This window comes from Kitasatospora sp. NPDC097605, assembly GCF_040302725.1.
Taxonomy (GTDB): domain Bacteria; phylum Actinomycetota; class Actinomycetes; order Streptomycetales; family Streptomycetaceae; genus Kitasatospora.
Genome location: NZ_JBEOSF010000021.1, coordinates 1 through 57671, shown reverse-complemented (window position 1 = coordinate 57671; position 57671 = coordinate 1). Strand labels below are relative to the sequence as shown.

Genomic DNA, 57671 nt, shown 5'->3' with positions numbered 1-57671 from the left:
AGAGGTTCTTGGTGCCGTCGTCGACCTGGCTGTGGTACTGCTTGCCGATCTCGTCGTTGCCGCCCACCCGCAGGTTGATCTCGTTGATGTGGGTCGCCTCGGTGTTGAGCTGGGTGACGAAGTCCTTCAGCTCGAAGAACTCGGCGAAGCTCTTCTTGAGCATCGCCGTCTTGGCGGTGGTCCCCTCAGCCACGGAACTCCTCCTGGCGGCCCGCCTTCGCCTTCTTCTTCTCCTCGTCCTCATAGCCCGGGGCCATCGCCCACAGCGGTTCGAGGATCTCGTCCAGCTCGCTGCCGCCGGTCATCGAGAGCCGCAGCGTCTCGCCGATCCCGTCGAACCGGGAGATCCGCTCGGCGACCTGCCGGCCGACGTCGGCCCGGGCCTCGTTGAGCACGTCGGTGAGGACCTTGGCGAGTTCGGCGGGCGCCATCTCGCGGTAGTCGTCGGTGTGGAAGGTCATCGAGACGACCTGGCCCTGCGAGCCGACCTTGACGGTGACCATCCGGTCCTTGGAGGTGACCGAGCCGGTGAGCTCGTTCATCTCCTGCTGCATGGCCTCGGCCCTGGCCAGCTCGGTCTGCATCTCCGCCATCGCCTGGGCGATCTGCTCCGCGAACGGGTTGCTCATCTGTTCGTCCTTTCGTCTGCCACGGCGCTCAGCGCCCGATGACGCCTTCGACGGCCCCGGTCTGGGTGCCCCACACCTCTTCGTCCTCCGCCAGCCAGGTGGTGCGGCGGCGGTCCTTCTCGCCGCCCGCGCCGGCGCCCGCGCCGCCCATGCCGGCACCCGGCGGCATCATCGGCGGCATCCCGCTGGAGGTGGTGGGCGTCTGCCGGCCGGTCAGGGCGGCCTGCTCCTGGGCCGCGGCGCGGGCGGCCCGCTCGGCGGCGGCGCGCTCGGCGTTGGCCTGGTCGACGGCGGCCTTGGTGATGGACGGGTCGCCGCCGGCGGCCAGCGCGCGGTTGCTGAGGCCGCCGCCCATACCGGTGATCATCGGGCTGCCGCCGAGGCCGAGCGAGCCGCCGGCGCCGGAGCCGCCCGCGCCCAGGCCCATCGTGTTGTAGGAGAAGCCGCCGGTGCCGAACTCGTTGGGCGTCAGCAGGTCGTCGCCGCTGCCGCTGCCGTCGATCCCGGCGGCGGAGTAGCGGTCGGCGAGCAGCTGCCGGTACTGCGAGACGGTGTTGCCGTCGCCGTCGCGCAGGATTCCGTCCGGGCCGATGGTGTAGCCGGGGCCGGCCACCATCGGGTTGCCGGCGGAGTCCAGGACGGGGTTGCCGCTCTCGTCGACGATCCGGCCGTCCTTGGTGATCACCGAGCTGGGGGGCACGACCACCGGCCGGTTCGACCCGGTGCCGCCCGGCAGGAGGCTGTCGGGCAGCGGGCCGGAGTTGAGGCCGGGGAACGGGTTGCCGATCAGGTTGGGGCCGCTGCCGGAACCGCTGCCGCCGGTGCCCAGATCGAGGTTCGGCGTGCTGCCGCCGTTGCCGAGGTTGAGGTTCGGCGTGCTGCCGCTCCCGCCGTTGCCCAGGTTGAGGTTCGGCGTGCTCCCGCTGCCGCCGGACCCGCTGCTGCCGCCGCCGAGGTTGAGGTTCGGAGTGTTGCCGCTGCCGCTGCCGCTCCCGCCCTCGCCGAGGCCGAGGTTCGGCATGTTCCCGCTGCCGCCGCTCCCGCCACCGGTGATGTCCTTGATGCTGGGGCCGCCGTCCTTGTCGCCCCCGCCGCCGTTGCCGAACTCGTTGATCTTCTTGTTCAGCTCGTCGATGGTCTTGTCGGGGTCGTCCTTGCCGCCGTCCTTGCCCCCGTCCTTGGTGGGGTCCTTGGTCGGATCCTCGGGGGCCTTCGGGTCGGGCATCATCAGCGGGAACGGCTTCAGCGGCCGGGCGGCGTTGCCGATGGCCGTGTAGGACAGGGTGAGCCCGGTCAGCGCCCGCTCGGCCTCGGTGTCCAGCCACTTCACCACGTTGGCGAGCCAGATCTGCCGGGCCCGCTTGTCGACCTGCTTCCAGAAGTCGACCGACTTGGGATCGCCGAACGGCGCCCCGGTCACGGTGATCGACAGGGAGCCGAGCACGCCTCCGCCCTCGATCTTGCCGTAGTCGTCGGCGGCGCCCTTGAGCGGATCCTCCCTGCTGTGCCAGACCGGGTTCCGGTCGGTCGACCTCTCGATCTTCAGCGTCGCGCCCTTGAGCCCCTCCATCAGCGCCGCGGTGACCGCGTTCGTCGGCCAGGCCAGGGGCGATCCCCACCAGCCCTTGAAGCCCTCCCACAGCTGCGAGATCCAGGTCTTGACGCCCTGGTCCATCGGGCGCAGGTGGTTGTCCACAGCGGCCAGGCGGATCATCCGGTTGTCGGCGTCCATCTCGTTGCGGAACGCCAGCAGCAGGGTCCGCATGGCGTTCGCCGCGCTGCCCTGCCAGTCGCCGTCCTCCTCCCCGATGCCCTTGACCCACTCCGTCCCGATCGCGGTGATCCAGCCGTCGAGGAAGGAGCTGAAGTTCTTGAGGGTGTCGGCCGCCCTGGTGAAGACGGCCGGGTCGAGCCGGTCGTTGGCCTTGACCGAGCCGTCGATGAACTGCTCCAGCGGCTTGCGGCTGGCCGTCCACCCCGCGAACTTGGCGCCCGGGCCGTCGAGGTTCGGGTACTGCACGCTGGTGCCGACGACATAGCTGCCGTGCTTCACCGTCGCGCTCTTGCCCTCGGTGTAGGTGAAGTACCAGGCCACCCAGCTGTCGAGCTTCAGGTCGGTGCCGTCGCCCTGGACGCCCTGCCAGCCCGCGTGGACCACCTGCTTGCGGACGTCGGTGTTGAGCCAGGGCTTCTCGTCGTCGACCACGTCCGCGCGCTTGGTCGGAGCCTTGTCCGCCGACGAGCCCAGGAAGGTGAGCGCGTCCTCCCAGATGTACACCATGGCATCCCCTCTCACGGCCGTGCCCGACCTGGCGTGGCGCGGGGCCGGCCCGATGCCCGGACCGGCTCCGCGGTGGTGGCGGGGGTTCCCGCCGGATTACTTGGTGCCGGTGCCGGAACCCGAGGTCAGGGTCCGGTTCGCCACCTTCATGAACTGCGCGTAGTCCAGGGACTCGTCCAGCGCGTTGTTCAGGTAACGGTCGGCGAGCGAGAGGTCGACGATCAGGGTGTCGAACTGCTCGATGATCGTCGCCAGCATCTTCGCGATCGAGTCGTCGTACGCCTTGAGCGCGGTGGCCAGCGTGCCCGGGGCGGTGAAGTTCCCGGAGTTGTTGCCGACCAGGAACGGCGCGCTGCCGTCGGCGTAGGCCCGCAGCTCCCGCACCGGCACCGACGTCAGGACGTCCTTGAGGAACACCTTGATGGTCTTCTCCGGGAACGTCGCCAGGTAGCTGTCGGTGATCTTGACGGTGCCGCCGTCGCCCTTGTCCCCGTTGTCGTCGTCCGCCACGCCGGTCAGCCCTTGACGTGGTCGAAGTGGGTGCTCGCCCGCATGTCCGCGTCGTGGATCGCGTCGCGGATCTCGGTGAGCGCGACCTTGGCGTTCTCGATCTTGCCGGTCATCGCCTTGTCGGAGTTCTCCAACTGGGTCGCGAGGGCGTCGGCCGCGGTCGAGAAGGCACCGATGAGCTCGACGCCGATCTTGCTCCGGAGGTACTCCTTGAGGTCCTCCATCTGGGCGTGCATGGTCTTGGAGTGGGCGTCCAGGTCGTTGATCGCGGTGTCGACGCCGGCGTAGTGCAGTGACATGTGCCCGGTCATGGCGGGGTTCCCTTCGGTTCAGCGGTCGGTTCGGCGGACGGCGGGCTACTTCGGGTTCAGGACGCCCTCGACGTAGGCCGCGGGGCCGGTGCCGCCGTCGCCGAGGCTGTTCTTCGCGACGTTCAGGGTGTGGTCGCCGGTCGCGGTGAAGATCTGGCTGGTGTCGCCGAACTTGGCGTGGAAGGCGTCGTAGTCGCGGCTGACCGCCGCGTACTGCTCCAGCCAGGAGTTGATGTTGTTCTGGAAGGTGGTGCTGGCCGCGCCCTCGAAGCTGTCGCGGATCGCCGTGTTGATGTCCTCGATGTACATGGCGGTGGCCTTCATCGCCTCGTACTTCGCCTCGATCTGCGTCCTGACGTCCTGAAGGGCCTGCTGGCTGACCGTCGTCTGCTGCTGGACCACGTGAGTACCTCCTCGGTGCCGCCGGCCGCTGCCGACCGGCGCGATTCGCCGCGGGCCGGTCGGACCGGCCCGCCAGGGTGAACGGGACGGCTCCGCCGGGTGGTTCACCCCGGCGGAACCGCCGCGGCTCAGCGCGTGCAGCGCCCCTCGCCGGTGACCGCCGGCTGCACGATGCCGCCCGCCAGCGGCGCCGGGTCGAGGCTGGGACCGGTGGGCAGCAGCGACAGCACCCGCCCGGGCACCGCCGTGGGCGCCGTCTTCGCGTAGCCGAGCCGCTCGGCCACCGCGGGCGAGGCGAGCGGGTACTTCACGCCGGTGTCGGTGACCAGGTACAGCGTGCTGCCGAAGCCCGCCCCGGAGACCGCCCGGACCAGGGCGCCGCCGCCCGGGCGCACCGCGATCCGGTCCGCCGGGGTGCAGCTGGGCAGCACACCGGGCTGGAGCACCGGCGGCAGGCCGAGCACGGGCGTGGCGTCCAGCACGGAGACGTCCAGGTCCCCGCCGTCGGAGGCGGGCCGCAGCGCCGCGCACAGCGCCTGCTCGGAGCGGGCCGGCAGCAGCGTCGGCGGCCGGCCGGGCAGTCCCTCAGGGGCGAAGGCCGTCGCGGCGGAGGCGGGCGCGGTGTGCGCGGCGAGGTCGGCCGCGCCGACCGCCCCGGGCGTCACCTGGCCGTTGGCGTAGGCCTCCTGCTGGGTCCGGGGATCGCCCTGCAGCAGGGCGAACTGGGTGGCGGTGACGGCCACCAGGCCCTGCTCCGCCAGCAGGTACCGCTCCTCGCCGGTGCCGGTGAACAGCTGGCCGACCCGGGTGGGCCGGCCGGAGAGCGCCGGTCCGTCCTTGCCCCGGCCCGGCACGTCCGGGGCGCGCAGCTCCGGCCCGGCCGGGAAGGCCGCCAGGAAGGAGGCGGTGACCGGGACGGGCACGGCGGCGGACCAGCCGAGCGCCCGCACCGCGCCGCCCGCCGCGTCCGCCGTGAACCGGCGGCCGTGCCAGAGCAGGTGGACGGCGCCGTCCGGGCCGCTCACCAGGACGCCCTGGTCGCCGGCCGGGCGGCCGGTCTGGCGGGTGCCGATGGCGACCGAGAGCTGGGGTGCGGGCTTGGCCGCCGCGGACCCGGCGCCCGTGGCGCGCATCGTGCAGAGCAGCCAGTCGGCGCCGGCCGCGGCATTGGCCGCGGGCAGGCCGTCGGGCGCGCCGACGATGCCGACCGGGGTGCCGCGCGGGGCGCCGTCCAGCGAGCGGGCCGACACCTGGTCGACCTTCAGCTGGCCTCCGGCGAGCAGCCGGGCGCTGGCCTCGTTGAGCACGGGGTGCAGCAGGCCCTGGGCGTAGACGTAGCGGGCGCCGCTCTCCTTGACCACCACGAGGGTGCCGGACTGCTTCCAGCCGCTCGCGCCGCCGGGCCTGATCAGGCCGTAGACACCGGCCCCGGCGCCGATCAGCAGGGCGACGGCCAGCCCGATCGCGGCGCCGCGGTTGGTCCGGCCCACGGGGGTGTCGGGGGCGTCCGGCTCGGCGCGCAGGACGCCGGCGGCGACCCGGCTCATCACGAACAGATGGGCCTGCACCTGGTCGCGTCGGGACTGCATGGTGGTGGTCCTCCTCGGTACGGGTGCTCGGGTGCGGCGGGACGGGAACGGGCCTGCGGCCGGGGCGGCCGGCTCAGCCCGCCAGGCCGCGCATCGCCGCGTAGAAGCCGAACACCTGGAGCGCGAGCGGCAGCAGGGCGAGCGCGGCGAGCGAGTGCAGCAGGTCCCCGGCCCGGCCCCAGTAGGGCAGCAGCCGGCGGCCGGGGACCGTCCACGCCGCCACGCAGAGCGCGGTCGCGGCGGCCGGCATCACGGCGAACACGACCAGCCGCGCACCCGGCGAGGCGTCCCACCCCAGGCGCGCCACCAGCAGGCCGAGGCCGATCGCGCCCGGCAGCAGCAGGGCGAGCCGCTGGCGCAGCCCGCCGATGTCGCGGGCGTGCAACAGCAGCAGCACCGAGAGGTCGGCGGCCATCGTCGTCGGGCCCCAGCCGCCGTCGCGTGCCAGCGCCAGCAGGGCGACCGTGATCGCGCAGGCGGTGCCGACCGCGATGAAGAACCCGGCCAGGAAGCTGTCCGCGACCAGGCTGCGGGCGAGCACGTCCTCGGCCGGGAACGGCTCGATCTCCTCCTGGAGTTCGTCGGCGTTGCGGGGCAGCGCGGGCAGCCGCAGCCCGGCCAGCTTGAACGCCAGGCCGGGCACGAACGCGCCGAACAGCACCGCGACGGCGGCGACCGCCGCCGCGATGTGGGTCGTGGGCGAGCCGGAGGCGGCGAGCGCCCCGGCGGCGAGGGTGAGCGAGGCCGTCACCAGGAGCCCGGCGAAGAACGGTCCGGAGCCGACCAGCGCCGGCGCCAGCACCGTGGCGCCGACCGCCGCCGAACCGCCCGCCAGCAGCCGGGCCGGGCCGGTGACGCCGGGGACCAGGGCGGCGGCCGCCGCCGCATGGACCACACCGGCGGCGGCCAGCGCCGTTCCCGCCGTCGGGTCCCGGAGCAGCCGGGCCGCCGCCGTCCCCCCGGCCAGCAGCAGCACCGCGACCACCACGGCCGCGGCGCAGCGGGGCCCCTCCGGGCCGGGCCGGGCGAGCAGCAGCAGGCCGCCGGCCAGCGTGGCCAGGGCGAGGGCGAGCGCCAGGCGGCGGGTGGCGGCGGGCCGCCAGGAGTCGCCCCTGGCGGCGGTGCCGGTGCGCACGCCGTCCACCAGGTCGTCGAAGTGCACCTCGGGCAGCGCCTCGCGGCCCGGGCGCAGGAACAGCTCCTCACCGTCGGTCAGCCCGAGTTCCTCAAGGGTCTGTTCCTCGTCGAGGGGCGCGGCCCCGAGGCGCTGGAGGACCCAGCCGGAGTGCTCGGTGCCGCTCTCCGCGACATCGGGGCCGGCGTAGCCGAGGACGGCCGGCAGCAGGTCGGCGAGGACGACGTCGCCGGGCAGGGCGAGTTCGAAGGCGGCGCCGGGGGCACGGAACCTCAGCCGTACCAGTCCTGTCGCCGCCGTGGTGGTGCTCACCTGTCGCGTCCTCCCGTGGAATCGGCCTGCCGGTTCTCCCGTCACACAGGTACGGCCCGCACCGGGCGGTCGGTTCACCCGCCCCCGGGCGGCGCGGTGAACCTCCCGGGTCGCGCGGGCCGTAGGCCCGAGTGCGGTGCGCCCCGAGCCGTCGGGCCCGCCGCCACCGGCGCCGACGGCGGCGCCGCGAGAGGAGAGCCCCGTTGAGCGTGGTCCTGGTCGATCGTCCGCCCCGGCGCCCCGGCCCGGCGATGCCGGACGGCGAGCTTCAGCTGCAGGAGCCGCCGGTGCTCCCGGAGCAGCAGAGCGGCATGTCCAACATGATCGCGATGGCGCCGATGGCCCTGAGTTCGCTCTCGATGGTGATGATCTTCCTCAACCCGCAGTCCGGCGGCGGGCCGCTGACCTACGTGGCGATGGGCATGATGGGCCTGTCCGCCGTCGGCATGCTGGTGACCCAGCTGATCCGCGGCGCCAGCGACCGCAAGCGCCAGCTGCGCGGCGAACGGCGCGACTACCTGCGCTACCTCTCCCAGGTGCGCCGCCAGGTCCGCCGCCACGTCGTGAACCAGCGGCTGGCGCTCGCCTGGCGCCATCCCGCGCCGGACTCGCTCGTCTCGCTGGCGCGGACGTCCCGGCTGTGGGAGCGCCGGGCGGCCCATCCGGACTTCGGCGACGTGCGGATCGCGACCGGATCGCAGCGGCTGGCGGTGAAGCTGGCCCCGCTGGCCACCCAGCCGGTCGAGGACCTGGAACCGCTGTGCGCGCACGCGCTGCGCCGCTTCATCCACGCCTACGGCTCGATCGCCGACCAGCCGATCGCCGTCCATGTGCGCGGCTACGCGCACATCCTGCTGCGCTGCGAGCACCCCGTGCCGGAGGCGGACCCGGCGGACGGCGAGGACCTCGCCGTCCCGCACGCGCCCGCCGGAACGGAGCCCGCCGAGGCCGCCGACCCCGGGCCGGCCCGGGCGCTGGCCCGGGCGATGATCGCCCAGCTCGCGTTCTTCCACGCCCCGGACGAGCTGCGCGTCGCCGCCGCCGTCGCCCCCGGGCTGCGCGCCGAGTGGGCCTGGCTGAAGTGGCTGCCGCACGCGCTGCACCCCACCGAGACGGACGGCGCCGGCCCGGTGCGGCTGGTCGCCGACTCCCTGCTGGAGCTGGAGCAGCTGCTGGGCCCGGAGTTCGCCGACCGGCCGCCGTTCGAGCCGGAGACCCAGCCCGGCCGGGACGAACCCTTCACCCTGATCCTCCTGGACGGGGTGAAGCTGCCCGGCGGCAGCCGCGCCCTGCTGGCCGGCTACCGCAACGCCGTGCTGCTGGACGTCTCCGGGGCGGTGGAGTGGAAGCACGCGCCGTTCCGGATGCGGCTGCGGATCACCGGCGACCGGCTGGACCTCGTCACCGCCGACCGCAACCGGCGGGAGGAGACCACCCCGCTGGGCCGCCCGGACGCGCTGGGCCTCCCGGCCGCCCGCCGCTACGCCACCACGCTCGCCCGGTACCGGCTGGGCGACGCGATGGACGTCTCCGAGCCGCTCAGCACCGACTTCGACCTGACCTCGCTGCTGGGCATCAACGACCTGTACCAGCACGACATCGCCCGCAGCTGGGCCGAGCGTCCGCGCGGGCGGCGGCTGCGGGTGCCGATCGGCGTCGGCGCGGACGGCAAGCCGGTGGAACTCGACATCAAGGAATCCGCGCAGGGCGGCATGGGCCCGCACGGCATGCTGATCGGCGCCACCGGCTCCGGCAAGTCCGAGCTGCTGCGCACCCTGGTGCTGGCGCTCGCGCTCACCCACTCCTCGGAGACGCTCAACTTCGTCCTCGTCGACTTCAAGGGCGGCGCGACCTTCCTCGGCCTGGACGCGCTGCCGCACACCTCGGCGGTGATCACCAACCTGGCCGACGAGGCCGCCCTGGTCGACCGGATGCGCGACGCGCTGCACGGCGAGATGAACCGCCGCCAGGAGCTGCTGCGCGCGGCCGGCAACTACAGCTCGCTGCTGGACTACGAGACCGCGCGTGCCGCCGGCACCCAGCTCGACCCGTTGCCCACGCTCTTCGTCGTGGTCGACGAGTTCAGCGAACTGCTCTCCGCGCACCGCGACTTCATGGAGCTCTTCATCATGATCGGCCGCCTCGGCCGCTCGCTGGGGGTGCACCTGCTGCTCGCCTCCCAGCGCCTGGACGAGGGCCGGATGCACGCCCTGGAGTCCCACCTGTCGTACCGGGTCGGCCTGCGCACCTTCTCCGCCATGGAGAGCCGCGGCGTGCTCGGCGTGCCCGACGCCTACCAGCTGCCCTCCCAGCCCGGCAACGGCATCCTGCGCAGCGACATCGCCACGCTCACCCGGTTCAAGGCCGCCTACGTCTCCGGCCCCTACCGGCGCCGGCGGGGCGCCGTCCAGCAGGCGGCCGTGGCCGGGCAGATCGTCGCGTACGGGACCGAGTACGTCGCGCCGCGCGACCCCGACCCGGAGGTTCTGGCCGCCGAGGAGGCCCGGGAGGCCGCCGAGGAGGAGGCCCCGAACCTGCTGGACCTGGCCGCCGCGCGGATGCTCGACGCCGGTCCGCCCGCCCACCAGGTCTGGCTGCCGCCGCTGGACACCCCGCCCACCCTGGACGAGTTGCTGCCGCCGCTCACCCCAGGGCCCCGGCACGGCCTGGCGCCCGACGGACGCCCGGCGGTCGGCACGCTGACCGTCCCGGTGGGCGTGGTGGACCGCCCGTTCCAGCAGATGCGCGAGCTGCTGACCGCCGACCTGTCGGCCGCCGGCGGCCACGTCGGCGTCGCGGGCGGCCCGCAGAGCGGCAAGAGCACCCTGCTGCGGACCCTGATCACCGCCCTGGCGCTCACCCACACGCCGCAGGAGGTCCAGTTCTACTGCCTGGACTTCGGCGGCGGGACGCTCTCCTCGCTGCGCGGGCTGCCGCACGTCGGCGGCGTCACCGGGCGCCACGACCCGGAGCGGATCGGCCGCACCATCGCCGAGGTCAACGGCGTCGTCGCACGCCGCGAGGTGCGGTTCGCCCAGCTGGGCATCGACTCGATGACGACGTTCCGCCGCCGCAAGGCCGCCGGTGACCCGGAGCTCGCCGACGACCGCCACGGCGACGTCTTCCTGGTCATCGACGGCTGGGGCACCCTGCGCCAGGAGTTCATGGAGCTGGTGGCCGCGCTGGCCCCGATCGCCTCCCGCGGCCTCAACTACGGCGTGCACCTCGTCGTCTCGGCGGCCCGCTGGGCCGAGATCACCGCCGGCGTGCGCGACCAGTTCGGCACCCGTTTCGAGCTGCGCCTGGGCGACCCCATCGACTCCATGATCAACATGCGCGCCGCCGAGACCGTCCCGCACAGCCCCGGCCGCGGCCTCACCAAGGAGCGGCTGCACTTCCTCAGCGCCCTCCCCCGGATCGACGGGCAGGGCGACGCCGACGACCTCGCGGACGGCATCGCCGACCTCGTCGACGCCGTCAACGAGCACTGGACCGGCCCGCGCGCGCCCGAGGTGCGGATGCTGCCGCTGCTGCTGGACGCCGCCTCGCTGCCCGCGCCCGAGGGGCGGCTGCGGGTCGCCATCGGCCTGGAGGACACCGCGGTCTCGCCGCTCTGGCACGACTTCGAGGAGTCACCCCACCTGCTGGTGGTCGGCGACAGCGAGAGCGGCAAGACCAACCTGCTGCGCCTGCTGGTCGCCGGCATCACCTCCGCCTACACCCCCGCGGAGGCCCGGATCATGCTCGTCGACTTCCGGCGCGGGCTCTACGAGTGCGTGCCGGAGGAGTACCGGCTGGGCTACGCCGTCTCGGTGGACGTGCTCCGGCAGGTCGTCACCGGCGCGGCCCGCGCCATGGAGGCCCGGCTGCCCGGCGAGGAGATCAGCCCGGCCCGGATGCGGCTGCGCGACTGGTGGACGGGCCCGGAGCTGTTCGTCATCGTCGACGACTACGACCTCATCCCCGGCGCGATCGGCGCCGGCCCGTTCGGCCCGCTGCTCGAACACCTGGCGCAGGGCACCGAGCTCGGCCTGCACCTGATCGTGGCCCGCTCGGCGAACGGCATCGGCCGGGCCTACAGCGACCAGGTGCTGCGCCGGCTCCAGGACGTCAACACGCCGGTCACCCTGCTCTCCTGCCCGCCCAGCGAGGGCACGCTGTTCGGCAGCGTCAAGCCGCGGGTGCTGCCGCCCGGCCGCGGTCTGCACATCACCCGGCGCCGGACGGTGCAGGTGCAGACCGGGCTGATGCCGGAGCCGGGCGAGGCGGACGGGGCGGACGGGGCGTCGGAGGGGTCGGGGTGAGCGGTGAACCGGGGGCGCGGCGGGGGCCGTAGTCCAGAGCGATGAGCCTCTCCCGCACCGGTGCGCGCTCCGAGGAGCCCGCGCCCCCGGCCGAGCCCCGCCGCCGTTTCGGATTCCGGCGTGGGCCGCAGCGCGCGCTGCCCGCCGGGGGCGGCGGCGCCGTGCCCGACTCCGCGCCTGTTCCCGGGGCCGCTGCCGGGCCCGTTCCGCGGCCCGCGCCCGCGCCGTCCGCCCTGCCCGTCCCGGCGCGGGCCGCCGCCCCGGCCGCCCCGGGCCCCTCGGTGCTGCGCGCGGTCGGGCCGCACTTCGTGATCGCGGCGTCCACGGCGCGCGAGGACGAGCTGACGGCCGCGATCGGCGCCCTGCGACCCGTCCCGGACGCCGTGGTGGTGGTCGCCGCGGCCCCCGACTCGGCCAAGGTCCTGCGCGACCGGATGACCGACCTCGGGGTGATCGCCCGCGCCCGGGGCGCCGCCCACCTGGTGCTCGCCGCCTCCGGGCTGGCCGCCCTCGCGCCCAACGGCCGGCGGCCCGCCGAGGTGGTCGCCGAACGCGCGGGCGTGCCGGTCGTCGCGCCGGACGGCCTGGTGGAGATCACCCCGCTCGGCAACCTCAAGGTCACCGACCCCGGGGGCGCGGTCGAGGCGTCCGCGTGGTGGCGGTGCGAGCCCGGCGAGGCGCCCCGCCGGCTGCACAGCACCATCGGCACCGCCGCCCCGGCCCCGGTGCCGGCGCCCGCCCCCGCCGCTGCCCCCGCCGCCCCCGTGCGCGGACGGGCCGAGGCCGTGCGCGTCCTGCGGCTCCCCGCCGGCTTCTGGCTCACCGACCCGGCGGACCCCTCCACCCGGCCGCTGCCGGACCTCCGGCTCGCCGCCGCGCCGCCCGGCAACGCCGTGGTCCTGATCGGCACCCCCGCCCGGCCCGTCCTGCTGCCCGAGGACTTCACCGAGGCCGTGCTCTCCCTCCCGCTCGGCAGCGACCGCCCCCTGGTCAGCGCCCCGTGGGCGGCCCCCGACCAGCTCGCCGCGCTCACCGGCGCGCTGGCCGCCCGCACGGCCCGGCCGGTGCAGGCCGCCATCGGCCTGCCCGTGCTCGGCCCCGGCGGCCCCACCTCCCGGGTCCTGGACCGCGACGGCCGGGCCGGGTGGGAACCGTTCCTGCTGCGCCTGGCCACCGCCCCCGGCTCGCCCACCAGCCCCGCCGCCTGGCGCAACGGCGGCGCCGACTGGCACACCGACGGCCCCGCCGTCTTCCGGGCGTTCCCGTACTGGGCGCTGGAGGCCGTCCCCGCCGGCCTCTGGCTGCGCCCCGAACCCCCGCACGTGCTCACCCCGCGCTTCCGGCGGCCCGAGCCGACCCGCCCGCTGCTGATCGTCGGGGAACGCGACCGGCCGGTGCCGGCGGACGCCTTCGAGGAACTCGGCACCCTCCTGGACCGGCTGCCGGCGGCCGGCGCCGAGGGGTTCGGCCTGCTGGTCCACGGTCTGCTGGAGCCCACGGCCGAGCGCGTGGGCCGCTTCGTGGCCCGGATGCACGAGCTGGAGTGGCTCGGCGCGGAGCAGCCGCTGAACGGCCCGCCCGCCACGGCCCCGGTGTCGTACGGCATCGGCCGCCCGACGGCCACCGCCCCACGCCCCGCACCGGCACCGGCACCGGCACCTGCACCTGCACCTGCACCTGCCGCCCTCCCCGCTGCGCACCGGGTTCCGCCCGTCCCCGAACCCGTCCCCGAACCCGTCCCCGTCCCCGAGCCCGTCCCCGCCCCCGTCCCCGAGCCCGAACCGCGGCCGGTCCCCCTCCCCACCCCCGTCCGGGCCACCAGCAGCACCGCCGGCACCACCGCCCCGCCCCGCCGGACGCCCACCGCCGTCGGCACGCCCACGGGCGTCACCGCCACCGCCGCCGGCAACGGCGGCGCACCGCTGCCCTTCCGCACCCCCGAGGTCCCCCCGGTCGAACCCGCCCCCGAGCCGGAGCCGGAGCCCACGCCCGCGCCCGACAGCGAGGCGCCCTCGCCCACGCCCGACAGCGAGGCGCCGTCCCCTCCCGCCGAGGAATCCGCACCGCCCCCTCCCCCCTCCACTCCCCTCCCCTCGACCGCCCGCGCCTTCGGCCCGGACGACTGCCCGGCCCCGGTCACCTCGACCAGCCCCGCCGAACGCGACGCCGTCCGCACCCTGCTCGGCGAGCACTACCACCGCTGCACCGGCCGGCTGGAACAGCTCGCCACCCGGCTCCCGGGCCTGCGCTCCACCTCCCAGGACGACTTCAAGCCCGACCTCGCCGCCGTCCTGCTCCACCACACCGACACCGGCGTCCCCACGCCCCGCGCCGACCTGGTGGCCGCCGCCCGCTCCGGCGACCCGGACCTGCAACCCTTCCTGCGCTGCCTCGGCGCCGGCCTGCGCCGCCTCCCGAGCCACCACGGCGCCGTCCTGCTCGGCGCCGACGCCGCCCTGGACCCGGAGGCGGTCCTGTCCCACTACCCCACCGGCCGCCAGTTCCGCGAACCCGCCCCGCTGGCCGGCCTCACCGCCCCCGGCTCCGAACTCCCGGGCTCCTCCGTCGAGTTCCTCATCTGGTCGGCCACCGGCCGCCGCACCTCCGTCTTCGACACCGCCGACGGCCCCGCCCAGGCCGTCTTCCCCCCGGGCACCGCCTTCACCGTCGTCGGCGTGGTCCCCTCCGACGACGACCGCCCGCCCTGCGTCCTCCTCCGCGAATCCGGCGGCGACCCCTCCGAACGCAACCGCAACGCCCTCTCCCGCCTCCGCGCCTGGCTGGAACGCCGCGCCACCATGCCCCCGGCCGAACGCCCCCGGGCCGACTCCCCCGACCGCTTCCACCTCACCCCCGGCGTCACCTTCGACACCCCGACCCCCGGCTGACCCACGCCGGGCCGCTCGCCGGCCCGAACCCGACCCGGGCGGGACGCATCGTCGGCCCCCGCCTTCCTCCCCCACTCCGCCACTCCGCCACTCCGCCCCGGGCGAATCCCACCTCGAACGCCGATACTTTGTCGATCCGTAACCTGAGGGGCCGTCATATCGGCTCCTGGGCCTGGATTGTCGTGGAACACTGGACCGGAGGGAAACAGGGGGGTCTGATGGCCGGGGTCGAGCTGGTGATGGCGGCGTTGGCCGCCGGGGCGTCGGCGGGGCTGACCGACACGGCGAGCAGTGCCGTTCGGGATGCGTATTCCGCGCTCCGCGAGAAGGTGCGCCGTCGGTTGCCCGCGCACGCCGCGGAGGTGCTGGATGCCGAACAGGTGGAGCCGGACGCGTGGGAGGCGCGGCTGCGTGCGGAGCTGACCGCGTCCGGCGCCGACCGGGACCGGGAGCTGCTGGCGGCGGCCGAGGCCCTCCTGACGCTGGTGGGCTCAGCGGCCAAGTACCAGGTCGACGCACGCGGCGCCAAGGGCGTGCAGATCGGGGACCACTCCACCCAGTCCATCACCTTCAACTGAGGGCCGCAGACCATGGACAACCGTGACGGCCGCCCCCCGAAGGTCGACGCCCGAGAGGCGTCCGGACTGCAGGTCGGGGACGGGAACGTGCAGATCAACCTGCTGTCCGGCGGCTCGCGGTCGACCGCACCGGCCGACCGGGCCAGACGGTACCTCTACTTCAAGATCGGCAGCAGTGCCGGGACGAAGTTCGACATGATCCCGCCGATCGCCCAGTCCCACCCGTCGGAGTCGTTGACCTCGTTCCTGACGGCGCTGGAGCGCGTGGGGATCCCCCGGGAGAAGCGCGACACGATCAGCGCCCGGGCCGACACAGTGGCCGCGGCACCCGCCGGGGAACAGTTCGTGGCAGCGGTGTTCGCGTTCGCCGCGGCGGTCGACGACGTCACCGACGCGCTCCGTGAGCACTCGGTCGGTGACGAATTCGACTGGTTCGCCCTGGCCGACCTGATCGGCCGGATCTTCCTGATCGTGCGCGCGCTGTGGCCCGACGACCCCACCGCGGAGTGCGCGACCATGCGAGCGAGCCTCTTCGCGCTCTCGGAGCGCCTCGACGTGCCGTCGAGCGTACTGAGCGAGATCCAGAAGTTCGCCGTCATGCGGCTTCCCACGGCCACGGTCGAGGAGTTCGCCGATGCCGCGATCCGCGTTCAGGAGCTCTGCTACCGCCTGCTCTGAGCGCCGTTCCCGGGTCGGGTCCCGCTACGGCTCCCGCACCCGCCCCCGCTCGACGGGGCGTCCGCGAACGGTGGCGCGGACATCGCCGCCGGGGACCGAGGCGAGGTCGGCCCGCGCCGAGCGCGAAGGGGATCCGGCCGCCTTCCGCTCAGCGCCCCCAGGCCTCGGAGGCCGTCGGCGCGGCGGGCGCCGCGTACTCCGCCGGCAGCACCCGACCCACCGGCAGGCGGGCCGCCTGGGGCCGGAGGGGGCCGCCGGCCCTGTGGACGGCGGGGACGAGGGCCGCGTCCTGGCCCGGCGCGGTCCCGTGCACGGCGGGGAGCTGGCCGCCCACCGCTCCCGAACTGGTACGCACGCCCCCGCGCGTGGCCGGGCCGAGGGCGTCGGTGGGGGACGGGGTCTCGGCCGGGCGCTCGGCGACGGTGGCGGACAGGCGGAGGATGAAGTTGCGTTCGGTCGGGTCGCCGCCCGGCCAGTCGCAGTCCTTGCTGCGCACGATGCGGCTGCGCAGGCCGCCGGGCGAGGTCTGCCACGGGTAGGGCAGCACCCGGATGTTGGGGCGCCAGCCGACGCCGGGGGCGCAGTGCTGCAGCTCCAGCTCCCATTCGTCCGCCTGCACGTCCAGCGAGGCGCCGATCCGCCCCTCCAGCACGAGGGTGCCGTACGGGGCGAAGACCACCGCGCGCTGCTCGTAGTAGGCGTCCTTGTCGAGGACCGTGATCCGCATCGGCCCGTTCATTCGCAGCATGGTCGCCCTTCCCGGCGGTCGAAGCCACGCGGAACCGCCACAGCCCCGCCACTGTGGTCGACGGCGCGTCCCAAGACCCGGGTTCACGGGTCGCCGCCCCGCCCGGGAGACCGCCGCACCCTCCGACCGCGCCCGTGCACGCCGGTGAACCGGCCGCCGCCTCCCGGCCGTTGAACACCGCACACGGTCATCGCGGTACGCCACCCGGCCCCGCACGACCGGCCGCGGCCGCCTCCGCGCCGGGTTCCCCTTCGGGCAGGCCGGACCTCCCCATCGCGCACACCTCCCGAACCGCCGGGCACGCGCGGCGCACCGGACGGCCGGCCCGGCCTGGGCCCCTGGTCCCGGGCCGGGGCCCCGTCCGCCCGCGGCGAGGCCGTCCGCACCATCTTCCACTCCCGCCACTCCGGCCCCGGGGCGGCGGCGTTCCGGGCCGGGCCCGGCGCTCGTTTGCACCCGGAACGCACCTGCCCGGCCGTGCCGCACCGCCCGGGGCCGCAACCCGGCCGCACCGGTGCGCCGTCCACGACCACGAGGGCCGCCGCCCACCCGCCGCCACGGGGACGGCGAACCGGCTCCCGTCAACCCGCCGGACGGTCGGATCCACGCCGTTTCCGAGACCGCGCACCGAACGTCACAAACCGCACATTCAGCGTGGCTAGACTGCGCCCCGCATCGCCCCGAGGGCCCCGTCCACCCACTCTCACCAGGGAGAATCCGTGTTCGTCCGACTGCTGGGCCCGGTGGAACTCCGGACCGCCGACGGCCGGTCCGTCGAGCCCGCCGCCGCCAAGCGGCGCGCCACGCTGGCCCTGCTGGCGCTCGAACTCGGCCGCACCGTCCCGGTCGGGCGGTTCTTCGAACTGCTCTGGGGCGACGAGCCGCCGGCCCAGGCCCGAGCGGCGCTGCAGGGCCACATCGCGGCGCTGCGGAAGCTGATCGCCGGCTCCGACCTCGTCCTGTCGACCCGTCCGCCGGGCTACCGGCTGGACGGCCCGGCGGACGCCGTCGACTCGTCGCTGTTCGAGCGGCTGGTGGCGGACGCCGCGGCGGAGAGCGCCCCGGGCGGCGACGAGGCGGCGGCCGCGCTGTTGCGCCGGGCCCTCGGCCTGTGGAACGGTCCGACCGCCCTGGCCGGTCTGCCCGACACCGAGCTGCGGGACGCGCTCGCCGACCGGCTCCGGCGCGACCGGGCCGGGGCGCTGGCGGCCTGGGCGGAGCGGCTGCTGCGGCTCGGCCTGGGTGCGGAGGCGGTGTCCGGCCTCGACCAGGTGCTCGACGCCGATCCGTGGAACGAGCAGGTCGCCGCACTGCTGGTGCTCTGCCTGAACCAGGCCGGGCGCCCCCGGGACGCCGTCGAGGTCTACCACCGCACCCGGCGCCGGCTCGCCGCGGACCTCGGGGTCGGGGCCGGCAGCGCGCTGCGGTCGGCGGTGGCCGGGATCCTCGCCGACGAACCGGCGCAGCGGCGCGCCCCGGTGCGTACCGCCCCGGCGCGCACGGCCGTTCCCGGCGGCCTCATCGGCAGACCCGGCGCCGCCGCGGCCGCCGCACCGGCCGCATCCGCCGCCCGGCCGGGCACGCCGTTCCCGCTCGCCGGCTGCAAGCCCACCCCGCGTCCGGCCGCGACCCGTACGTCCGCCGTCGCCGCCGCCGCCGTCACCGCCTCCGCCGCCCGGGTCCCGGCCCAGAAGGACGTGACCGCGCCCCGCCCGGCGGTCGCCGGGGCCCGTCCCCCGCGCCCCGCCGCACTCTCCGCGTCCGGCGCCGACCAACTCCCGCGCTCGCCCGCCGGCTTCGTCGGCCGGTCGGTCGAACTCGGCTGGCTCGACGAGCAGGTGCCCGGCGGCGTCGGCGTGCTGGTCGGCCCGGCCGGCAGCGGAAAGACCGCCACCGCCCTGCGGTGGGCGCACGGCGCGGCCGCCGCCCACCCCGACGGGCGGCTGTTCGCCGACCTCAACGGCTTCGGCCCCGGCCGTCCCGCCGACCCGGCCACCGTGCTCGGGCGGTTCCTGCACGCCCTCGGGGTGCCGGAGGCCGAACTGCCCGAGGACCGGCCGGCCCGCGCCGCGCTCTACCGCTCGCTCAGCCGCGACCGCCGCCTCCTGGTGGTGCTGGACAACGTCCGCGACACCCGGAACCTCGCCGACCTGCTCCCGGCCGGCCCCGGCTGCGCCACCGTGATCACCAGCCGCAGCACCCTGGAGGACCTGGTGGTCACCGAGGGCGCCGCCGTCCTGCGGCTCGGCCCGCTCCCCGGCGCGGACGCCCGCCGCCTGCTGGAGCAGTTGCTCGGCCGCCCCCGGGTGGCGGCCGAGCCGGAGGCCACCGACCGGCTGGCCGAGCTGTGCGGCGGCCTGCCGCTCGCGCTGCGGATCGCCGCCGCCCGACTCGCCACCCGTCCCGGCTGGGCGATCGCCGACCTGGTGCCCGAACTCGCCGACGAGCGCACCAGGTTGCACGCCCTGGACACCCGGGGCACCACCAGCCTGCGGGCCACCCTCGATCTGACGCTCCGTCATCTTCCCGGCTCGGCGGCCCATCTGCTGGCCCTGCTCGCCGTCCACCCGGGCACGGAGACGGACGTCCCGGCGGCCGCCGCACTGCTCGGCGCCGACCCCGCCGAGGCGGGTCGCGCGCTCGCCGCACTCGCCGCGCACCACCTGCTGACCGAGATCTCCCCCGGCCGCTACCGCCGCTGCGACCTGATCCGGCTGTACGGCGCCGAACTCCTCGACGCGCGGCCCGCGGCGGACCGGGCCGGGGCCACCGCCGCCCTGGCCGACCACTACCTCGCGGCGGTGGCCCACGGCGCCGCCCTGCTGCAACCCGCCCCCGGCGGCGGCACCGACACCACCACCGCACACGCCGGCCGGCCGCACTTCCCCAGCGTCCGCTCCACCCTGGACTGGTTCCAGGCCGAGGAACCCGCCGTCCGCGGCCTGGTCGCCGCCGCCTCCGAGGACGGCGACGACCGGCGCGCCTGGCAGCTCGCCTACCGCGCCGACGGCCTCTACTACAGCGTCGGCCGCCGCGCGGACCGGCTGACCTGCCTGCGGACCGGACTCGACGCGGCCGGCCGCACCGGCGACCCGGCGGCCGTCGCCGCGATGGAGGCCGTGACGGCCCGCGCCCTGAGCGGCCGGGGCCGGACGGCGGAGGCGCACCGGCTGGCCCGCCGCGCGGTCGACCGCACCGCCGGGACCGACGACACGGTGCGGGTGCAAGCCCTCACCGTGCTGGCGGTGACCACGGCGGCGGCCGGCCGGCCGGGCGAGGCGGTCCGGCTCGGCGAGCGAGCGATCGCCCTCGCGGAGACGCACGGCCACGCCGAACACGTCCCCTACGCGCTCAGCAACACCGCCGGCCTGTACGGCCTCGCGGGCGAGCCGGAGCGCGCGCTGCGGCGCGCCCGGGAGGCCCGCGCGCTGCTCGCCGAACATCCGCTGGCCGTCTTCCACCTCTCCGCGATGATCAACGAGGCACACGCCCTGCAACTGCTCGGCCGGTGCGCGGAGGCGGAGCAGGCCTGGCGGCTGACGCTGGAGCGCTGCCGGCTCGCCGGCGCCGTCCATCTGCACGCGGTCGCCGAGCGCCACTTCGCCGAGTTCCTGCTGGCGGCCGGCCGGGCCCCGGAGGCCGTCGGCACCCTGCGCTCGGCGCGCGGCCTGTACGGGCGGCTCGGTGACACCACGGTCGTCCGCGAACTGGACGAACGGCTGGCGACGTTAGCCGGCTGACGGCCGCTCGGGTTCCGGGTCCCCCACCCCGGACGCCCCCGGCCCCGGCTCCCCCGGCCCCGGCTCCCCCAGCAGGTCCGCCGTCAGCAGCGCCACGCCGTCCTCGCCGAAGCGGTGCAGCAGCAGCGCCACCCACTCCACCGCCTGCGCCCGCTCCAACGGCGTCCAGCGCGCCGCCGAGGGGTGCTCGTCGACCACCAGCGCCTCGGCGATCATCCGCAGCCCGTCCGGGACCGCCGTCCGTGGCCCGCGCCGCGCCAGACCGTCCACGGCCAGCCGCCGGGCGGCCGCGACCACCACCGCCCCGTCGGCCGGCGGCACCGCCCACCCGCCGCCCACCGAACCGTTCCGCGCCGGGTCGTTCCCCGCCGGGTCGTCGTCCAACCGCCCGTCGGCCGCCCGCCCGTCGTCCGTCCGCCCGTCGTCGCCGGGCCGCTCGGCGGCGAGCCACCCCGCCACCAGCTCCCGGATCCCCGCCTCGCCCGCCGCTTGCGCCATGGCGGCCAGCTTGCCAGGCCCGCGTCCCGTGGTCATCACCGTCATGGTGACGAGTACGGCTGCCGCCCCCGCCCGCGTTCACCGGCGGGTGCCGGGGCCCGGTCGGGTCGGGGCGGGTCGGGGCGGGTCGGGGCGGCGGGGGTAGCATCGCCGCATGACCACGTACTGGCACGTCGTGCTGCCACCGCTGTCCGCCTGACCGGGCGCACACACCGGCAAGCCCGCTCCCGCGACCCCGACCGGCCCGCACCGGCCCCGGGGGTCCGTGTCGTGCGCCCGTTCCGAATCCAGTCCGCCCTGCCGGAATCCCGGAATTCGACGACGGAAGTCCACGACTGTGCCGAACCGCACCTCCTCCACGCCCGCCTTCACGCCCACGCCCGCGGCGAACCGCCGCCCCGGCACCCTCGCCGGACCGCTGCCCCTACTCGCCGCCGCCGTGCTCTGGGGCACCACCGGCACCACCGGCTCGCTCGCCCCCGCCGGCGCCCCGGCCGCCGCCGTCGGCTGCGCCGGGCTGGCCCTCGGCGGGCTGCTGCTCCTGCTGTCCGACCGCTCCGCCCGCTCCCTGCCCAGGACGTGCACGCCCCGCGAACGGCGGCTGCTGGTCCTGGGGGCGCTCGCGGTGGCCGGCTACCCGGTCACCTTCTACCCCGCCGTGGCCCGCACCGGGGTCGCGGTGGCCACGGTGATCGCCCTGGGCAGCGCGCCGGTCTTCACCGGCCTGCTGGCCTGGCTCACCGGCGGTCCCCGGCCCACCGCCCGCTGGGCGTGCGCCACCTCCACCGCGGTGCTCGGCTGCACCCTGCTGGTGCTCGGGCCGCAACTCGGCGGCGCCGGCGCCACGATGGACCTCCCCGGCGTCCTGCTGGCGGCCCTCGCCGGGCTCTCCTACGCCGTCTACTCGCTGGTCGGCGGCCGGCTGATCGCCCACGGCCACCCGTCCGCCGGGGTGATGGGGGCGATGTTCGGCGCGGCCGCCGTGCTGGTCCTGCCCGTCCTGCTGGTCGGCGACGCCCACTGGGCCGTCACCCCGCGCGGAGCACTCGTGGTGCTGCACCTGGGCGTGGTCACCACCTTCCTCGCCTACCGCCTCTTCGGCCGCGGCCTGCGCCACACCTCCGCCCAGACGGCCACCACCCTCACCCTGGCCGAACCGGCGGTCGCCGCCGTCCTGGGCGTCACCCCCCTCGGCGAACGCCTCCCCGCCGCCTCCTGGACCGGCCTCGCCGTGCTCACCCTCGCCCTCGCCCTCCTCACCACCCGCCGCCGCTGACACCCCCACCGGTGGCTCCCCGACGGCCCCCGCCCGCCCCTGCCGGCGGCGGGCGGGGGACGGGCAGCCCCGCAGCCACCAGCGCCGGGACCGCACCGCACCGGCCGCCCGCTCCGGGGCGCCTCCACCCGCATCACCGGCGCCGCAAAGGAGCCTCACCACAACAGCAGCCCCACGCCACCGCCATCCATCACCCCCGTTGACGGGCACACCACCCACCCCACCGCAACCACCGCCACCTCTGCCCAGATGGCAACGCCTCTCCGCCGCCTCAGCCCGGCGAGGCGGCGGGCCGGCGCCGGCGCCTGCGCGGGGAAGCTCCCGGCAGCGTGCAGGACGACAGTCCGATCCACGCCGGGACCACTTCGCTGCCGACCACCGCGCCCGTCCCCTCCACCCCAACAAGGCGGCGGGCCGGCTCCGGGTTGGGACGGCCCTCTGCCGGGTGCGGGGCGAGGACGTGCCGACCCACGCCGGGGCCATGCCGCCGCCGCCCACCCCGACGGGCGGCTGTTCGCCGACCCCACCACCACCCGCACCAACGCCGGGCCGGGCCGACACTTCGCACGATGCGGGAGGAAACACCACCACCCCGCCACAACCCTCCAACCCGGCCAGGCGGCGGGCCGGCGCCGGCTTGGAGCGTCGCCCCAGCGGTGAACAGGCCAACGACGCGCCGCCGTCCTTCACCACCCACCTCGCCACAGCCTGCGCCGGCCCTCAGCGGATTCCAGAGCCCCCGCCCCACGGCAGGACCGGCCGGCCCTCCCCTCAGCCCGCGAACCTGGCGAGGCGGCGGGCCAGGGCCGACGTGGGGCGGCCGACCCACCGCCACACCCCTCCCTGCCCGGTGAGGTGACCGGCCGGGGCCGCGTCGCTGCCGCCCGCCACCCACTCGCCGCACCCTCCCTACCCCTCCAGCCCGGCGAGGCGGCGGGCCAGGGCCGGGTTGGGGTGGCCCTGGGCCGTGTGGAGGGCGAGGGCGCGGCGCCAGTGGGTGGCGGCTTCTGCGGGGCGGCCGAGGACGGCGAGGACGGCGCCGTTGAAGTCGAGGGCGAGCAGGGTGAGCCGGGTGTCGTGGTGTTCCTCCGCGACGGCGAGGGCCTCGCGCGACGCGGCGAGCGCCTCCTCCACCCGGCCGAGGACGCGCAGGGCCTCGGCGCGGCTGAAGCGGAGGGTGCCCTGGAGCGGGTCGTCGGGGTGGTCGTGGACGAGGCCGAGGGCGCGGTCGGTGTGGGCGAGGCCGCGCTCCGCCTCCCCCACCCGGTGCAGGCAGTGGGCGAGGTGGTCCAGGGCGCGGGCGGTGGCCGGGCCGTCGCCCCGGGTCTCGCAGGAGGCGACGACGCGTTCCAGCGCCGCGATCGCCTCGTAGCCCCGGCCCGACGCGGCGAGGGTGCCGGCCAGCGCGGTGAGGCAGCGGTCGCGGACGGCGGTGTCGTCGACGTCCGCGGCGTCGGCGGCGGCCTGTCCGGCGACCGCACCCGCCTCGGTGAAGCGCTTCCGGGACACCAGGGCGAGCGCCAGGTCGGTCCGCAGCCGGAGCCCGGCGGCCCGGTCCCCGAGGCGGTCGGCGGCGGCCAGGCCTTCCCTGGCGAGTTCCTCCCACTCGTCCAGGTGGGCGCCGTCCTGGTAGTGCAGCGGCCCGCAGCCGTGGGCGAGCCGCCACACCTGCGCGTCGAGACCGTGCGCGGCACCGGCGCGGGCCAGGGCCGGTACGGCGTGCCGCACACGGCGGAACCACGCCGCGACACCGTCCTGGTCCTCGGCGACCCCGGCCACCTCGGCGGCTCCGGCGATGTCCGCCCACCGACCGAGCAGCCGTCCCAGGGCGGCCGTTCGCTCCTCGGCCGGGAGCGCGGCCGCGAGTTCGGCCGCGTACCGGCGCACCGGACCCGGCCGCTCGAACCGCCCCTCCTCGGCCTCCGCCACCAGCCGGGCGGCGGCGAGGGCCGCGAGCAGGTCGCGCGCCCGGGGCACCGGCAGCCCGCCGAGCGCGGCGACATCCGGAGCGTCGAGGCCCGCCGCCCCCGGAAGCACCCCGGTCAGCGCGAACACCCGCCCGGCCTCGACCGGCAGCGCCCGCACGGCGACCCGCAGGGCGGCCGCCACCCCGTCGCCGCTCGCCCGCTCCCCCGCCAGTTCCTCCACCAGGGCCGCGGCGCGCCCGCCGCCGGTCGCGAGCCTGGCGCCCAGCAGCCGTACCGCCAGCGGCAGTTGGTCACCGAGCGCGGCCAGCCGCGCGACCGCCTCCGGCTCCCGGGCGACCCGCCCGGCCCCGGCCGTGGCGGCGAGCAGGCCGGCCGCCTCGGCGGGGGCCAGGGCGCCGAGCGGCAGCGGGACGGCGCCCTGTCGGGCGACCAGGCCGGCGGTGAGCCGGGAGCGGCCGGTGACCAGGACCAGCACGTCGGGGTGGCCGGGCAGCAGCGGTTCGACCTGCTCGGCGGAGCCGGCGTTGTCGAGCAGGAGCAGCAGCCGGCGCCCGGCGGTCAACGTCCGCAGCAGGGCGGCGCGTTCGGCGACGCCGTCCGGGAGTTCGCCCGCGCCGAGGTCGCGCAGCAGGGTGGCCAGCGCGGCGGCCGGGGCGAGCGGGGCGGTGTCGTCGTCGCCGTGGAGGTCGACGAGGTGGCGGCCGTCGGGGAAGCGGTCGGCGCGGCGCTGCGCCCAGACGCGGGCGAGGCGGGTCTTGCCGACGCCGGCGGGGCCGGTGAGCAGCAGGGGGCGGCCGTCGGCGGTGGCCACCGCCGCGTCCAGGCGGGCGAGTTCACCGCTTCGGCCGACGAACGAGCCCGGGCCGTCCGGCAGTTCGCCGGGCTCCGCCGCGTCTCCGGCCTCGGCCCGCCGCACGGGCCGCTCCAGGCACCGGGCGAGCAGCGCGGCGGCGGTCCTCCGCCTCGGCTCGGCGGCCAGCAGCCTGGTCAACTCGGCGACCGCCGTCGGCATGTGGCCGCCCCCGTCGCCCCGCCCGACCAGCACGGCCACCGCGAGCCGTTCCACCGCCCGCCACCGGGCGGCGGTCAGCCGCGGCCCGGCCTCGGCGGCGAGCCGCGCGGAGCCGCATCCGTCCAGGGCGGGCCCGCGCCAGAGGGTGAGCGCGGTGCGCAGCAGGGCCGCGGTGTCGGCGAGCGGCCCGTCGGCGGCGGCGCAGAGCCGCTCGAAGCGGTGCGCGTCGACGGCGTCCGGGTGGCCGAGCAGGGCGTAGCCGGCGCCCCGGGCGACCAGGTGGAGGCCGTCCGGGTCCTCGGGTATGGAGCCGGCCGGGGGTGTGCCGTCGGCGGCCGCGGCGAGCAGGCGGCGGACGGCGGTGACATGGCTCTGCAGGGCGGGGCGGGCGGTGGAGGGCGGGGCACCGTCCCAGAGCAGGCCGGCCAGCCGCTCGGCCGGGACGGTCCGGCCGAGGTCCAGGGCGAGTGCGGCGAGCAGGGCGCGCCGTTTCGGGCCGGGTTGCGGCAGGGCCCTGCCGTGGTCGTCCTGGAGCTCGAACCGTCCGAGCAGATTGATGCGCACTGCCGCTCCCCACCGCGTTCCGATCAGTCGATCAGGGTGAGAGCATAGGGAATGTCTGGATTGGTCCACACCTTTCCTGGTGAGCGCCCGTTGTCCCGAACTGTGAGGCCCCTCCCGCACCGTGACGAATCGTCGGATCCCGGCGTCACTCGGCCGGCGGCCCCGCCGGGAAGGGTTCGGCCCACGGTTCGTCGGCCAGTCGGAGGCCGTTGGCGACATGGGCGACGGTCCGGTACCAGCCGGTGAGCACCAGGAGTTCCAGCAGCTGCGCGTCGTCGTAGTGCGGGCGCAGCGCGTCCCAGGCGGCCGCCCCCACGCGAGCGGTGTCGTGCAGGTCGTCGACGGCCGCGAGCAGCGCCGCCTGCCGGGGCGACCAGGCGACCCCGGCCGCCGCCGGATCGTCGGCGGCGGTGGCGCGCAGCTGGGCGGGGGTGAGCCCGGCCTGCGGGGCGAGGGTCGCGGCGTGCACGCCCCACTCGTAGCCGCAGCCGGCGCGCGCGGTGGTGCGGGCGATGACGAGTTCGCGGTCGGCGGCGGGCAGCAGGCCGTGGCCGAGCAGGCCCGACCCCAGGACGAACATCCGGGAGGCCAGCTCCGGGTGGCGGTGCAGGACGCGGAACAGGGCGAGCGGTTCGTGCGGGGCGCCGGGCGGCATCCAGCGGCGCAGGGCGCGGTCGACGTCCTCGGGATACGGCGGGGTGAGCGGTTCGATGCGCGGCATGCGGAGCGACACCTCCTGCTGCTTCGATTTTCGCACCAGCGATTTCCGTACCAGTATCATGCTTCGGAAAACGAAGCGCAACCACGACCGAGGGCGAGGGAGCACGGCATGACCACGGAACCACCGGGGGCGCCCCGCCCCGGGCGGCCGGTCCGCGGATCGGACTCGGGCCGCCCGGTGATGGCCGCGCTCGACCTGCTCGGCCGGCGCTGGACGCTGCGCATCCTCTGGGAGCTGAGCCAGGCCCCGGCGGGCTTCCGCGATCTGCAGCGCCGGTGCGAGCGGATGTCCTCCAGCGTGCTCAGCACCCGCCTCGCCGAACTGAGCGGGGCCCGGCTGCTCACCCTGCACGAGGACGCCTACCGCCTCACCCCGCTCGGCGCCGAGCTCGTCGACGCCCTCGGACCGCTGACCGCCTGGAGCCACCGCTGGGCCGAGGACCTGGAGCGCTGAGTCAGGAGGTCTCCAGGCCCAGCCCCGTGGCGCGGAAGAAGCCGTGCGCGGCGCGCTGCTGCGAGAGGCCGAGGGTGAGACGGCGGGCGGTGACACGGCCGGGGCCGAGACCGAAGCCGGAGTCTCCGTTGATCCCGCGGGCCGCGAGCTCGGTGGTGATCAGCGCGGCGACCGCCCCGGCGGTGGCCCGCGTCGGGTTCTTGAACTCGGCCTTGTAGCGGTTGCCGGAGGGCTGCCAGCCGTCCGCCGTCATCGCCGCCGCGACCTCGGTCGGCTCGCCGGGGCGCGGGCCGACCCGCAGCAGCACGCCCTTGCCGGTGCTGTACGCGAACGAGAGCCCGCCGCCGATCTGCGGCGCGGCTATCGAGAAGGTGACCTTCTCGCCCGGCCGCTGGACCGGCAACTGCTCGATCCACGCGGCCAGCAGGCACTCCAGGCCCTCTCGCAGATGGGGCAGCGTCAGCGCGAGCCGCCCGCCCGGCAGCACGTCGGCCGTGCCGCCCGGCGCCTGGTGGGCGAGGTGGAGCTGCCAGCTGTAGCGCAGCAGGGGGAAGTCACTGGGACCGCCGTCACCGGCGGAGGGGCCGCCGTACTCGAAGGAGATGCGCTCGCCCTCCTCGAACTCCGCGGCCGGTTCCGTCTCCAACCGGATCCGGCGCCCCTCGCAGAGCAGCCGCAGCAGCCGGCCGTCCTCGCCCGCCTCGCGCCAGCGGACGTCCGGGCCGTCGGGGCCGCCGCCGAACAGGGTCGGCTCGCCGAGGACGGCGCAGACCGCCCGGTAGATCTCGCCGAACACCGCCCGCCGGTGCTCCAGCGTCATCGTCAGCTCGTCGAAGCGGTGCAGGTCGAGCACGTCGTAGGTGCCCTCGGGACCGGGGCGCACGAAGGAGGTGCGGGTGGCGAACGACGGCTTGAACATCGGGTCCGCGATGCTGATGTCGGCGTAGCCGTCGCCGAAGTCGACCGGCCACCACGGGTTCTCGGCGGCGATCCGCTCCACCACCTCGACCGGGCAGTGCCCGCCGGGCGCGTCGTGCAGCGCCGGGGCGAACGCGGCGATCACGGCGGGCAGGTCGGGGCTGATGTGCTCGACCTCGACGACGTGCGGCTGGAGCGCGATCCAGGCGCGGCGGTCGTTCGCCTGGAGCAGCATGGTGCGTCCGGCGGACCGCCAGCGCAGCCCGAAGCCGTCGGCGGCGGTCGGCACGGCGGTGGGCGCGCCGATCCCGCGCAGCGCCTCGGAGAGCGTGCGCAGCGCGGCGCGCCGCTCCCGCTCGGGCGTCGGCAGCCGGAAGTCCAGCAGCGGGACCCAGGCCCGCCGGTAGCGGTCCGACTCGGGTTCGGTGGCGCCGAGGAAGAGCTCGGCCCCGAGCGGCCAGCTGAGGTGGGCCTGCAGGCCCACGACCAGGAGGTCCTGGAAGATCCGGCGGATCCTCCAGTCGGGCCGGGCCTCGACCAGCCGCTCGACGTCCGCCCTGGTCCAGCACCCGTCGAGGTCGTGCAGGGTGCGGACCAGCTCGACCGTGGTCGGCAGGTCGGCCGTCCAGGTCACGGCGTTCACGGTGCTCCCGGGGCTCTCGTCGTTCATGCGGACGATCCTCGCACCGGCCACTGACACGCACCGCTCGGTGCACCCACACGTCCTGACCGTCGGTCACCAGGACCTGCCCGTCACGCAGCACCAGGTGCGGGGTGCCGTCGGCCCGGCCCGCCGAGCAGCGCGAGCAGCCGCCCTCCCTTCCGGATCGCGCCGAGGTGGACCGGACCTACGCGCCCACTTGCCCGTCGATCGCCTCGCGCAGGAGGTCGGCGTGCCCGTTGTGCCGCGCGTACTCGTGGATCAGGTGCAGCATCACCAGCCGCAACGACACCTCCGCCCGCCAGCGCGGCTGGTAGCCGGTGACGTCCAGCGACTCCGCCTCCCGTTCGATCCGCCGGGCGTGCTCCACCTCCGCCTCCCAGGCCGCGAACGCCCCGGCCCGGTCCGCGCCGGTCGTGTCGTACGCGGCCTGGTAGTCGCCCTCCGGGGACCAGACCAGCGGGACGTCCTCCCCGTCGATCACCCGCCGGAACCAGGTCCGTTCGACCTCCGCCATGTGCCGCACCAGGCCGAGCAGCGTCAGGGCCGACGGCGGGCTCGACCGCAGCCGCAACTGCTCGTCCGTCAGCCCGGCGCACTTCATCGCCAGCGTCCCCCGGTGGAAGTCCAGGTAGGCGCGCAGCGTCTCCCGCTCACCGCCGGTCAGCGGCGGGGCGACCCGCCCGTCCCCCGTACCCATCCCCATGCCGTGCTCCGTCTCCCTCGCGTCCGGACGATCAGGCGAGCAGTCTCCCAGCCCGGGCGACCGCCCGCCGGTCATTTCCGGAGCCCACCTCCGGTTCAGCCCCGGACGTCCACGCCGTAGCCCCGGGCCGGCTCCTCCCCCGTGGTCGAAACCCTGGCCGACCACCCGGAACCGCCAGGTGTCGCCGCGCCGGTAGACCTCGCCGAGCAGCGGGGTGCGCTCGGTGGTCGCCGCGTCGAGGGTGGCCCGGGCCGCAGTCCGGAGGGTCTCGACGTCCACCAGCGCCTACTCGTGCTGGTGGTCGGTGCTGTCCGCGTCGGGAGCGGCGGTAGGGTGCGGGAGCGACGGAGCCGAAGTCATAGCAGCAAGCATGCTCATCATCCCGTATCACTCACAACCCGATTGGCCTGCGTGTTGTCGCGCGAAACCACTTCTTCGGGTAGTTCCGTCCCAGGCATGTTTGGGTACGTACAGCGGCGCGCGCCCGCGGGAGACCCGGAGCACCGGCCCTCCCGCCCGTCGCCGCCCCATCGGCCGCCGCCACTACACACGAGGAGCCCGAGCGAGCCATGAGCCAGGACCGCATCCCCGGACCGGTACGCCAGACCTACGGCGCCGACGATCTGTCACGGGCCGCCAGCTTCGCCGGCGGATTCATCAACTTCGGTGACTGGAGCGGCATCCGCACCACCGCGCCGACCCCCGAGGACCGGGTCCGCAGCCAGGAGGACCTCTACCGCCGGGTGCTGCGCGCCTTCCCCGGGCCGAGGGAGTCGCTGCGGCTGGGCGAGGTCGGCTGCGGGCGCGGGCTGGGCGCGGCGCTCGCGCTCTGCGAGTTCCGCTTCGCGGCGGTGACGGGCGTCGACATCCACCCGGACCAGATCGAGCGCGCCCGCGCCGTCAACGCCAAGGCGCTGGCGACCTTCCCGGACCGGCTGGCCTACTCGCTGGGCCCGGCGGACGACCTGCCGTTCGCGGACGCCTCGCTGGACGGCCTGTACTCGGTCGAGGCGGCGCAGCACTTCCGGGAGCTGACCGGGTTCGCCCGGGAGGCGGCCCGGGTGCTGCGGCCGGGCGGGCGGCTGGTGGTCACCACCTTCTTCAGCGCCGACGGGCCGGACGTCGCCGAGCGGCTGAGCATCCTGCTCGGCAGTTTCGCCAGTGGCCTGGACGTCGCCCACCCGCTGGACGCGTTCACCGCCGACCTCGCGGCCGCCGGGTTCACCGACGTCGGCACCGAGTCGATCGGCGCGGACGTGTGGCCGGGCCTGGACCGGTACCTGGAGGGCACCGTCCCGCCCGGCCACTGGAGCCGCAACTTCCTCCACACCTGGCGCGACGGGCTGCTCGACTACCACCTCGTCACCGCCACCCGCCGCTGACCCCCGCGCGACCGGACCCCCGCCCGGAGCGATCCCCGCCCGCCACGGGGATCGCCCCTCCGAGGGAGCGGGCCGCGTCAGCCCTGGTGGACCAGCAGCGCCGTCCGCACGGCCGACTCGAGTGCGCCCTCGACCCAGGCCGGCTTGGTGGAGGTGTGGTCACCCGCGAAGTGCAGCGGCCCCTCGGAGCCCGGGACGTCCGGGAACAGCTCCGTGTGCTGCCCGGGGAGCAGCACCGAGGCCTCGCCGTAGGCGTAGTGGTCGCGCACCCACGACTGGGTCTTGCACTTGGTGGTGAAGAAGACCTCGCAGCGGCGCCCGAAGATCGCCTGCACCCCCGCGAGCGCCCGCAGGTAGCGCTCCTCGTCGGCGTACGCGTCCCACTTGAGCGCGTCGTCGGCCCAGCTGTAACTGGCGAGCACCACACCGCCGTCGCTGCCCCCCAGCGGGTGGGCGTGCTCGAAGTAGACGAACCGGTTGGCGTTGTCGCTCACCGAGCCGCCGCCGCGCACATGGGAGGCCGCCGGGTCGGCGCCGGTCGGGCGGAAGTCCGCGAAGCACTTCCTGAGGTCCTCCGGGACGCTCACCCCGAGCTGCTGCACCGAGGCGTGCGCGCCGAGGTAGCGGCCGTCCTCGACCCGCTCCGCCCGGTAGCGCTCGTAGAGCCCGGCCTCGATGCCGTCCAGCGAGGCCTTCCACTCCTCCTCGGTGAACTCCCACCAGCGGCGGGAGAACTCCAGCAGCACCTTGGTCGCGGCGTCGTAGTGCAGTTCGGTGATCGCGCGCCGCTTGCCGTAGCCGAGCGGCGGGTCGAAGGCCACGTGCCGCAGCCCGGCGAACGGGACGGTGATGATCGCCTCGTCGCCCTCGAAGACCTCGGTGACCCCGCCCCTGCCGCTCTGGCACTCCTCGGAGACGGTGTGCACCCGGACCTTGCTGCCGTGCCGGTCGACGCGCACGGCCCGCCGGTCGAACCGCACCTTGCCCTTGACGGCCGTGTAGAGGGCGTCGACCAGCCGGGCGGTGCCGCCCTTGATCTCCCAGAACTTGGTCTTCGGGTCGATCAGCGCGGCGGAGAGGAAGCTGTGCACGAAGGAGAGGTGCAGCCGCGAGGTCACGTTCTGGACGGTGCCGATGAGGTCGATGGTCCTGATGTCCAGCCCGGCCTCCTCGGTGAGGTACCGGTACATCGACCAGTGGCCGTACCGCCGCAGGACGGTGGCCCAGCCCTCGACCAGGGCCGCGCCCTCCTTGCCGCGCACCAGCGCCATCGCCGGTTCCAGCGCGTCACCGTAGACGGCGGCGGCGGTCCTGGCCCGGTTGGGGCCGGTGACACCGAAGCTCTCGTTGACCTCCCTCGGGTCCGCCTCGTAGTCGGCGCGGCGTACGTGCAGGCCGTTGACGTGGATCCAGGTGCGGTTGGCCCGCACCGACGGGTTCTCCACCTCCACGTCCACCAGCAGGAACTCCTGGCGCGGCAGGTCGTACTTGTCGAGCAGCGCCATCACCAGCGGGTGGCTCTCGGGCAGCCGCATCGCGCCGCCCTCGGCGTACTGCCTGGGGTCGGCGAACGGCTGCTGGCCGTTCTCGTGGCCGCCCTTGCGGAAGGTCTTGATCCGGCCGCCGACCCGGTTGCCGTTGGCCTCGATGACGACGACGTCGTGGCCCGCCCGGTTGAGCAGGTCGGCGGCGAGCAGCCCGGCCGGTCCGGCGCCGACGACCAGCACCCGCTTGGTCGCCCGGGCCCGCCCGGCGGGCAGGCCGTCCCGGACGATCTTCAGATAGCCGGGGACGAGCGGCCGGTCGTGCTCGTCGTAGACGGCGATCGCGCGGGCCACCGTGCTGAAGGCCTGCTCGTCGGTGCCCGGTGGGACGTCGGCCGGGGCGAGGGCCGGCGCCGCGGCCGGGCTGAGCGCGGTCGCGGGCGCGGCGGAGGCGGCGGTGAGCCCGGCGGCGAGCACCGAGGCGCCGGTGATCGTGACGACGGACCGCCGCGAGGGCCCGGCGGCCGGCGCCCCGACCGCGGCGGCGGTGGTCAAGCTCTTGGTGCCGGGAACGCTGATGTCTGGAGTGGTCATGGCGCACCACTCTTGGCGCACACACGACGTGACGGAACCGGCATCACCCGGACGGGAACATCAACCACTCGATCGGATTCGGACTCCCCCGCCGCCTTGACGCCCGACCGGGCCCCGCCGGACCGCACGACCCATTCCCGTGATGGTGCGCGCGCCCCACGGGGCAGACACCTGGGAGCGGCACCACCGCAGGCGCGGTCGAGGACCGGCCCCGCCCCCTGCTCCCGCTCGGAGGACCACCATGACCCTGCCCGGCTCCGGCACCGACGGCGCGGCGCTCCGCTTCCCGCCCGGCTTCCACTGGGGCGCCGCCACCTCCGCCTACCAGATCGAGGGCGCGGCCGCCGAGGACGGCCGCACCCCGTCGATCTGGGACACCTTCTGCCGGACGCCCGGCAAGGTGCACCGCGGCGACACCGGCGACGTGGCCGCCGACCACTACCACCGCTTCCGCGAGGACGTCCGGCTGATGGCCGGCCTCGGCCTCACCGCCTACCGGTTCTCGATCTCCTGGCCCCGGGTCCTGCCCACCGGCCGCGGCCCCGCCTCCCGGCGCGGCCTGGACTTCTACCGCCGCCTCGCCGACGAACTGCTCACCGCCGGGATCACCCCCGTCGCCACCCTCTACCACTGGGACCTCCCCCAGGAGTTGGAGGACGCCGGCGGCTGGCCGGAGCGCCGCACCGCCGAGCGCTTCGCCGCCTACGCGGCCCTGGCGGGCGAGGCGCTCGGCGACCTCGTCACCCGGTGGACCACCCTCAACGAGCCCTGGTGCAGCGCCTTCCTCGGCTACGGCTCGGGCGTGCACGCCCCCGGCCGCACCGACCCGGCGGCCGCCCTGCGCGCCGCCCACCACCTCAACCTCGGCCACGGCCTGGCCGTCTCGGCGCTGCGCTCCGTGCTGCCCGCCGGGGCCGAGGTGTCGGTCTCGCTGAACCTGCACGCGCTGCGCCCGCTCACCCCCTCCCCCGCCGACCGGGACGCCGTGCGCCGGATCGACGCGGTCGGCAACCGGGTGTTCCTCGGCCCGATGCTGGACGGCGGCTACCCCGAGGACCTGCTGGCGGACACCGCACACCTCACCGACTGGTCCTTCGTCCGCCCCGGGGACCCGGCCGCGATCCACCAGCCGATCGACTGGCTGGGCGTCAACTACTACACCCCCAGCGTGGTCTCCGCCACGCCCGAGGGCGCCGCGCCCGCCCGCGAGGACGGCCACGGCGCGGGCGGCGCCTCCCCCTGGCCCGGCGCCGACCGGGTCGGCTTCCACCAGGCCCCGGGCGAGCGCACCGCGATGGACTGGGCCGTCGACCCGTCCGGCCTGTACGAGCTGCTCACCGCCCTCGCCCGCCGCCGTCCGGGCCTGCCGCTCGTGGTCACCGAGAACGGCGCGGCCTGCCCCGACCGGCCCGGCCCGGACGGCACCGTCGACGACCCCGACCGGGCCGCCTTCGTGCACGCGCACCTCGCGGCCCTGCACCGGGCGGTCGCCGACGGCGCCGATGTGCGCGGCTACTTCCTCTGGTCACTGCTGGACAACTTCGAGTGGGCGTACGGCTACACCAAGCGCTTCGGCCTGGTCCACGTCGACTACCGCACCCTCGCCCGCACCCCGAAGTCCAGCGCCCACTGGTACGCCCGGGTCGCCCGCAGCGGCACCCTCCACCCGCCGGGCACCGTGTAGCGGGGCCGGCGTCCTACGGGCCGGCCGGGGCTCGACGGGTGTCCGGGCCGTACAGCAGACTCTGCGGGACGGCTCCCACCGCACCCGGGTCACACCCCAGCACCATCCGTATCCCCCACCGAGTTTCGAACGAGCGCATCGGAGAATCCCCACGGTGACCACGAGTCGACAACTGGAGATATCCCTCACCGCCGGCCGTTCCGGCAGCGGACCCGCCACCTGGGGCCAGCGGGCCATCTGGGGCGTCGTCCACCGCACCGCCCCCGCCGACCGCCCCCGCTTCAACATCGCCACCGCCACCCCGATCGACCCGGGGCTGCCGCTGCCGGCCGTCCTGGACGCCCTCGGCCACCTGCTCCGGCTGCACGACTCCCTGCACACCCGGCTGCTGCCCGAGCCGGACGGCGCCGGCCTGCGCCAGCAGGTCGACCCGGACGGGCGGCTGACGGTGCACGTGCGCGACTGCGCGGCGGACACCGGCCGGGACGGACTCACGGCCGTCGGCGGCGCGTTGCACGAGGAGCTGGCCGGCCGGTCCTTCGACTGCGCCGCCGAGTGGCCGATCCGGGTCGGCCTGGTGGTCGCCGACGGCCTGGTGCGGCACGTCTCGCTGGTGCTCTCCCACACCGCGGTGGACGGCACCGGCATGGGCCTGCTGGTCCGTGACCTCGCCGAACTCGCCCTGGGCGCCGACCCGGAGGCCGTCCGGGCCGCCCGCTCGCCCCGGCAGCCGCTGGAGGAGGCCGCGTTCCAGACCTCGGAGCGCGGCGTGAAGCGCGACGCCAACGCCCGCGCGCACACCCTGCGCAAGCTGCGCGCCGCCCCGGCCCGGCTCTTCCCGGCGACCGGCGCCGACGCCGGTTCCGGTGAACGGTTCCCGAACGCCGTGCTCAGCTCGCCCGCGCTGCTGCGCGCCGTCGAGACGGTCGCCACCGCGCACCGCACCGGCTCCTCCACCGTCCTGCTCGCGGCCGCCGCCGCGATGACGGCCCGGCTGGCCGGCCGCTCCGACGCGGTGCTCCAGGTCGTGGTCAACAACCGCTTCCTGTCCGGACTGGCCGACGCCGTCAGCGTGGTCGCCGGCGACGCCCTGCTCCATCTCCCGGACGCCGACGGCGACTTCGGCGCGGCGGTGGGCCGCACCCACGCCGCGTCGATCGCCGCCTACCGGCACGCCTACTACGACCGGCACCTGCTCGACGCGGAGATCGAGCGGCTGACCGCCGAGCGGGTGCCGCTCGCCGACCGCTCCTGCGTCTTCAACGACACCCGCGACCTGCTGCCGAGCGGCCTGGCCGCCCCCGGCGCGCCCACCGCGGGCGAGGACGGGCGCACCACGCTCGACTGGCCCGTCGACTTCGATCCGCGCCCGGGGCTGACCTACGCCCTGGACGCCCTGCGCACCCCCGCCGCCCTGCAACTCGCCATGACCGCCGACCCGGCGCTGCTCCCCAGGCCGGCGATGGAGCGGTTCCTCCACGGCATCGAGGAGTTGGTGCTCACCGAGGAACGCAGGATCCAGGCCTGACCGCACCCACGCCCGACCGCGCCGGGGCCCGACCGTCCGCTCACGTCCGGACGGCCGGGCCCCGGCACCTCGGCGAAGCTAGTCCCGATGCTCGGTCATCACCTGTGATCGTGAACCGAGTTGGTCTCCTGGATCTTCTTCCAGGACTTCGGCTCCGGCCGCGCACCAGGGGCGGCGATGCCCGGGTCGGCGGCACCCGGCGCGAGGCTCGCCGCGGCCGGGGCGCCCCCGATGCCGAACGAGCCCGCCGCCGGCCTCCCCGGGGTGTACAGCCAGGTGTTGAAGAGCTCGCCCAACGGCTTGCCGGAGACCCGCTCGGCGTACGCCTGGAACTGCTGGATGGTGGCGTTGCCGTACTTGCGCTCGGCCGGCCAGCCCTTGAGGATCGCGAAGAACTTCTCGTCGCCGACGGTGTTGCGCAGCGCCTGGATGGCGATCGCGCCCCGGTCGTAGACGGCGCCGGCGAACTGGTGGTCCGCGCCCGGGTCGCCCGGCCTGATCGACCAGAACGGGTCGTCGGCCGGGTAGTAGTCGTAGAAGAAGTCGGCCAGCTCCTGGGTGGTGCCCTCGTTCTCGTGGTCCGACCAGAGCCACTGCGCGTACCGGGCGAAGCCCTCGTTGAGCCAGATCTCGCTCCAGCGCTGCACCGAGACGCTGTCGCCGTACCACTGGTGGGCCAGCTCGTGCACCACCACGGAGGTGTTGGCGCCGCGGGCGAACTGGGCGGGGCTGTAGAAGATCTGCCCCTGGGTCTCCAGCGCGTAGCCGGTGGGCACATTGGGCACGTAGCCGCCGACCGTGTCGAACGGGTAGGGCCCGAAGACGGTGCTCAGCCAGTCGACCAGCTCGCCGGTGCGCTCGACGCTGGCCTGCGCGGCGCCGGCGTTGACGCCGAGGTCGGGGCTGTAGGCGGTGATGACGGGCAGCCCGCCCGGGGTGGTGTCCTGGCGGAGGTCGAACTTCCCGACCGCCAGGGTGGCCAGGTAGGTGGCCTGCGGCTTGGTCTGCCGGTAGTTGTAGCGGGTCCAGCCCGGGCGCTGACTGGTGGTCAGGGTTCCGTTGCTGACCACCTGGGTGCCGTTCGGCACCAGCACCGAGACGTCGAAGGTGGCCTTGTCGGTGGGGTGGTCGTTGCTCGGGTACCACCAGGCGGAGCCCTCGGGCTCGTTGGCGGCCACGCCGCCGTCGGGGGTGCGGAGCCAGGCGGAGTAGCCGCCGCGCTCGACCTCGCCGGGCTTGTCGGCGTAGCGGACGACGACGGTGATCGGGCTGCCCTTGGCGATCGTCCGGGCCGGGGTGACCTCCAGTTCCTGCTCACCGGTGCCGGCGAACCTGGCGGTGCGCCCGTTGACCAGCACCTCCTTGACCTGGAGCACGAAGTCGAGGTTGAAGCGGGTGAGGTCCTGGGTGGCGGTGGCCAGGATGGTGGTGGTGCCCTCCAGCTCATCGGTGGCGGGCTGGTACTTCAGCCGGATGTCGTAGTGCGAGACGTCGTAGCCGCCGTTGCCGGCGTTCGGGTAGTAGGGGTCGCCGATGCCCGCCGCGCCCGGGCCGGCCTGGGCGGCGGAGGCGGGGACGGAGAGCAGCAGGGCGAGCGCGCCGGCAGCGGCAGAGACGATCAGCCTCTTGCGCACGGGGGTCCTCCACAGGGTCACTGGGACAACGGGTCGGATCGATCCTTGTCCCGACGGCCCCTGCCCTACGCCTGAACTCTGAGATGTTCATAAGAAGATACAGGCGGACATCCCGGCGCAGCCGATCGTTGACGGCATGTCATGAACTTCCGACGGCCCGTCATACACCGTATGGCCCTCCTATGCCGTACGGCCTAGGACCCCAGGGCGACCGGGGCCCGCACCAGCGAGCCGTACTCGGTCCACGAGCCGTCGTAGTTCTTGACGTGCGGGTAGCCGAGCAGCTCGGTCAGCGCGAACCAGGTGTGCGCCGAGCGCTCGCCGATCCGGCAGTAGGCGATCACCTCGCGCTCCGGCTGGACGCCCTCCCCGCCGTACAGCGCCCGCAGCTCCTCCGCCGAGCGGAAGGTGCCGTCCTCGTTGGCCGCCCGTGACCAGGGGATGTTCACCGCGCCGGGGATGTGGCCGGGCACCTGCGCCTGCTCCTGCGGCAGGTGCGGCGGGGCCAGCGCCTCGCCCCGGTACTCGGCGGGCGAGCGCACGTCCACCAGCACCGCGTCCGACCCCGGCTTGGCGAAGACCTCCGCCTTGGCCAGCACCTCGTCCCGCAGCGCCCGCACCTCCGGGTGCTCCGGCCCGGTGAGCCGGAAGGGGCTGTGCTGGTAGTCCATGACCTCCTCGGTCAGCTCGCGCCCCTCCAGCTCCCACTTCTTGCGCCCGCCGTCGAGCAGCCGCACCGGGCCGTAGCCGCGCAGCCGCAGCAGCCAGTAGGCGTAGGCGGCGAACCAGTTGTCGTTGCCGCCGTAGAGCACCACGGTGGTGTCGTCCTCGACCCCGGCGGCGCGCAGCAGGTGCTCGACGCCCGCGCGGTCGGCGTAGTCGCGGCCGACCGGGCTGTGCAGGTCGGTGGTCCAGTCCCAGGCGATCGCGCCGGGCAGGTGACCGCGGGCGTAGGCCTCGGTGTCCTCGTCCACCTCGATGACCCGGAGCGTACCGTCGTCCAGGTGGTGGGCCAGCCACTCCGTGCCGACCAGTGCCTCGGGGTGTGCGTAGCCGTTGCCGGTCATGGCCGCCCTCCCTTCACACGGGGACTCTTCGAACCTACGTCCGCACCCCCCGCCACGGCCACCCGGCCCGCCCGGCCCCCGGAACGCCCGCTACGCCGCCGTGTCGAGGTGGGCCACGTAGTACTGGTTCAGCGGATCGCCCTCGATCCGCCGGACGTCCACCGAGCCGAAGCCCGCCTCGGCCAGCATCCGCCGGGCGGTCTGCTCGCCCCAGACGGTGCCGAGCCCGGCGCCGCCCTCACCGAGCGAGACCGTCATGCAGTAGAAGGTCGAGAAGGTGTACAGCGCCGGGGCGAGCGGGTGGTCGATGTTCTCCTCCAGCCGGCTGCTGGCCGCGATGTCGCCCATCAGGAAGGCCCCGCCGGGCCGCAGCACGGCCGCGACGGCCCGCAGGGTGCGGTCCGGCCGGGCCAGGTCGTGGATCACGTCGAACGCGGTGACCAGGTCGTAGGAGCCGGTGAGGCCGGCCGAGTCGGCGAGCTCGAAGCGGGTGTTGTCCAGGCCGTGCGCGGCGGCCTCCGCCTTGGCCGCGCCGATGCCCTGCTCGGAGATGTCCACGCCGGTGAACCGGCTGGCCGGGAAGGCCTTGGCCAGCACGTTGACGGCGTGGCCCTGCCCGGTGCCGATGTCGACCGCGTCGATGCCCTCCCGCAGCCGCTCGGTGAGCCCCGGCACCAGCGGCACGACGACGTCCACCAGCGCCGCGTCGTACATGGCGGCGGTCTCCTCGCCCTGCAACGCCTGGAAGCGCGGGTAGGCGGAGTAGGGCAGTCCGCCGCCCTTGCGGAACGCCTCGACGATCCGCTCCTCGACCTCGCCCATCAGCGACAGGTACTGCATCATCCCGGCCAGGTTGTCCGGCCCGGCGTCCCTGGTCAGTGACGCCGCGTGCTCGGGCGGCAGCCGGTAGGTGCGCCCCTGCGGCTCGTACTCGACGAACCCGCCGACCACCATGGCGCCCAGCCACTCGCGGACGTAGCGCTCGTCCAGCCCGGCGGCCCGGGCGACCTCCTCGCTGGTCGAAGGTACGAGGCCGGCCATGGTGTCGAAGAGGCCGGTCCGGTGGCCGACACTGGCCATCAATCCCAGGCAGGCGTCATTGAGCACCTGCAGCACACGACCCGCGAACTCCTCCTGCTCCGCCGGGTCCGTTTCCCGTTCGGACATCGTTCCTCCTGCGCCGTCTCGGGATCTGCGCGAACCCTCCCCTGGTCACGCTACGCCGCCGATGGACGATCCCCCACCCCGGTCACGGCGCGGGCCAGGGCACCTCGCGCCGCTTCTCGTAGCGGTACCCCGCGGCCTCCCAGCGGGCGCCCTCCTCGGCGAGGCGGCTCTTGAACCGGTCCCAGGAGTGGCTCTCCTTGGACGACCAGCCCAGTTCGGCGAGCGCGGGCAGCCGGGGCAACAGCATGACGTCGAGCTCCTCCGGGGTGTCCAGCGTCTCGGTCCACAGCGGCGCCTCGACGCCGAGCACCGAGCCGGCAGGCAGCGGCAACAGGGTGTCCGGGTCCCAGGAATAGGCGGTCCAGACGTCGATGGTGCCGGCCCAGACCAGCCCGAGCGGGTAGCCGGCCTCGTACTTCATGTCCAGGTAGCTGCGGCCGGAGGGGGACATGATCACCTTGGCGCCGCGCTCGGCGGCCTCCTTCAGCTCCTCGTCCCGCCCGCCCCGGCCGTCCCAGAACTGCAGCACCCCGACCCCGCCCGGCGCGGTCTGGTTCCAGCCGACCGGCGTCTTCCCGGCGGCGGTCACCTGGTCGTTCACCCGCCGCACGAACTGCGCGTACTCGGCCGGGGACATCTTCTTCACCTCGTCGCCGCCGAGGTGCAGGTACGGCCCGGGGGTGAGCCGGGCGACCTCGGTGACCACCTCCTGGGTGAAGGCGAAGACCTCGTCGCCGGTCGGGCAGAGCGTGGAGAAGCCGACCTCGATCCCGGTGTACGGCCAGGGGCGGGCGCTCCTGGTGCAGTCCAGCCCGGGGTACGAGGCGAGGATCGCGTTGCTGTGGCCGGGCAGGTCGACCTCGGGGACGACGGTCAGGTACCGCTCCTGCGCGTAGCGGACGATCTCCTGGTAGTCGGCGGCGGTGTAGAACCCGCCCGGGGTGCCGTCGACCTCGCTGACCGCGCCGACCTCGGTCAGCGCCGGCCGGGACGGGATCTCGATCCGCCAGCCCTGGTCGTCGCTCAGGTGCAGATGGAGGTGGTTGAGCTTGTAGAGGGCGAGCCGGTCGATGAACCCCTTGACCTCGGCCGGGGTGAAGAAGTGCCGGGCGACGTCCAGCATCGCGCCCCGGTAGCCGTAGCGCGGGCGGTCCTCGACGGTCACCGGCGCGACCGTCCACTCCGGGCCGCCGGTGACCGGGCGCGGGCTCTCGATCTGCGGGGGCAGCAGCTGACGGAGGGTCTGGGTGCCCCGGAAGAGGCCCTCGGGGGCGCGGGCGGTGATCCGCACGCCGGTGGCGTCGGCGGTGAGCCGGTAACCCTCGGTCCCGGTCGCCTCGGGCAGCCCGGGGTCGAGCAGCAGGCTGATGCCCTCGGTGCCCGCCGCGCCCGCGTCGGCCGCCACCGGGAGCGGCAGCCCGGTGGGGCGGCGCAGCGCCTCGGCGAGCTGCTCGGCGATCCGCCGCACCTCCCCGGCCTGCCGTTCGACGGCCTCGGTCCCGGGGACGGTCCGCACGGCGGTGCGCTCGGTGAGCCGGTAGCCGGGGCCGGAGCCGGCGGCGACGGAGAGCGGCACCGGGACGATCCGGTCGGCGGTGCGCGGGCCGGCGGGAACGGCGACGGGCCCGTCCGCGCCGCCGCCCGGGCCGGCGTCCTCGCCGCCCGTCGCCCGCTGCACCCCGAAGCCGACGGCGGCGAGCAGCAGGACGACGGCGAGGACCAGCACTCTGCGGGTCCGGGCGGAGAGCCCGGCGGTTCGAATCGGCACGGCCGCTCCCGGTGTCATCATGCGTCCCACCGGCCGGAGTTCACGGCCGGTTCACCGGAATGGTCTCAACCAATCGCGGACTTGTCCCGTGCTTCGTACGAATTCGCTTCGCAGGACGGCGCCTGGGCGCCGGGGCGGATCGACCGCCGGAACGGACCGGCCGCGCCGGGGCGGATCGACCGCGCCGGGGCGGGGCGGCTCAGGAGAAGACCACCGAGCGGACCAGCAGCCGGTTGCCGGCCCGCCCGCCCGGCCGCAGCGTGAAGGAGGTGTCGCCCGCGCAGCCGGGGTCGAGGAAGACGGTGGCGGTCGAGCCGGTCCGGTTCGACGGCGCGAACGCCGGCTCCTCGGCGGTGGCCTCCGGCAGGTCGATGCAGGCGCGGCTCTCCGGGTCGATCAGCGCGCCCGTGTAATCGGCGCCGTACCTGTAGCGGAATTCGCCGGTGGCGGCGTTGGCGGAGACCGGGACGGCGAGGACGAGCACGATCGCACTGGTGGCGGCGAGCACAGCGTTGCGCAGACGCATGACGGGTGGCCCTTTCAGGCGGTACACGGCGGTACCTGGGGAATTGGTGCGAGATCACCCTAGAGGCCCAAAAAACGGGGAAACGATTCTGCTGCGCCATCCTTTCGGGTGGTTTAAGCGCGTTTCCCGCGACTTCTCCGTTCGACCATTTGCTCACCCCGCCGGGGCGGTGAAGTGGTAGCCCTCGTCGATCAGCACCGGCAGATAGGTCTTCAGCGCCGCCACCGTCTGCGAGCGGTCCCCGCCGCCGTCGTGGTTGAGCACGATCGCCCCGGGGCGGACGTCCTTGAGGATCCGGTCGGTGATCACACCGGTCCCGGGGCGGGCCCAGTCCCGGGGGTCGACCGACCAGGCCATCGGCCGCATGCCCAGTTCGGCGCTCACCCGCAGGGCCGTCGAGGACCAGTCGCCGCCCGGCGCCCGGAACCAGGTCGGCACCTTGCCGGTGGTCCGGTGCAGCAGGTCGGAGGTGCGCTCCAGTTCGTCGCGGACCTTGCCCTCGGAGAGGCCGCGCAGGTCGGGGTGGGTCCAGGTGTGGTTGGCGATGTGGTGGCCGCGGGCGGCGATCTCGCGGACCAGGCCGGCGTGCTCGACGGCGTTCTCGCCGATCAGGAAGAAGGTGGCCCGGATGCCGTACTGCTCCAGCAGCGCCAGCACGGTCGGGGTGTGCCGGGGGTCGGGACCGTCGTCGATGGTGAGCGCGACCACCCGTCGGGCGGCGTCCAGCTCGTAGACCGGCCGGCTCTCGCCGTCCGTCAGCGCCCGCCCGGGCGTCGGCGCGGCCGAGGCGGGGGCGGAGGCAGGGGCCGAAACGGGTGCCGAGGCGGCGGTGGACGACGGGGCGGCGGACGGCGCCGCGTCCGCGGCCGGCGCGGCCGGCGGGGCGGCGGACGGACTCGGGGCCGCGGAGGGAGCAGGCGCGGCGGACGGGCTCGGGGTGGCGGACGGGGCGTCCGGCACGGCATCCGGCCCAGGGGAATCCGCCGCCCGAGCGGCCCGCACCACCTCCTCGGCCCGGCCGCAGCCGGCCAGCCCGAGCAGCGACATCCCCGCCGCGACCAGCAGCAATCTTCGTGAAGTAATCTGACGATCAGACAGCATGGCGGATGTCTCCCCCGTTCATCGGCCCGCCTCCCAGCGGCAACCCCGACGGGCTTGATCACCACCCCAACGGCCCATGTCACGACCGGTTCGCGCACCCCCTGACCGGATTCCCGCCGGGCCCGCTACTCTGACCTCTCCCAGTGTGATGATCTGTCTTCAGAGGACGTGGCCATGACGTCAAGTCAGGATTTCGCCGACCGCTCCGACAACGACGACGCCGAGCTGAGCCAGTGGGAGAAGTACGGGGTGGACACCAGCACCCCGCACTCCGCCCGCGTCTACGACTACTGGCTGGGCGGTAAGACCAATTTCCCGCCGGACCGCGCGATGGGCCAGGCCATCGAGCAGGCCGTGCCCACCATGAAGGCGCAGGCCAAGGAGAACCGCGGCTTCCAGAAGCGCGCCGTGCGCCACCTCGCCGAGCGCTACGGCATCCGCCAGTTCCTCGACCTCGGCACCGGCATCCCCACCTCGCCGAACACCCACGAGATCGCCGAGTCGGTCAGCCCCAACACCCGGGTGGTCTACGTGGACAACGACCCGATCGTGCTGGCCCACGCCCGTGCGCTGATGGTCTCCACCCCGGCCAGCCGCACCACCTACATCCACGCCGACCTGGGCAAGCCCGCCGAGCTGCTGGCCGACCCGGCCCTCACCTCGACGCTGGAGCTCTCCCAGCCGGTCGGCCTGCTGATGATCGCCGTGCTGATGCTGATCGCCGACGAGGACGACCCGTGGGGCAAGGTCGCCGCGCTGCGCGACGCGCTGCCCTCCGGCAGCTACCTCGCGCTCACCCACCCCACCCAGGACTTCAACGAGGCCGCCGTCTCCCAGGTGACCGCCTCCGCCCGCGCCGCCGGGATGACCCTGGTGCCGCGCAGCAAGGAGGAGGTCACCCGGTTCTTCGACGGCTGGGAGCTGATCGAGCCCGGCGTCGCCCCCGTGATGGCCTGGCACCCGGACGGCGAGCAGCCCGAGGACCCGTACGCGGCCTACTACTGGGGCGGCGTCGCCCGCAAGCTCTGAGTCACCACACCCGCTCCCCGGCCGCACCGGCCCCGCCACCCCCACCGGGCGGGGCCGGCCCGCAGCCGCGAGCGGGCGAACCCGCGGGCCTCACTTCAGCAGCCGGGAGAGCCTCCGGTCCGCGAGCGGCTTGCCGCCGGTCTGGCAGGTCGGGCAGTACTGCAGCGAGGAGTCCGCGAAGGACACCTCCCGCACGGTGTCCCCGCAGACCGGGCAGGGCTGCCCGGTCCGGCCGTGCACCCGCAGGCCCAGCTTCTTCTCCGCCTTCAGCTCCCCCGCCGCCAGCCCGCGCGAGCGCTCCACCGCCTCGCGCAGCGTCGTGCCGAGCGCCTCGAACAGCCGGGCCGTCTCCTCGTCCGACAGCTCGGCCGCCAGCTTGTACGGGGACATCCGCGCCGCGTGCAGCACCTCGTCCGAGTAGGCGTTGCCGACGCCGGCGAGCACGCTCTGGTCCCGCAGCACCCCCTTGATCCGACGCCGCTCACCGCTCAGCAGCGCCCGGAAGCGCGCCAGGTCGAAGCCGGGGTCCAGCGGGTCCGGGCCGAGCCGGGCCACCCCGGAGACGTCCGTCGCCGCCCGCACCACGTACACCGCGAGCCCCTTCTTGGTGCCCGCCTCGGTGAGGTCGAAGCCGTCGGCGTCCGGGCCCTCCAGCCGTACCCGCAGCGCCAGCGGGTTGCGCCCGCCCGGCCGCGGCGGCAGCGCGGGCAGGCCCTCCTTCCAGCGCAGCCAGCCGGCCCGGGCCAGGTGGACCACCAGGTGCAGCCCGCCGGCCTCGATGTCGAGGAACTTGCCGTGCCGCACCACCGGGCCGACCGTCCGGCCCGCCAGCGCCGTCACCGGCGGGTCGTAGGTCTTCAGGGCGCTGATCGCCACCGGCTGGACCTCGGCGATCACCCGCCCGGTCAGCCGTCCGGAGAGATAGGCGGTCAGGGCCTCGACCTCGGGCAGTTCCGGCATGCGACCAGTCTCGCTCAGCCGCCCCCGACCCGCCCGCCGCCTTTGCCGTCCACCGGCCCGCGGCGCAGGCTGGAGGGGTGGACCGCGCGCCAGCCGAGGAGGTCCGGCCCCGCCATGAGCACGCTCGAGGAACAGATCGACATCGAAGCACCGGTGCTGGCCGCCTGGGAGCAGCTGCACCGGGTCCACGACTACCCGCGGTTCGTCGACGGCGTCCGCAACGCCCAGCCGCACGGCCGCAACCTCGCCCACCTCGAAGTGGAGATCGCCGGCACCGAGCGGGACGTCGAGACCGAGATCACCGACCGGGGGCGCGGCCGGGTGATGACCTGGCGCACCCTGGACGGCCTGCCGCTGCAGGGCGCCTTCGCGCTGCGCCCGCTCGACCGCGCGCACACCCGGGTGCAGATCCGCGTCGAGTACGACCCGCGGGCAGTGCACGAGGTGTTCGGCGGACCGGGCGGCTTCGCACTGGCCGGGGCCATCGAACGCGCCGTGCGGACCGACCTGGCGCTGTTCCGGGAACTGGTCGAGGCCCGGGTGGCGGCCGCCGCCGTCCCGCCCGCGCCGGTCGCGCAGACCCCCGGGATCGTGGACGTAAACGGCATATAAGCGCAGCTCAGAGGCGGTGGTGAGGATCTTCACAGCTGTCCGCCCGGTCCGTCGTCCAGCCCTCCGGCTGTGGCACACTCGGGTCCCATGAGCACGGCCCCGCTCCCCAGGACGCTGCGCGCGGCGATCTTCGCCGCGCTGCTCGTGCTGCTCGCGGGGCTCGGCCAGGTCCTGGTCACCGGCCGTCCGCTGCCGCTCGGCACGCTGGCCCTGGCCGGCGCCGCCGTCTTCGCGGTGGCCTTCGCCCTGGCCGGCCGCGAGCGCGGCTACCGGGCCGTCGCGGCGGTGTTCCTGCCGCTGGAACTCGGCCTGAGCGCCCTGTTCGACCTCGCCCAGTCCACCTGCCCCTCGCTGCCGCCCGGCACCGGGCGCGGCCTCGAACCGCTGCTCTGCGGCGGCGGCTCGCTCGGCGGCTTCCTGCTCGGCCACGGCCTCTCCCGGCCGGCCGGGCTGGTGGCGCTGCTGCTCCTGCACGGCGCGCTGGCCCTGGCCGCCGCCGCCTGGCTGCGCGGCGCCGACGCCGCGCTGCGCTCGCTGGCCCGCACGGTGCGGATCCTCGGCGACTTCGCCCAGCGCTTCCCCGGCGCGGCCGCCCGCCGGCTGCTGCTGCTCGTCGCCCCGCTGCCGGCCCGCCCGGTGGCCCGGGTGCCGTTCCCGCGCGCCAGCCGGGTCCGGGTACCCGCCGAGTCCGTCCTGCTGCGCCCCGCCGTCCGGCGCGGACCGCCGGTGCTCGCGCACGCCCGCTGAGCAGACCTCCGCGAGGTCCCCGGCCGGCCGTGCCGCTTCCGCGCCCGCACGCCGTTCCACGAGCACCAGGACGACTTTCCGATGAGCACCTCCCCCAAGAAGACCCCGAAGACCGCGAAGACCACCGCGAAGACCACCGCGAACGCCGACCGCAAGGCCGCCCGCCGGGCCGCCACCGAGCGGATGCGCGAGGAGCGCGAGCGCGCCGACCGTTCCGCGCGGGTCCGCCGCCGCGTCGTGGTCGGCGCCGCCTCCGCCGCCGTGCTCGCCCTGGTGGCGGGCGTGGCCTTCGCCGTCGGCGGCTCCTCCGGCTCCGACGACGCCGCGGCCTCCGGCCCGGTGGTGGTGCCGGCCAACGCGACCGGCGCGGACGGCACCGTGATCACCTACGGCAAGGCCGACGCCCCGCACACCCTGGAGGTCTACGAGGACTTCCGCTGCCCCTACTGCGAGCAGCTGGAGACCACCACCGGCCCGACCATCCAGCAGCTCGCCGACGCCGGCAGCTACAAGATCGAGTACCACCTGGCGACCTTCCTCGACCAGGGCCTCGGCGGAAAGGGCTCGCGCACCGCGCTGGCCGCCGCCGGCGCGGCGCTGAACGAGGGCGTCGACAAGTTCAAGCAGTTCCACGACGTGCTCTACGCCAACCAGCCGGACGAGCGCGACGACGCCTTCGCCGACGTCAACCACCTGCTCGACCTGGCCGGCCAGGTGCCGGGCCTGAAGACCGACGGCTTCGTCAAGGCGGTCCAGGACGGCACCTACGTGCCGTGGGCCAACCAGGTGAACAAGGCCTTCGACAAGAGCGGCGTCACCGGCACCCCGACGGTCCGCCTGGACGGGCAGAAGCTCGACGTCTTCGCCGGCGGCGCGCCCGCCTCGCCGGAGAAGTTCACCGCGATGGTCAAGCAGGTGACCGGATGACCGCCGCCGCCGAGCGCCGCACCTACGGCGCGAGCCGCCCGTTCGCCCTGCTGCTGGTGATCGGCGGCGCGCTGGGACTGTTCGCCTCGGCCGTCCTCACGCTGGACAAGATCCGGCTGCTCAAGGACCCGTCGTACGTCCCCAACTGCAATATCAATCCGATCATCAGCTGCGGCTCGATCATGCGCAGCGACCAGGCCGAGGCCTTCGGCTTCCCGAACTCGCTGCTCGGCCTCGCCGGGTTCGCGGTGGTGGTCGCGATCGGCGCCGGGCTGCTGGCGGGCGCCGCGTACCGGCGCTGGTTCTGGCTGGGCCTGCAGGCCGGCACGGTGTTCGGGATCGGCTTCGTGACCTGGCTGATGTACCAGGCGCTGTACCGGATCGGCGCGCTCTGCCCATACTGCATGGTGGTCTGGGCGGCGATGATCCCGCTGTTCTGGTACACCACGCTGCACAATCTGCGCTCCGGGATCATCCCGGTGCCGCGGGGCCTGCGCCCGGTGGTGCGGGAGGCGGCGCGCTACCACTGGGTGGTCCCGGCGCTCTGGTACGCCGTGATCGTGCTGCTGGTCCTCAAGCGGTTCTGGTACTACTGGTCCACGCTGATCTGATCCCCGTCCGCCTCCGGACCGCGCAGGTCCGGAGGCGGACGCCCCCGCGATCCCGGGCGAGGCCGCGATGTCGAAGATCGTTCTTTTCATGTCCGTCTCGCTGGACGGCTACTTCGAAGGACCGGACCGGGACATCTCCTGGCACCGCGTCGACGACGAGGTGCACCGCTACCTCAACGGGGAGCTGGGCAGGATGGGCGGCTTCGTCTCCGGCCGGGTCACCCACGAGCTGATGGCCGACTTCTGGCCCACCGCCGCCGACGACCCGGACGCCCCCGCCACGATCGTCGAGTTCGCCCGGATCTGGCGGGAGACGCCGAAGACGGTCTTCTCCCGCACCCTGCGCCGGGCCGGCTGGAACACCACCGTGCTCCCCGAGGCCACCCCGGAGGCGGTCGCCGCGCTCAAGGCCGCCACGCCCGGGGACCTCGCCCTCGGCGGCGCCGGCCTGGCCGCGTCCCTGCGCGCCCACGGCCTGGTCGACGAGTACCACCTGCTCGTCAACCCGGTCCTGCTCGGGCGCGGCCGTCCGCTGTTCACGGACGGCCTGCCCGAGGACCTCGAACTGCTGACCACCCGCGCCTTCGGCAACGGCGTGGTCCTGCTGCGCTACGCCCGGACGGCGACGCGCGGCGCGAACTCGTAGGCGGCGACCTCGGCCAGCAGGGCGGCGCGGCGCTCCTCCGTCAGGAACGCGGCCTGGAAGGAGTTGGCGGCCAGCAGCCGCAGGGTCTCGTCGTCCAGGCCGAGCGCCTCGGCGAGGGCGTCGAAGTTGTCCCCCGCGTAGCCACCGAAGTAGGCCGGGTCGTCGGAGTTGACGGTGGCCAGCAGGCCGGCGTCCAGGATGGCCGGCAGCGGGTGGTCGGCGAGGGTGTCGACGCAGCGCAGCCGGACGTTGGAGAGCGGGCAGAGGGTGAGCGGGATCCGCTCCCGGACCAGCCGCTCGACCAGCGCCGGGTCCTCCAGGCAGCGCAGCCCGTGGTCGATCCGCTCGACGCCGAGCACGTCCAGCGCCTCGGTGATGTACGCGGCCGGGCCCTCCTCGCCCGCGTGGGCGACCCGGTGCAGGCCGGCCTCGGCGGCGCGCCGGTAGACCTCGCGGAACTTGGCCGGCGGGTTCCCGACCTCGGCGGAGTCCAGGCCGACACCGGTGATCCGCCCGCCGAACCACGGGCGGGCGGCCTCGAAGGTCTCCAGCGCGGACTCGGCGGACTCGTCGCGCAGGAAGCACATGATCAGCCGGGTGCTGATGCCGTGCCGCTCCTCGCTGCGGTCCAGCGCCCGCCCGAGACCGTCCACGACGACGGCCAGCGGCACGCCACGCGCGGTGTGCGCCTGCGGGTCGAAGAAGATCTCCGCGTGCCGCACGCCCTGCGCCGCCGCCCGGGCCAGGTAGGCCTCGGCCAGCTCGGCGAAGTCCTCCTCGGTCCGCAGCACGGCCATCAGCGCGTAGTACAGGTCGAGAAAGGACTGCAGGTCGGTGAAGGCGTAGGCGCGCCGCAGGTCCTCGGTGTCCGCGTACGGCAGGGTGACGCCGTTGCGGGCGGCGAGCGCGAAGGCGAGCTCGGGCTCCAGGGTGCCTTCGATGTGCAGGTGCAGTTCGGCCTTGGGGAGGGGCATCGGTGCCTGTCCGGGGATCGCGGTGCGGATACGAAGTGGTCATCCTACGATTCCGCCGGCCCCGACCACGCATCGGGCAGGTCGCGCACCCGCCGCAGCGGCGAGGCGACGAGCAGGCCGGCGGCGGCCACCAGCAGCGAGACCATGATCCACATCGTCGGCCGCAGACCGAGCACCTCCCCCAGCAGGCCGCCGGTCACCGCGCCGAGCGGGATGGTGGCCTGGTTGGCGGCCAGCGAGGTGGCCACCACCCGGCTGAGCAGCGGGGACGGCACATAGCGCTGCCGGAAGCTGCCGAGCACCACGTTGGCGAGCACCACCCCGCCCACCATCACCGCCAGCCCGGCCGAGTACTGCAGCACGCCCGCCCCGGGCCGGGCGCTCGGCAGCAGCAGGCCGAAGGGGGTGATGCCGAGCAGCGCGAGCAGCACGCCGCGCGCCGTGCCGAAGCGCCGGGTGACCGGCCGGGCCAGCATCGCGCCGGCCACACCGCCGAGGGCGCCGGCCGCGGCCGGCCAGCCGACGGCCGAGGGGGCCATGCCGAGCTCCTCGATCAGGAAGAGCACCGCCACCGCCTGGTAGGCGGCCAGCGCGAAATTGGCGACGGCCCCGTAGCGCAGCAGCGCGCCCAGGTACGGGTCGCGGCGGACGAAGGCCAGCCCCTCGCGGATCCGGCAGCCGAGCGGCGCCGGGTCCGGCTCCGCGGCCACCGCCCGCCGGTCGCGGATCAGCAGCAGCGCGCCCGCGGCGGCCAGGAAGCTCACCGCGTCGACCAGCAGCGCCGCGGCCGCGCCGAAGGCCTGCACCGTCAGCCCCGCCACCCCGGGCCCGGCGACCTGGGCGGCCGAGGCGCCGCCCTGGAGCTTGGCGTTGCCCTCGGTGAGCCGCTCCGGCGGCAGCAGGTCCGGCAGGTAGGCCTGGTGGGCGGCGCCGAGGAAGACCGCCGAGGTGCCCGCGAGCAGGGCGACCAGCAGCAGCTGGGCGAAGGTCAGCACGCCGGACCACGCGGCCGCCGGCACCGAGGCGTACACGACCGCCGAGACGAGGTTGCCCCGGACGAGCACGGTGCGCCGGCTCCACCGCCCGATCCAGACCCCCGCCGGCAGGCCGACCAGCACCCAGGGCAGCCAGACGGCGGCGCTCAGCAGGCCGGCGGCGAGCGGCCCGGCGTCCAGCGTGACCACCGCGACCAGCGGCAGGGCGACGGCGGTGACGGCCGAGCCGAGCCGGCTGACCGTCTCGCCCGTCCAGAGCAGCCGGAAGTCGCGGTGGGCGAAGAGGCCGGCGGCTAACCCGGGCGTGTCCCGCAGCTCGGTGTCCGTCACGGCCGGGCCGGGACGCTGTGGGCGAAGGCGAACACGGACTCCCGCTCCCGCCCGTCCTCGGGCACCGGGCGGGCGGCCCAGCGGGCCAGCAGCTCGACCAGCTCGCCGGCCAGCTCGCGGGCCTCCTCCGGGGTGAGCCGCAGCCAGGTCTCGGTGGCCACGGCGCAGCCCTCCCGCCAGGGCGCGGGGTAATCGTGACGGGCGGCGGACCAGCCGCGCACCAGGGCGGCCTGGCGCTCCAGCTGGAGCGAGCCGGCGGCGTCGGCGACGGCCTCGGCGGCCGGGTCGGCGGCGAAGTCGGCGCGCCGCCAGCGCGGGGTGCCGGCGGTCGGGCGCCACCAGCGTTCGCGGCGGTCGCGGGCCAGCTCGGGCGCCTCCTCGACCAGGTCGGCGCCGGCCAGCACCTTGAGGTGGTGGCTGATGCTGCCGACGGCCTGGCCGGTGCGCCCGGCGAGCAGGCCGACGGTGGCGGGGCCGTCCACCGCGAGGAGGTCCAGCAGCCGGCGGCGGACGGGGTGGGTGAGGGCGGCCAGGACGCGGGCGTCGGCGATCTGCCGCACGCCGTCCGCGACGGGCTCGGTGCGTTCGGTCATCTCACGAGGATATCCACAAGAACTCTTGTGCAACAGCCCCTGTACGAGACCTCTTGTGCGTCCGGCACCCGTCGCACGGGTGTACGGAAGGGGCTCGCCGGGCAACGGGTACTCGGGGGGTTTCCGGGGGGATTCCGGTTTCCGCCGAGGAGGGAGTGGCCATGCGGCACCCCGAAGCCCCGCACACCAGGCCCGAGGGCATCTCCCCGCACGCCCTGGACAACGACACCCTGGTGCACGAGCTGGAGCAGCTGCACCGGACCAGGCACGAGACCTTCCTGTACGGCTCCGAGGAGGCCCTGAAGCGGCACACCCTGCGGACCGGGCAGCTGGAGGCGGAGTACCTGCACCGCTTCCCCAACCGCCTGGTCATCGCCGGCCGGACCAGGGCCGGCGCACGCGCCCGCGAGGCCTCGGCCCGGGCCGAGGCGCTGCCCGATTAGTCCCCCCTCGGCCCCCGCCGCCGCCCGGCGGGACACGCCGGGCGGTGGTGGCGTGCCCCGGCGCGGGCGGTGGGCGAGGGTGGAAGGACCGACATCCGTACTCCGCGCACCCCCTGGGAGGGCCCCGATGCCCATCGCAAGCGTGAACCCCGCGACCGGCGAGACCCTGGAGACCTTCGAACCGCTGGACGCGGCCGGCCTCGAACAGCGGCTGGCCCGCGCCGAGGCGGCCTTCCGGACCTACCGCACCACGTCCTACGCCCAGCGCGCCGGCCTGCTCCGCCGCGCCGCCGACCTCCTCGACCAGGAGCGCGAGACGGTCGCCCGGACGATGACCGAGGAGATGGGCAAGCCGCTCGCCGCCGCCCGCGCCGAGGCCGCCAAGTGCGCCAAGGCGATGCGCTGGTACGCCGAGAACGCCGAGGCGCTGCTCGCCGACGAGCACCCCGAGCCGGCCGATGTCGCCGACTCCGGGGCGGCCCGCGCGTATGTGCGGTACCGGCCGCTGGGCGTGATCCTGGCGGTGATGCCCTGGAACTTCCCGTTCTGGCAGGTGGTGCGGTTCGCGGCGCCGGCGCTGATGGCCGGCAACGTCGGTCTGCTCAAGCACGCGTCCAATGTGCCGCGCACCGCGGTGGCGCTGGAGGAGCTGTTCCAGCGGGCCGGCTTCCCGGAGGGCTGCTTCCAGACCCTGCTGATCGGCTCGGGCGCGGTCGAGGGGGTGATCCGCGACCCCCGGGTGGCCGCCGTGACGCTCACCGGCAGCGAGCCGGCCGGGCGGGCGGTCGCGGCCACGGCGGCCGACGTGGTGAAGAAGGCGGTCCTGGAACTGGGTGGCAGCGACCCGTTCGTCGTCCTGCCGAGCGCCGACCTGGACGCCGCCGTCGCCACCGCCGTCACGGCCCGGGCGCAGAACAACGGGCAGTCCTGCATCGCGGCCAAGCGGTTCATCGTGCACACCGACGTCTACGACCGCTTCACCGCGGCGTTCGCCGAGGCGATGCGGGGGCTGCGGATCGGCGACCCGATGGACGAGGCCACCCAGGTCGGCCCGCTGGCCAGCCGGCAGGGGCGGGACGACCTGGCCGAACTGGTGGACGACGCGCGCGAGCGCGGGGCCCGGGTGGAGTGCGGCGGCCGGCGGCCGCAGGGGCTGGACGGCGGGTGGTTCTACGAGCCGACCGTGCTGAGCGGCATCACGCCGCAGATGCGGATCCACCACGAGGAGACCTTCGGCCCGGTGGCGACCGTCTACCGGGCGGCCGACCTGGACGAGGCGGTCGCGCTGGCCAACGACACCCCGTTCGGCCTCAGCTCGAACGTCTGGACGGAGGACCCGGCGGAGCAGGACCGCTTCGTGCGGGACATCCAGGCGGGCGGGGTGTTCTTCAACGGGATGACGGCCTCGCACCCGGCGCTGCCGTTCGGCGGCGTCAAGCGCTCCGGCTTCGGCCGCGAACTGTCCGGGCACGGCATCCGGGAGTTCTGCAACATCACCACGGTGTGGGTCGCCTAGGGCCGCACGGGATTCCCCCGGGTTCGTACGGGACGGGTTCGCCCGGGACACGTTAGCCCGGGACGCCTTGAACGCGTCGAACGCGCCCCTCGCGCCCCCGGCCGGGGCCGAGCGCCCCGGCCGGATCCGGCCAAGTTTCCGGACAGTTGATTAATCCGCTTTGTCCGCTTACCGCGATGCCGACACGCCCGCCGGAAAGCGCCGCCCTTCACAGCGCCCGGACACGCCCTCCACAGAAATCCCTTCGTTGACAAACCGGAGTGAATTCTTCGGCTCATATGCATAAAAGCTGAGCTGCTTCATTTCACATGGCCGAACGCCGATATATCCCGTACGAAAGAAGCCCGCCGGAGTCGCATTTCCGGATACGTTCGGTGGCGATCCGACCGAAGCGTCGGTCACCACGGGAAGGAAACGCGATGAAGTCCCTCAAGCGCGCCGCTGCCCTCGTCTCCTCGGCGGCCGTGCTGGCCGGCGGCATGACCGTCCTGGCCGCCGGCCCGGCGAGCGCCGCCAGCGAGATCACCCTCCAGAACGTCGCCACCAGCCGCTACCTCGACAGCAACGGCAACGGCAACGTCTACACCCTCCCCGGCAACGGCGGCTCGTACCAGCGTTGGTACGCCAACGACCTGGGCGGCTCCACCTTCACCCTGCAGAACAAGGCCACCGGCTTCTGCCTCGACTCCAACGGCAACGGGAACGTCTACACCCTGAGCTGCAACGGCGGCAGCTACCAGAAGTGGGTCAAGCGGCGCGCCAGCTACGGCTACACCTACCAGAACGTGGCCACCGGCCTCTACCTGGACAGCAACGGCAACGGCGACGTCTACACGCTGGGCGGCAACGGCGGCTCGTACCAGCAGTGGCGCTGACCCTCCGTCAGTCCGTGGGATGACTGTTCGTCAACCCTGAACCGCCCTTTCGTCATTCAGGGTTTGCCCTCCCCGGCGCCTCAATCGCCGGGGAGGGCTTCCCCATGCTACGGTGCCCGCCCGGGGCCCTCGCACCCGGTGGCGTTCGCCCACGGCCGAACCGGCCCGCCGCCCCGGACCGCCGAGCAGAATCGGCCGCACGACCACTCGCACCCGGAACGACGGGGATGTTCAGTGACAATTAGTACACTCACATCAGCACTCCAGCGCAGGTCGGAGGGTGACGAATCGTCAACCGCGTTATCCCCTGCCGACCGGCGGGTGCGGTTCATCCCCTGGGCGGTCGCGCTCACGCTGTTCCTGGTCTACGCGTTCTTCACCGTCCGCCGCCATGAACTCCTGCTCACCAGCGGGTATGACCTCGGAATCTTCGAACAGGGCGTGCGCGGCTACGCCGACGGCCGCGGGCCGATCGTCGAACTCAAGGGCCCCGGCTTCAACCTGCTGGGCGACCACTTCTCGCCCGCCCTCGCCGCCCTCGCGCCGCTGTACTGGATCTGGCCCTCGGCGAAGACGCTGCTGCTGGCCCAGTCCGCGCTGGTGGCCGTCGCCGCCGTACCGATCTGCCGCTGGGCGCTGCGCGCCGCGGGACCGGCCACCGCGCTGGTCGCCGGCTTCGGCTACGGACTCTCCTGGGGACTCGCCTCGGCACTCGGCTTCGACTTCCACGAGATCACCTTCGCGGTCCCGCTGATCGCCTTCTCGGTCACCGCGCTCGGCGAGCGGCGCTGGCTCGCCGCCGCCCTCTGGGCCGCGCCGCTGGTGCTGGTCAAGGAGGACCTCGGCATCACCGTGGCCGCCGTCGGCGGCTACCTCCTGTGGCGCGGCGACCGCCGGATCGGCGCGGCCACCGTGGTGTTCGGCATCGGTGCCTCGCTGCTCGAACTCCTGGTGCTGCTCCCGGCGATGAGCCCCGGGGGCAGCTTCGCGTACTGGGACAACCTGAGCGGCGGCTCGGGCGGGCGGAACCTGCTCACCCTGCCGCTCGACCTGGTCACCCCCGGCGAGAAGGTCACCACCGTCCTGCTGCTGCTCGCGCCCACCGCGCTGCTGGCCGCCCGCTCGCCGCTGATGCTCGTCGCGCTGCCCACCCTCGGCTGGCGGCTGCTCTCCAACAACCCGGCCTACTGGGGCACCAACTACCACTACAGCGCGGTGCTGATGCCGATCGTCTTCGCCGCCTTCGTGGACGTGCTGGTGAAGGCCCGCGAGCGGGACGGCGTCCTGCCCCGGTGGATCGCCCGGGCCGCGCTGCCGGTCAGCGCGGTGGTCACCCTGGCGCTGCTGCCGGGCTTCGCGTTCAGCCAGCTGTTCACCCTCGACCTGTGGCGCACCCCGGCCCGGGTCGAGGCCGCCCGGTCGGTGCTGGCCGCCGTCCCGGACGACGCCCGGATCGCCGCCTCCAACCGGCTGGTGCCGCAGCTGACCAACCGCTGCGAGGTCATCGTGTTCGGCTGGCCGCAGAAGTGGTCCACCGCCGAGTGGATCGTGGTCGACGAGGACCAGCCGATGGGCTGGCCGATGTCGCCCGACCGGGAGCGGCGGGAGGTCGCCACCGTCAAGCAGAGCGGCTACCACGTGATCCGCAGCGACCACGGCATCACCCTGCTGCGGCGCACGCCCGGCGCCGAGGCCGTGCCGGCGGCCGACCCGCCCCCGCCCGGCACGCCCGGGGCCGGCTGACCCGTCGCCCCGGCCGCCGGGCGCGCACCGCCCGGCCCGGGCCGCCCGCCCCGAACCAGCCCCCGTCTCCGACCACTTCAGGGATCCCGTGCCAGTCGAAACCGGGCTCAGCCCGTCCACCCGTGCGAACCGTCCGCTGCTGCCGCGCGTCACCCGCCCGTCCACGCCCGGCGGCGCGGGCCCGCTCGCCGGACGCCGGACCGCCGTCCTGACCCTGCTCTGCTTCGCGGTGACCGCGGCCTGCGGGCTGCAGCAGTGGTCGGCGGTCCTGCTCGGCGGGTTCGACCTCGGCATCTTCCATCAGGGTGTGGCCGGATACGCGCACGGGGGCCTGCCGATCTCCCCGGTCAAGAGCTACCACCACGAGTTCCCGCCCGGCTTCTCGCTGCTGGGCGACCACTTCTCGCCGATCCTGGCCGCGCTCGCCCCGCTGTACTGGATCTGGGAGGACCCGCGCACGCTGATCCTCGGCCAGGCGCTGCTGCTCGCCGCCGGTGTCCCGCTGATCCGCCGGATCGCGGTCCACTGCTTCACCCGGCCGGCCGGCAGCGGCACCGACGGCAGCGCCGACGGCGACGACACCGACACCGACGACACCGCCGAGGCCGCGCACCCCCGGACCGTCGGCCGGATCGCCGACCTGGCCGGCCTGGTCTACGGCCTCGGCTGGCCGCTGCTGGCCGCCGGCCGCGGCGGCTTCCACGAGGTCGCCTTCGCCGTCCCGCTCACCCTGCTGATGCTCGAACGCGGCCTCGCCCGCCGCTACGGCACCGCCGCCCTCGCCGCCGCCCTGCTCTGCGCCACCAAGGAGGACCTCGGCCTGCTGGTCGGCGTCTACGGCCTCGTCCTGCTCTGGCGCAACCGCCCGCGCGGCGACCGGCGGGGCGAGCGCGCCGGGGACCGGCGCGCCCTCGCCTGGGGCGCCGGCCTGCTCGTCGGCGGCCCGCTGGCCTCGGCGCTCGCCATCGTCCGGCTGATCCCCGCGATGGGCGGCCGGCCGGACTACTACTGGGTCTACGGCCCGATCGGCCCGGACGCCGGGAGCGCGTTCGCCAACCTGGTCGGCGACCCGCTGCTGCTCCTCCGGGTCGCCACCGACGCCACCGTCAAGCCGCTGCTGCTGCTCTGGCTCTTCGGCACCCTGCTGCTGCTCCCGCTGCGCTCCGCGACCACGCTCTGCCTGCTGCCGCTGCTGGCCGAACGGGTGCTCTCCGACAACCCCAACCACTGGTCGATCGCCCACCACTACGACGCCCTCCTCTGGCCGGTGCTGCTCACCGCCGTCCTGGAGGTGCTCGGCCGGCTGTACGCCCGGGGCGGGACGCACCGGCGCGCCGCATACGGCCTGGGCACGGTGGTGGTGGCGGGCTCGCTGGTGTGCAGCCTGCTGCTGGGCGGCATCAGCGTGCTGACACCGGCCTTCTGGCGCCCCTCGGCGAGCAACGCCGCCCTGGTCCGCGGGGCCGAGCGGATCCCGGACGGCGCGCTGGTCGAGGCCGACAACCAGGTGGTGCCCCGGCTGGTCGGCCGCACCGACGTCGTCCTGGTGGACGCCACACCGCGCGGGCGCGACTACGTGCTGATCCGCTCCGACACCCGGACCTTCCCGTTCCAGCGCGCGGCGGAGCAGGCCGAGCGGATCGAGCTGCTGCTCGCCCACGGTTACCGGCAGATCTGGGCCGAGGACGGGGTGGTGCTGCTGCACCGCGAGAGCGACGAGCCGGTGCCCGGCGCCCGGGTCCCCGACGACGACAGCACACCGGTGAAGGAGATCGTCCCCTCGGACGTCGGCCACAACCTGTTCCGGGGCTGAGGACGCCGTGGTGTCCCCGGCCCGCGCGCGGGCCGGGGCTCCGTCCTCCCCCCTCAAGGGACGCCCATGACCATCCAGGC

The 57671-nt window shown here is 75.0% G+C and carries 46 protein-coding genes and 1 pseudogene (1 of these 47 running past the window's edge); 21 read left to right on the top strand and 26 right to left on the bottom strand.

Translation table 11 applies throughout. The annotated features are described in order from the left end of the window. The 8 genes from ABTX81_RS23590 to eccD all read right to left on the bottom strand — a co-directional run. A protein-coding gene (locus tag ABTX81_RS23590) for a hypothetical protein (RefSeq protein WP_350548866.1) crosses the window boundary here: on the bottom strand, positions 1 to 193 show its 5' portion. Its footprint begins 119 nt before the window's first position; 193 of the gene's 312 nt are visible here — the first part of the coding sequence; the start codon lies at positions 191 to 193; its stop codon lies beyond the left edge, outside the window. Further along, positions 186 to 629 (bottom strand): YbaB/EbfC family nucleoid-associated protein, encoded by a 444-nt coding sequence (locus ABTX81_RS23585; RefSeq protein WP_350548864.1) that lies wholly within the window; start codon positions 627 to 629, stop codon positions 186 to 188. The genes ABTX81_RS23590 and ABTX81_RS23585 overlap by 8 nt, the downstream gene beginning before the upstream one ends. 28 nt (positions 630 to 657) lie before the next feature. Then, a complete protein-coding gene (locus ABTX81_RS23580) occupies positions 658 to 2910 on the bottom strand; it encodes a hypothetical protein (RefSeq protein ID WP_350548862.1) in 2253 nt (750 codons plus the stop codon). Between the two features lie 96 nt (positions 2911 to 3006). Next, the gene (locus ABTX81_RS23575) at positions 3007 to 3420 is read right to left on the bottom strand and encodes a hypothetical protein (protein ID WP_350548860.1); all 414 of its coding nucleotides are present in this window, start codon (positions 3418 to 3420) and stop codon (positions 3007 to 3009) included. Between the two features lie 5 nt (positions 3421 to 3425). Continuing rightward, positions 3426 to 3731 carry a hypothetical protein gene (locus ABTX81_RS23570; protein ID WP_344345404.1) on the bottom strand — a complete coding sequence of 102 codons (306 nt, stop codon included), beginning with the start codon at positions 3729 to 3731 and terminating at the stop codon, positions 3426 to 3428. Between the two features lie 45 nt (positions 3732 to 3776). Beyond that, on the bottom strand, positions 3777 to 4133 hold the full coding sequence (locus ABTX81_RS23565; RefSeq protein WP_350548858.1) for a hypothetical protein: 357 nt from the start codon (positions 4131 to 4133) through the stop codon (positions 3777 to 3779). A 128-nt stretch (positions 4134 to 4261) separates the two neighbouring features. Next, complete coding sequence (eccB, locus tag ABTX81_RS23560; protein ID WP_350548856.1) at positions 4262 to 5722, bottom strand: type VII secretion protein EccB; 1461 nt, start codon at positions 5720 to 5722, stop codon at positions 4262 to 4264. A gap of 73 nt (positions 5723 to 5795) precedes the next feature. Next, on the bottom strand, positions 5796 to 7169 hold the full coding sequence (gene eccD / locus ABTX81_RS23555) for a type VII secretion integral membrane protein EccD (protein ID WP_350548854.1): 1374 nt from the start codon (positions 7167 to 7169) through the stop codon (positions 5796 to 5798). A gap of 251 nt (positions 7170 to 7420) precedes the next feature. Between eccD and eccCa the strand changes: the two genes are divergently transcribed. From eccCa to ABTX81_RS23535, 4 genes are all read left to right on the top strand, one after another. Beyond that, the gene (gene eccCa / locus ABTX81_RS23550) at positions 7421 to 11473 is read left to right on the top strand and encodes a type VII secretion protein EccCa (RefSeq protein WP_350548969.1); all 4053 of its coding nucleotides are present in this window, start codon (positions 7421 to 7423) and stop codon (positions 11471 to 11473) included. A 41-nt stretch (positions 11474 to 11514) separates the two neighbouring features. Then, on the top strand, positions 11515 to 14361 hold the full coding sequence (locus ABTX81_RS23545) for a hypothetical protein (protein WP_350548852.1): 2847 nt from the start codon (positions 11515 to 11517) through the stop codon (positions 14359 to 14361). Positions 14362 to 14579: 218 nt separating this feature from the next. After that, entirely contained in the window at positions 14580 to 14939 is a 360-nt protein-coding gene (locus ABTX81_RS23540; RefSeq protein WP_350548850.1) for a Het-E N-terminal domain-containing protein, read from the top strand. Between the two features lie 87 nt (positions 14940 to 15026). Continuing rightward, complete coding sequence (locus tag ABTX81_RS23535; protein ID WP_350548848.1) at positions 15027 to 15617, top strand: hypothetical protein; 591 nt, start codon at positions 15027 to 15029, stop codon at positions 15615 to 15617. Between the two features lie 148 nt (positions 15618 to 15765). Here the strand turns inward: ABTX81_RS23535 and ABTX81_RS23530 are convergent, their stop codons facing one another. Then, a complete protein-coding gene (locus ABTX81_RS23530) occupies positions 15766 to 16356 on the bottom strand; it encodes a hypothetical protein (RefSeq protein ID WP_350548846.1) in 591 nt (196 codons plus the stop codon). Positions 16357 to 17084: 728 nt separating this feature from the next. Here ABTX81_RS23530 and ABTX81_RS23525 point away from each other — a divergent pair. Continuing rightward, the gene (locus tag ABTX81_RS23525) at positions 17085 to 20105 is read left to right on the top strand and encodes an AfsR/SARP family transcriptional regulator (protein WP_350548844.1); all 3021 of its coding nucleotides are present in this window, start codon (positions 17085 to 17087) and stop codon (positions 20103 to 20105) included. On the opposite strand, the gene ABTX81_RS23520 is transcribed toward ABTX81_RS23525, so the two are convergent. Next, positions 20094 to 20639, bottom strand: a complete 546-nt coding sequence (locus ABTX81_RS23520; RefSeq protein ID WP_350548842.1) for a hypothetical protein — start codon at positions 20637 to 20639, stop codon at positions 20094 to 20096. The genes ABTX81_RS23525 and ABTX81_RS23520 overlap by 12 nt on opposite strands. A 301-nt stretch (positions 20640 to 20940) precedes the next feature. On the opposite strand from ABTX81_RS23520, the gene ABTX81_RS23515 reads away from it, so the two are divergent. Next, positions 20941 to 21879, top strand: coding sequence for a DMT family transporter (locus tag ABTX81_RS23515; protein WP_350548840.1), 939 nt, complete (start codon positions 20941 to 20943; stop codon positions 21877 to 21879). A gap of 909 nt (positions 21880 to 22788) precedes the next feature. Here ABTX81_RS23515 and ABTX81_RS23510 read toward each other — a convergent pair. After that, on the bottom strand, positions 22789 to 25383 hold the full coding sequence (locus ABTX81_RS23510) for an AfsR/SARP family transcriptional regulator (protein ID WP_350548838.1): 2595 nt from the start codon (positions 25381 to 25383) through the stop codon (positions 22789 to 22791). A gap of 145 nt (positions 25384 to 25528) precedes the next feature. Beyond that, positions 25529 to 26104 (bottom strand): carboxymuconolactone decarboxylase family protein, encoded by a 576-nt coding sequence (locus tag ABTX81_RS23505; protein WP_350548836.1) that lies wholly within the window; start codon positions 26102 to 26104, stop codon positions 25529 to 25531. A gap of 180 nt (positions 26105 to 26284) precedes the next feature. On the opposite strand from ABTX81_RS23505, the gene ABTX81_RS23500 reads away from it, so the two are divergent. Further along, a complete protein-coding gene (locus ABTX81_RS23500) occupies positions 26285 to 26557 on the top strand; it encodes a winged helix-turn-helix transcriptional regulator (RefSeq protein ID WP_350548967.1) in 273 nt (90 codons plus the stop codon). 1 nt (position 26558) lies between these two features. Here the strand turns inward: ABTX81_RS23500 and ABTX81_RS23495 are convergent, their stop codons facing one another. The 3 genes and pseudogenes from ABTX81_RS23495 to ABTX81_RS23485 form a co-directional block, all read right to left on the bottom strand. Further along, on the bottom strand, positions 26559 to 28145 hold the full coding sequence (locus ABTX81_RS23495; RefSeq protein ID WP_350548834.1) for a hypothetical protein: 1587 nt from the start codon (positions 28143 to 28145) through the stop codon (positions 26559 to 26561). A gap of 178 nt (positions 28146 to 28323) precedes the next feature. Further along, a complete protein-coding gene (locus tag ABTX81_RS23490) occupies positions 28324 to 28842 on the bottom strand; it encodes a DinB family protein (RefSeq protein ID WP_350548965.1) in 519 nt (172 codons plus the stop codon). Between the two features lie 150 nt (positions 28843 to 28992). Further along, positions 28993 to 29121 (bottom strand): annotated as a pseudogene (locus ABTX81_RS23485) (TerD family protein); the annotation flags it as partial. A gap of 290 nt (positions 29122 to 29411) precedes the next feature. Here ABTX81_RS23485 and ABTX81_RS23480 point away from each other — a divergent pair. After that, a complete protein-coding gene (locus ABTX81_RS23480; RefSeq protein ID WP_350548832.1) occupies positions 29412 to 30224 on the top strand; it encodes a class I SAM-dependent methyltransferase in 813 nt (270 codons plus the stop codon). Between the two features lie 77 nt (positions 30225 to 30301). On the opposite strand, the gene ABTX81_RS23475 is transcribed toward ABTX81_RS23480, so the two are convergent. Beyond that, the gene (locus ABTX81_RS23475) at positions 30302 to 32302 is read right to left on the bottom strand and encodes a flavin monoamine oxidase family protein (protein ID WP_350548830.1); all 2001 of its coding nucleotides are present in this window, start codon (positions 32300 to 32302) and stop codon (positions 30302 to 30304) included. A gap of 241 nt (positions 32303 to 32543) precedes the next feature. On the opposite strand from ABTX81_RS23475, the gene ABTX81_RS23470 reads away from it, so the two are divergent. Both ABTX81_RS23470 and ABTX81_RS23465 read left to right on the top strand, forming a co-directional pair. Then, positions 32544 to 33986: a GH1 family beta-glucosidase gene (locus tag ABTX81_RS23470; RefSeq protein WP_350548828.1), complete on the top strand. Its 1443-nt coding sequence runs from the start codon at positions 32544 to 32546 to the stop codon at positions 33984 to 33986. 154 nt (positions 33987 to 34140) lie between these two features. Continuing rightward, positions 34141 to 35514 carry a condensation domain-containing protein gene (locus ABTX81_RS23465; protein WP_350548826.1) on the top strand — a complete coding sequence of 458 codons (1374 nt, stop codon included), beginning with the start codon at positions 34141 to 34143 and terminating at the stop codon, positions 35512 to 35514. A gap of 98 nt (positions 35515 to 35612) precedes the next feature. Here ABTX81_RS23465 and ABTX81_RS23460 read toward each other — a convergent pair whose 3' ends face one another. From ABTX81_RS23460 to ABTX81_RS23435, 6 genes are all read right to left on the bottom strand, one after another. Continuing rightward, the gene (locus ABTX81_RS23460) at positions 35613 to 37148 is read right to left on the bottom strand and encodes a M1 family metallopeptidase (RefSeq protein ID WP_350548824.1); all 1536 of its coding nucleotides are present in this window, start codon (positions 37146 to 37148) and stop codon (positions 35613 to 35615) included. Between the two features lie 194 nt (positions 37149 to 37342). Continuing rightward, on the bottom strand, positions 37343 to 38215 hold the full coding sequence (locus ABTX81_RS23455; RefSeq protein ID WP_350548822.1) for a sulfurtransferase: 873 nt from the start codon (positions 38213 to 38215) through the stop codon (positions 37343 to 37345). 90 nt (positions 38216 to 38305) lie between these two features. After that, complete coding sequence (locus tag ABTX81_RS23450; RefSeq protein WP_350548820.1) at positions 38306 to 39382, bottom strand: class I SAM-dependent methyltransferase; 1077 nt, start codon at positions 39380 to 39382, stop codon at positions 38306 to 38308. 82 nt (positions 39383 to 39464) lie between these two features. Continuing rightward, positions 39465 to 41150, bottom strand: coding sequence for a beta-N-acetylhexosaminidase (locus ABTX81_RS23445; RefSeq protein ID WP_350548818.1), 1686 nt, complete (start codon positions 41148 to 41150; stop codon positions 39465 to 39467). A 199-nt stretch (positions 41151 to 41349) separates the two neighbouring features. Then, positions 41350 to 41676 carry a hypothetical protein gene (locus ABTX81_RS23440; RefSeq protein ID WP_350548816.1) on the bottom strand — a complete coding sequence of 109 codons (327 nt, stop codon included), beginning with the start codon at positions 41674 to 41676 and terminating at the stop codon, positions 41350 to 41352. 153 nt (positions 41677 to 41829) lie between these two features. Then, positions 41830 to 42777: a polysaccharide deacetylase family protein gene (locus tag ABTX81_RS23435; RefSeq protein ID WP_350548814.1), complete on the bottom strand. Its 948-nt coding sequence runs from the start codon at positions 42775 to 42777 to the stop codon at positions 41830 to 41832. A 174-nt stretch (positions 42778 to 42951) separates the two neighbouring features. On the opposite strand from ABTX81_RS23435, the gene ABTX81_RS23430 reads away from it, so the two are divergent. Beyond that, on the top strand, positions 42952 to 43806 hold the full coding sequence (locus ABTX81_RS23430) for an SAM-dependent methyltransferase (RefSeq protein ID WP_350548812.1): 855 nt from the start codon (positions 42952 to 42954) through the stop codon (positions 43804 to 43806). Between the two features lie 90 nt (positions 43807 to 43896). Here the strand turns inward: ABTX81_RS23430 and ABTX81_RS23425 are convergent, their stop codons facing one another. Then, a complete protein-coding gene (locus ABTX81_RS23425) occupies positions 43897 to 44766 on the bottom strand; it encodes an Fpg/Nei family DNA glycosylase (protein ID WP_350548810.1) in 870 nt (289 codons plus the stop codon). Positions 44767 to 44880: 114 nt separating this feature from the next. On the opposite strand from ABTX81_RS23425, the gene ABTX81_RS23420 reads away from it, so the two are divergent. The 5 genes from ABTX81_RS23420 (at position 44881) to ABTX81_RS23400 (ending at position 48309) form a co-directional block, all read left to right on the top strand. Beyond that, positions 44881 to 45378, top strand: coding sequence for an SRPBCC family protein (locus tag ABTX81_RS23420; RefSeq protein ID WP_350548808.1), 498 nt, complete (start codon positions 44881 to 44883; stop codon positions 45376 to 45378). 87 nt (positions 45379 to 45465) lie between these two features. Next, on the top strand, positions 45466 to 46125 hold the full coding sequence (locus ABTX81_RS23415; protein WP_350548806.1) for a hypothetical protein: 660 nt from the start codon (positions 45466 to 45468) through the stop codon (positions 46123 to 46125). 81 nt (positions 46126 to 46206) lie between these two features. Next, positions 46207 to 47052, top strand: coding sequence for a DsbA family protein (locus tag ABTX81_RS23410; protein ID WP_350548804.1), 846 nt, complete (start codon positions 46207 to 46209; stop codon positions 47050 to 47052). Then, a complete protein-coding gene (locus ABTX81_RS23405; RefSeq protein ID WP_350548802.1) occupies positions 47049 to 47663 on the top strand; it encodes a vitamin K epoxide reductase family protein in 615 nt (204 codons plus the stop codon). The genes ABTX81_RS23410 and ABTX81_RS23405 overlap by 4 nt, the downstream gene beginning before the upstream one ends. 67 nt (positions 47664 to 47730) lie before the next feature. Further along, positions 47731 to 48309, top strand: a complete 579-nt coding sequence (locus ABTX81_RS23400) for a dihydrofolate reductase family protein (protein ID WP_350548800.1) — start codon at positions 47731 to 47733, stop codon at positions 48307 to 48309. Here the strand turns inward: ABTX81_RS23400 and ABTX81_RS23395 are convergent. The 3 genes from ABTX81_RS23395 to ABTX81_RS23385 are packed head-to-tail and all read right to left on the bottom strand — an operon-like array spanning position 48273 to position 51201. Next, entirely contained in the window at positions 48273 to 49283 is a 1011-nt protein-coding gene (locus tag ABTX81_RS23395) for an adenosine deaminase (RefSeq protein WP_350548798.1), read from the bottom strand. The two genes, ABTX81_RS23400 and ABTX81_RS23395, sit on opposite strands and share 37 nt — an antisense overlap. Before the next feature lie 44 nt (positions 49284 to 49327). Beyond that, positions 49328 to 50608, bottom strand: a complete 1281-nt coding sequence (locus ABTX81_RS23390) for an MFS transporter (protein WP_350548796.1) — start codon at positions 50606 to 50608, stop codon at positions 49328 to 49330. Then, positions 50605 to 51201 (bottom strand): ArsR/SmtB family transcription factor, encoded by a 597-nt coding sequence (locus ABTX81_RS23385; RefSeq protein WP_350548794.1) that lies wholly within the window; start codon positions 51199 to 51201, stop codon positions 50605 to 50607. The genes ABTX81_RS23390 and ABTX81_RS23385 overlap by 4 nt, the downstream gene beginning before the upstream one ends. 161 nt (positions 51202 to 51362) lie before the next feature. On the opposite strand from ABTX81_RS23385, the gene ABTX81_RS23380 reads away from it, so the two are divergent. The 5 genes from ABTX81_RS23380 to ABTX81_RS23360 all read left to right on the top strand — a co-directional run bounded on the left by ABTX81_RS23380 (position 51363) and on the right by ABTX81_RS23360 (position 57591). Then, positions 51363 to 51644, top strand: coding sequence for a DUF6158 family protein (locus ABTX81_RS23380; protein WP_350548792.1), 282 nt, complete (start codon positions 51363 to 51365; stop codon positions 51642 to 51644). A 127-nt stretch (positions 51645 to 51771) separates the two neighbouring features. Continuing rightward, the gene (locus tag ABTX81_RS23375; RefSeq protein ID WP_350548790.1) at positions 51772 to 53160 is read left to right on the top strand and encodes an NADP-dependent succinic semialdehyde dehydrogenase; all 1389 of its coding nucleotides are present in this window, start codon (positions 51772 to 51774) and stop codon (positions 53158 to 53160) included. Between the two features lie 419 nt (positions 53161 to 53579). Then, positions 53580 to 54035, top strand: coding sequence for an RICIN domain-containing protein (locus ABTX81_RS23370; protein WP_350548788.1), 456 nt, complete (start codon positions 53580 to 53582; stop codon positions 54033 to 54035). 321 nt (positions 54036 to 54356) lie between these two features. Beyond that, positions 54357 to 55778: a DUF2079 domain-containing protein gene (locus ABTX81_RS23365; RefSeq protein WP_350548786.1), complete on the top strand. Its 1422-nt coding sequence runs from the start codon at positions 54357 to 54359 to the stop codon at positions 55776 to 55778. Between the two features lie 88 nt (positions 55779 to 55866). Continuing rightward, the gene (locus ABTX81_RS23360; RefSeq protein ID WP_350548784.1) at positions 55867 to 57591 is read left to right on the top strand and encodes a DUF2079 domain-containing protein; all 1725 of its coding nucleotides are present in this window, start codon (positions 55867 to 55869) and stop codon (positions 57589 to 57591) included. The last annotated feature ends 80 nt before the right edge of the window (positions 57592 to 57671 follow it).

Coding starts and splice junctions, on each gene's coding strand:
- ABTX81_RS23370 (WP_350548788.1), top strand. CDS start 53,580: ATGAAGTCCCTCAAGCGCGCCGCTGCCCTCGTCTCCTCGGCGGCCGTG.
- ABTX81_RS23405 (WP_350548802.1), top strand. CDS start 47,049: ATGACCGCCGCCGCCGAGCGCCGCACCTACGGCGCGAGCCGCCCGTTC.
- ABTX81_RS23455 (WP_350548822.1), bottom strand. CDS start 38,215: ATGACCGGCAACGGCTACGCACACCCCGAGGCACTGGTCGGCACGGAG.
- ABTX81_RS23440 (WP_350548816.1), bottom strand. CDS start 41,676: ATGCGTCTGCGCAACGCTGTGCTCGCCGCCACCAGTGCGATCGTGCTC.
- ABTX81_RS23495 (WP_350548834.1), bottom strand. CDS start 28,145: ATGAACGACGAGAGCCCCGGGAGCACCGTGAACGCCGTGACCTGGACG.
- ABTX81_RS23415 (WP_350548806.1), top strand. CDS start 45,466: ATGAGCACGGCCCCGCTCCCCAGGACGCTGCGCGCGGCGATCTTCGCC.
- ABTX81_RS23420 (WP_350548808.1), top strand. CDS start 44,881: ATGAGCACGCTCGAGGAACAGATCGACATCGAAGCACCGGTGCTGGCC.
- ABTX81_RS23545 (WP_350548852.1), top strand. CDS start 11,515: ATGAGCCTCTCCCGCACCGGTGCGCGCTCCGAGGAGCCCGCGCCCCCG.
- ABTX81_RS23380 (WP_350548792.1), top strand. CDS start 51,363: ATGCGGCACCCCGAAGCCCCGCACACCAGGCCCGAGGGCATCTCCCCG.
- ABTX81_RS23400 (WP_350548800.1), top strand. CDS start 47,731: ATGTCGAAGATCGTTCTTTTCATGTCCGTCTCGCTGGACGGCTACTTC.
- ABTX81_RS23520 (WP_350548842.1), bottom strand. CDS start 20,639: ATGACCACGGGACGCGGGCCTGGCAAGCTGGCCGCCATGGCGCAAGCG.
- ABTX81_RS23505 (WP_350548836.1), bottom strand. CDS start 26,104: ATGCCGCGCATCGAACCGCTCACCCCGCCGTATCCCGAGGACGTCGAC.
- ABTX81_RS23585 (WP_350548864.1), bottom strand. CDS start 629: ATGAGCAACCCGTTCGCGGAGCAGATCGCCCAGGCGATGGCGGAGATG.
- ABTX81_RS23500 (WP_350548967.1), top strand. CDS start 26,285: ATGGCCGCGCTCGACCTGCTCGGCCGGCGCTGGACGCTGCGCATCCTC.
- ABTX81_RS23540 (WP_350548850.1), top strand. CDS start 14,580: ATGGCCGGGGTCGAGCTGGTGATGGCGGCGTTGGCCGCCGGGGCGTCG.
- ABTX81_RS23470 (WP_350548828.1), top strand. CDS start 32,544: ATGACCCTGCCCGGCTCCGGCACCGACGGCGCGGCGCTCCGCTTCCCG.
- ABTX81_RS23530 (WP_350548846.1), bottom strand. CDS start 16,356: ATGAACGGGCCGATGCGGATCACGGTCCTCGACAAGGACGCCTACTAC.
- ABTX81_RS23385 (WP_350548794.1), bottom strand. CDS start 51,201: ATGACCGAACGCACCGAGCCCGTCGCGGACGGCGTGCGGCAGATCGCC.
- ABTX81_RS23580 (WP_350548862.1), bottom strand. CDS start 2,910: ATGGTGTACATCTGGGAGGACGCGCTCACCTTCCTGGGCTCGTCGGCG.
- eccCa (WP_350548969.1), top strand. CDS start 7,421: ATGCCGGACGGCGAGCTTCAGCTGCAGGAGCCGCCGGTGCTCCCGGAG.
- ABTX81_RS23375 (WP_350548790.1), top strand. CDS start 51,772: ATGCCCATCGCAAGCGTGAACCCCGCGACCGGCGAGACCCTGGAGACC.
- ABTX81_RS23490 (WP_350548965.1), bottom strand. CDS start 28,842: ATGGGGATGGGTACGGGGGACGGGCGGGTCGCCCCGCCGCTGACCGGC.
- ABTX81_RS23450 (WP_350548820.1), bottom strand. CDS start 39,382: ATGTCCGAACGGGAAACGGACCCGGCGGAGCAGGAGGAGTTCGCGGGT.
- ABTX81_RS23480 (WP_350548832.1), top strand. CDS start 29,412: ATGAGCCAGGACCGCATCCCCGGACCGGTACGCCAGACCTACGGCGCC.
- ABTX81_RS23425 (WP_350548810.1), bottom strand. CDS start 44,766: ATGCCGGAACTGCCCGAGGTCGAGGCCCTGACCGCCTATCTCTCCGGA.
- ABTX81_RS23570 (WP_344345404.1), bottom strand. CDS start 3,731: ATGACCGGGCACATGTCACTGCACTACGCCGGCGTCGACACCGCGATC.
- ABTX81_RS23475 (WP_350548830.1), bottom strand. CDS start 32,302: ATGACCACTCCAGACATCAGCGTTCCCGGCACCAAGAGCTTGACCACC.
- ABTX81_RS23395 (WP_350548798.1), bottom strand. CDS start 49,283: ATGCCCCTCCCCAAGGCCGAACTGCACCTGCACATCGAAGGCACCCTG.
- ABTX81_RS23410 (WP_350548804.1), top strand. CDS start 46,207: ATGAGCACCTCCCCCAAGAAGACCCCGAAGACCGCGAAGACCACCGCG.
- eccB (WP_350548856.1), bottom strand. CDS start 5,722: ATGCAGTCCCGACGCGACCAGGTGCAGGCCCATCTGTTCGTGATGAGC.
- ABTX81_RS23435 (WP_350548814.1), bottom strand. CDS start 42,777: ATGCTGTCTGATCGTCAGATTACTTCACGAAGATTGCTGCTGGTCGCG.
- ABTX81_RS23430 (WP_350548812.1), top strand. CDS start 42,952: ATGACGTCAAGTCAGGATTTCGCCGACCGCTCCGACAACGACGACGCC.